Source organism: Sphaerotilus sp., from assembly GCF_034519685.1.
GTDB lineage: Bacteria > Pseudomonadota > Gammaproteobacteria > Burkholderiales > Burkholderiaceae_C > Sphaerotilus.
The window spans coordinates 2,166,638-2,222,618 of the sequence record NZ_JAXHOF010000006.1 but is presented as its reverse complement, the minus strand read 5'-3'; the positions used below and the strand labels follow the sequence as shown (position 1 = coordinate 2,222,618).

At 67.2% G+C, this 55,981-nt stretch carries 54 protein-coding genes, 1 tRNA gene and 2 pseudogenes (1 of these 57 only partly in view); 38 read left to right on the top strand and 19 right to left on the bottom strand.

The features are described from left to right. Nucleotides 1-1,898: the 3' portion of a DEAD/DEAH box helicase family protein gene (locus U5O44_RS21035; protein ID WP_322590326.1), read on the top strand. 172 nt of this gene lie to the left of the window's left edge; the window shows 1,898 of its 2,070 coding nt (coding positions 173-2,070); its start codon lies beyond the left edge, outside the window; it ends in the stop codon at nucleotides 1,896-1,898. Here the strand turns inward: U5O44_RS21035 and U5O44_RS21030 are convergent. Then, on the bottom strand, nucleotides 1,850-3,175 hold the full coding sequence (locus U5O44_RS21030) for an IS4 family transposase (protein ID WP_322588457.1): 1,326 nt from the start codon (nucleotides 3,173-3,175) through the stop codon (nucleotides 1,850-1,852). The genes U5O44_RS21035 and U5O44_RS21030 overlap by 49 nt on opposite strands. Before the next feature lie 77 nt (nucleotides 3,176-3,252). Between U5O44_RS21030 and U5O44_RS21025 the strand changes: the two genes are divergently transcribed. Beyond that, on the top strand, nucleotides 3,253-4,734 hold the full coding sequence (locus U5O44_RS21025; RefSeq protein WP_322590550.1) for a type I restriction-modification enzyme R subunit C-terminal domain-containing protein: 1,482 nt from the start codon (nucleotides 3,253-3,255) through the stop codon (nucleotides 4,732-4,734). A gap of 73 nt (nucleotides 4,735-4,807) precedes the next feature. On the opposite strand, the gene U5O44_RS21020 is transcribed toward U5O44_RS21025, so the two are convergent. Further along, the gene (locus U5O44_RS21020; RefSeq protein WP_322590325.1) at nucleotides 4,808-5,041 is read right to left on the bottom strand and encodes a hypothetical protein; all 234 of its coding nucleotides are present in this window, start codon (nucleotides 5,039-5,041) and stop codon (nucleotides 4,808-4,810) included. Nucleotides 5,042-5,689: 648 nt separating this feature from the next. On the opposite strand from U5O44_RS21020, the gene U5O44_RS21015 reads away from it, so the two are divergent. Continuing rightward, a protein-coding gene (locus tag U5O44_RS21015; protein ID WP_416222125.1) for an IS3 family transposase occupies nucleotides 5,690-6,846 on the top strand; the annotation gives its coding sequence in 2 pieces (ribosomal slippage) (nucleotides 5,690-5,972 and nucleotides 5,972-6,846; 1,158 coding nt in all). A gap of 114 nt (nucleotides 6,847-6,960) precedes the next feature. Next, nucleotides 6,961-7,278, top strand: a complete 318-nt coding sequence (locus U5O44_RS21010; protein WP_322590324.1) for a hypothetical protein — start codon at nucleotides 6,961-6,963, stop codon at nucleotides 7,276-7,278. A gap of 249 nt (nucleotides 7,279-7,527) precedes the next feature. On the opposite strand, the gene U5O44_RS21005 is transcribed toward U5O44_RS21010, so the two are convergent. Continuing rightward, nucleotides 7,528-8,583: an IS30 family transposase gene (locus tag U5O44_RS21005; RefSeq protein WP_322588856.1), complete on the bottom strand. Its 1,056-nt coding sequence runs from the start codon at nucleotides 8,581-8,583 to the stop codon at nucleotides 7,528-7,530. Between the two features lie 455 nt (nucleotides 8,584-9,038). Here U5O44_RS21005 and U5O44_RS21000 point away from each other — a divergent pair, with 455 nt between their 5' ends. The 8 genes from U5O44_RS21000 to U5O44_RS20965 all read left to right on the top strand — a co-directional run bounded on the left by U5O44_RS21000 (nucleotide 9,039) and on the right by U5O44_RS20965 (nucleotide 15,822). Continuing rightward, nucleotides 9,039-9,536: a hypothetical protein gene (locus U5O44_RS21000; protein ID WP_322590323.1), complete on the top strand. Its 498-nt coding sequence runs from the start codon at nucleotides 9,039-9,041 to the stop codon at nucleotides 9,534-9,536. A 244-nt stretch (nucleotides 9,537-9,780) separates the two neighbouring features. After that, nucleotides 9,781-10,362 carry a hypothetical protein gene (locus tag U5O44_RS20995; protein ID WP_322590322.1) on the top strand — a complete coding sequence of 194 codons (582 nt, stop codon included), beginning with the start codon at nucleotides 9,781-9,783 and terminating at the stop codon, nucleotides 10,360-10,362. Then, the gene (gene istA, locus U5O44_RS20990; RefSeq protein WP_322590321.1) at nucleotides 10,346-11,839 is read left to right on the top strand and encodes an IS21 family transposase; all 1,494 of its coding nucleotides are present in this window, start codon (nucleotides 10,346-10,348) and stop codon (nucleotides 11,837-11,839) included. The genes U5O44_RS20995 and istA overlap by 17 nt, the downstream gene beginning before the upstream one ends. Beyond that, nucleotides 11,832-12,632, top strand: coding sequence for an IS21-like element helper ATPase IstB (gene istB, locus U5O44_RS20985; RefSeq protein ID WP_322590320.1), 801 nt, complete (start codon nucleotides 11,832-11,834; stop codon nucleotides 12,630-12,632). The genes istA and istB overlap by 8 nt, the downstream gene beginning before the upstream one ends. An 861-nt stretch (nucleotides 12,633-13,493) precedes the next feature. Beyond that, nucleotides 13,494-13,763 carry a DUF5681 domain-containing protein gene (locus U5O44_RS20980; protein WP_322590319.1) on the top strand — a complete coding sequence of 90 codons (270 nt, stop codon included), beginning with the start codon at nucleotides 13,494-13,496 and terminating at the stop codon, nucleotides 13,761-13,763. A 19-nt stretch (nucleotides 13,764-13,782) separates the two neighbouring features. Further along, entirely contained in the window at nucleotides 13,783-14,106 is a 324-nt protein-coding gene (locus U5O44_RS20975; RefSeq protein WP_322590318.1) for a hypothetical protein, read from the top strand. A 4-nt stretch (nucleotides 14,107-14,110) separates the two neighbouring features. After that, complete coding sequence (locus U5O44_RS20970) at nucleotides 14,111-14,659, top strand: hypothetical protein (RefSeq protein ID WP_322590317.1); 549 nt, start codon at nucleotides 14,111-14,113, stop codon at nucleotides 14,657-14,659. Between the two features lie 926 nt (nucleotides 14,660-15,585). Next, on the top strand, nucleotides 15,586-15,822 hold the full coding sequence (locus U5O44_RS20965) for a hypothetical protein (protein ID WP_322590316.1): 237 nt from the start codon (nucleotides 15,586-15,588) through the stop codon (nucleotides 15,820-15,822). Between the two features lie 32 nt (nucleotides 15,823-15,854). Here U5O44_RS20965 and U5O44_RS20960 read toward each other — a convergent pair whose 3' ends face one another. The 11 genes and pseudogenes from U5O44_RS20960 to aceA all read right to left on the bottom strand — a co-directional run bounded on the left by U5O44_RS20960 (nucleotide 15,855) and on the right by aceA (nucleotide 26,025). After that, nucleotides 15,855-16,088, bottom strand: a complete 234-nt coding sequence (locus tag U5O44_RS20960; protein ID WP_322590315.1) for a hypothetical protein — start codon at nucleotides 16,086-16,088, stop codon at nucleotides 15,855-15,857. Nucleotides 16,089-16,293: 205 nt separating this feature from the next. Further along, nucleotides 16,294-16,370, bottom strand: a tRNA-Pro gene (locus U5O44_RS20955). Nucleotides 16,371-16,623: 253 nt separating this feature from the next. Continuing rightward, a pseudogene (locus U5O44_RS20950) lies at nucleotides 16,624-17,001 on the bottom strand (MerR family transcriptional regulator); the annotation flags it as partial. 43 nt (nucleotides 17,002-17,044) lie between these two features. After that, nucleotides 17,045-17,398 carry an integration host factor subunit alpha gene (locus U5O44_RS20945; RefSeq protein ID WP_322590314.1) on the bottom strand — a complete coding sequence of 118 codons (354 nt, stop codon included), beginning with the start codon at nucleotides 17,396-17,398 and terminating at the stop codon, nucleotides 17,045-17,047. Between the two features lie 45 nt (nucleotides 17,399-17,443). Further along, nucleotides 17,444-19,918 (bottom strand): phenylalanine--tRNA ligase subunit beta, encoded by a 2,475-nt coding sequence (gene pheT, locus U5O44_RS20940; RefSeq protein ID WP_322590313.1) that lies wholly within the window; start codon nucleotides 19,916-19,918, stop codon nucleotides 17,444-17,446. 36 nt (nucleotides 19,919-19,954) lie between these two features. Further along, complete coding sequence (gene pheS / locus U5O44_RS20935) at nucleotides 19,955-20,998, bottom strand: phenylalanine--tRNA ligase subunit alpha (protein WP_322590312.1); 1,044 nt, start codon at nucleotides 20,996-20,998, stop codon at nucleotides 19,955-19,957. A gap of 108 nt (nucleotides 20,999-21,106) precedes the next feature. Beyond that, nucleotides 21,107-21,463 carry a 50S ribosomal protein L20 gene (gene rplT, locus U5O44_RS20930; protein ID WP_322590311.1) on the bottom strand — a complete coding sequence of 119 codons (357 nt, stop codon included), beginning with the start codon at nucleotides 21,461-21,463 and terminating at the stop codon, nucleotides 21,107-21,109. 27 nt (nucleotides 21,464-21,490) lie between these two features. After that, nucleotides 21,491-21,694: a 50S ribosomal protein L35 gene (gene rpmI, locus U5O44_RS20925; RefSeq protein ID WP_179635165.1), complete on the bottom strand. Its 204-nt coding sequence runs from the start codon at nucleotides 21,692-21,694 to the stop codon at nucleotides 21,491-21,493. A gap of 122 nt (nucleotides 21,695-21,816) precedes the next feature. Continuing rightward, nucleotides 21,817-22,365, bottom strand: coding sequence for a translation initiation factor IF-3 (gene infC, locus U5O44_RS20920; protein WP_322590549.1), 549 nt, complete (start codon nucleotides 22,363-22,365; stop codon nucleotides 21,817-21,819). Between the two features lie 84 nt (nucleotides 22,366-22,449). Further along, complete coding sequence (thrS, locus tag U5O44_RS20915) at nucleotides 22,450-24,369, bottom strand: threonine--tRNA ligase (protein ID WP_322590310.1); 1,920 nt, start codon at nucleotides 24,367-24,369, stop codon at nucleotides 22,450-22,452. Between the two features lie 339 nt (nucleotides 24,370-24,708). Further along, entirely contained in the window at nucleotides 24,709-26,025 is a 1,317-nt protein-coding gene (gene aceA, locus U5O44_RS20910) for an isocitrate lyase (RefSeq protein WP_322590309.1), read from the bottom strand. Nucleotides 26,026-26,315: 290 nt separating this feature from the next. Here aceA and speB point away from each other — a divergent pair, with 290 nt between their 5' ends. The 3 genes from speB to U5O44_RS20895 all read left to right on the top strand — a co-directional run bounded on the left by speB (nucleotide 26,316) and on the right by U5O44_RS20895 (nucleotide 28,811). Continuing rightward, a complete protein-coding gene (speB, locus tag U5O44_RS20905) occupies nucleotides 26,316-27,281 on the top strand; it encodes an agmatinase (RefSeq protein ID WP_322590308.1) in 966 nt (321 codons plus the stop codon). A 107-nt stretch (nucleotides 27,282-27,388) separates the two neighbouring features. Continuing rightward, nucleotides 27,389-27,949 (top strand): hemerythrin domain-containing protein, encoded by a 561-nt coding sequence (locus U5O44_RS20900; RefSeq protein ID WP_322590307.1) that lies wholly within the window; start codon nucleotides 27,389-27,391, stop codon nucleotides 27,947-27,949. Between the two features lie 109 nt (nucleotides 27,950-28,058). Beyond that, nucleotides 28,059-28,811: a sulfite exporter TauE/SafE family protein gene (locus U5O44_RS20895; RefSeq protein WP_322590306.1), complete on the top strand. Its 753-nt coding sequence runs from the start codon at nucleotides 28,059-28,061 to the stop codon at nucleotides 28,809-28,811. Here the strand turns inward: U5O44_RS20895 and U5O44_RS20890 are convergent. Continuing rightward, a complete protein-coding gene (locus U5O44_RS20890; RefSeq protein WP_322590305.1) occupies nucleotides 28,768-30,573 on the bottom strand; it encodes an MbnP family protein in 1,806 nt (601 codons plus the stop codon). The genes U5O44_RS20895 and U5O44_RS20890 overlap by 44 nt on opposite strands. A 153-nt stretch (nucleotides 30,574-30,726) precedes the next feature. On the opposite strand from U5O44_RS20890, the gene U5O44_RS20885 reads away from it, so the two are divergent. From U5O44_RS20885 to U5O44_RS20870, 4 genes are read left to right on the top strand one after another with little or no spacing between them, the layout of a single operon-like run. Then, nucleotides 30,727-32,292 carry a lysyl oxidase family protein gene (locus tag U5O44_RS20885; protein WP_322590304.1) on the top strand — a complete coding sequence of 522 codons (1,566 nt, stop codon included), beginning with the start codon at nucleotides 30,727-30,729 and terminating at the stop codon, nucleotides 32,290-32,292. After that, entirely contained in the window at nucleotides 32,276-33,157 is an 882-nt protein-coding gene (locus U5O44_RS20880; protein ID WP_322590303.1) for a HEAT repeat domain-containing protein, read from the top strand. Before U5O44_RS20885 ends, U5O44_RS20880 begins: the two co-directional genes overlap by 17 nt. A 22-nt stretch (nucleotides 33,158-33,179) precedes the next feature. Then, nucleotides 33,180-33,512 carry a DUF2322 family protein gene (locus U5O44_RS20875; protein WP_322590302.1) on the top strand — a complete coding sequence of 111 codons (333 nt, stop codon included), beginning with the start codon at nucleotides 33,180-33,182 and terminating at the stop codon, nucleotides 33,510-33,512. Continuing rightward, complete coding sequence (locus tag U5O44_RS20870) at nucleotides 33,509-34,009, top strand: DUF1499 domain-containing protein (RefSeq protein ID WP_322590301.1); 501 nt, start codon at nucleotides 33,509-33,511, stop codon at nucleotides 34,007-34,009. The genes U5O44_RS20875 and U5O44_RS20870 overlap by 4 nt, the downstream gene beginning before the upstream one ends. 3 nt (nucleotides 34,010-34,012) lie before the next feature. Here U5O44_RS20870 and U5O44_RS20865 read toward each other — a convergent pair whose 3' ends face one another. After that, nucleotides 34,013-35,731: a putative bifunctional diguanylate cyclase/phosphodiesterase gene (locus U5O44_RS20865; protein ID WP_322590300.1), complete on the bottom strand. Its 1,719-nt coding sequence runs from the start codon at nucleotides 35,729-35,731 to the stop codon at nucleotides 34,013-34,015. Nucleotides 35,732-35,835: 104 nt separating this feature from the next. Between U5O44_RS20865 and U5O44_RS20860 the strand changes: the two are divergent. Next, nucleotides 35,836-36,303 (top strand): annotated as a pseudogene (locus U5O44_RS20860) (GNAT family N-acetyltransferase); the annotation flags it as partial. A gap of 128 nt (nucleotides 36,304-36,431) precedes the next feature. On the opposite strand, the gene U5O44_RS20855 reads toward U5O44_RS20860, so the two are convergent. Further along, nucleotides 36,432-37,085 carry an ABC transporter ATP-binding protein gene (locus U5O44_RS20855; RefSeq protein ID WP_322590299.1) on the bottom strand — a complete coding sequence of 218 codons (654 nt, stop codon included), beginning with the start codon at nucleotides 37,083-37,085 and terminating at the stop codon, nucleotides 36,432-36,434. Between the two features lie 2 nt (nucleotides 37,086-37,087). Next, a complete protein-coding gene (locus tag U5O44_RS20850; protein WP_322590298.1) occupies nucleotides 37,088-37,567 on the bottom strand; it encodes an Lrp/AsnC family transcriptional regulator in 480 nt (159 codons plus the stop codon). 138 nt (nucleotides 37,568-37,705) lie between these two features. On the opposite strand from U5O44_RS20850, the gene aptA reads away from it, so the two are divergent. The 18 genes from aptA (at nucleotide 37,706) to U5O44_RS20760 (ending at nucleotide 54,931) form a co-directional block, all read left to right on the top strand. Then, on the top strand, nucleotides 37,706-39,028 hold the full coding sequence (aptA, locus tag U5O44_RS20845) for an omega-aminotransferase AptA (protein ID WP_322590297.1): 1,323 nt from the start codon (nucleotides 37,706-37,708) through the stop codon (nucleotides 39,026-39,028). Nucleotides 39,029-39,132: 104 nt separating this feature from the next. Then, the gene (locus tag U5O44_RS20840; RefSeq protein WP_322590548.1) at nucleotides 39,133-40,449 is read left to right on the top strand and encodes an NAD(P)/FAD-dependent oxidoreductase; all 1,317 of its coding nucleotides are present in this window, start codon (nucleotides 39,133-39,135) and stop codon (nucleotides 40,447-40,449) included. 102 nt (nucleotides 40,450-40,551) lie between these two features. Then, entirely contained in the window at nucleotides 40,552-41,334 is a 783-nt protein-coding gene (locus U5O44_RS20835; protein WP_322590296.1) for a gamma-glutamyl-gamma-aminobutyrate hydrolase family protein, read from the top strand. Between the two features lie 102 nt (nucleotides 41,335-41,436). Then, on the top strand, nucleotides 41,437-42,801 hold the full coding sequence (locus U5O44_RS20830) for a glutamine synthetase family protein (protein ID WP_322590295.1): 1,365 nt from the start codon (nucleotides 41,437-41,439) through the stop codon (nucleotides 42,799-42,801). A 42-nt stretch (nucleotides 42,802-42,843) separates the two neighbouring features. Further along, nucleotides 42,844-44,232 carry an aspartate aminotransferase family protein gene (locus U5O44_RS20825; RefSeq protein WP_322590294.1) on the top strand — a complete coding sequence of 463 codons (1,389 nt, stop codon included), beginning with the start codon at nucleotides 42,844-42,846 and terminating at the stop codon, nucleotides 44,230-44,232. Nucleotides 44,233-44,299: 67 nt separating this feature from the next. After that, complete coding sequence (locus U5O44_RS20820; RefSeq protein ID WP_322590293.1) at nucleotides 44,300-45,052, top strand: abortive infection family protein; 753 nt, start codon at nucleotides 44,300-44,302, stop codon at nucleotides 45,050-45,052. A 60-nt stretch (nucleotides 45,053-45,112) separates the two neighbouring features. Continuing rightward, nucleotides 45,113-45,595: a GyrI-like domain-containing protein gene (locus tag U5O44_RS20815; protein WP_322590292.1), complete on the top strand. Its 483-nt coding sequence runs from the start codon at nucleotides 45,113-45,115 to the stop codon at nucleotides 45,593-45,595. A 9-nt stretch (nucleotides 45,596-45,604) separates the two neighbouring features. Further along, nucleotides 45,605-46,006 carry an HI0074 family nucleotidyltransferase substrate-binding subunit gene (locus tag U5O44_RS20810; RefSeq protein WP_322590291.1) on the top strand — a complete coding sequence of 134 codons (402 nt, stop codon included), beginning with the start codon at nucleotides 45,605-45,607 and terminating at the stop codon, nucleotides 46,004-46,006. Then, nucleotides 46,003-46,338, top strand: a complete 336-nt coding sequence (locus tag U5O44_RS20805) for a nucleotidyltransferase family protein (RefSeq protein ID WP_322590290.1) — start codon at nucleotides 46,003-46,005, stop codon at nucleotides 46,336-46,338. Before U5O44_RS20810 ends, U5O44_RS20805 begins: the two co-directional genes overlap by 4 nt. Continuing rightward, nucleotides 46,335-47,831, top strand: coding sequence for an aldehyde dehydrogenase (locus U5O44_RS20800; RefSeq protein ID WP_322590289.1), 1,497 nt, complete (start codon nucleotides 46,335-46,337; stop codon nucleotides 47,829-47,831). The genes U5O44_RS20805 and U5O44_RS20800 overlap by 4 nt, the downstream gene beginning before the upstream one ends. A 142-nt stretch (nucleotides 47,832-47,973) precedes the next feature. Further along, nucleotides 47,974-49,101 (top strand): polyamine ABC transporter substrate-binding protein, encoded by a 1,128-nt coding sequence (locus tag U5O44_RS20795; RefSeq protein WP_322590288.1) that lies wholly within the window; start codon nucleotides 47,974-47,976, stop codon nucleotides 49,099-49,101. A 38-nt stretch (nucleotides 49,102-49,139) separates the two neighbouring features. Next, nucleotides 49,140-50,255: an ABC transporter ATP-binding protein gene (locus U5O44_RS20790; protein WP_322590287.1), complete on the top strand. Its 1,116-nt coding sequence runs from the start codon at nucleotides 49,140-49,142 to the stop codon at nucleotides 50,253-50,255. 26 nt (nucleotides 50,256-50,281) lie between these two features. Next, a complete protein-coding gene (locus tag U5O44_RS20785) occupies nucleotides 50,282-51,223 on the top strand; it encodes an ABC transporter permease (protein WP_322590286.1) in 942 nt (313 codons plus the stop codon). After that, entirely contained in the window at nucleotides 51,220-52,062 is an 843-nt protein-coding gene (locus U5O44_RS20780) for an ABC transporter permease subunit (RefSeq protein ID WP_322590285.1), read from the top strand. Before U5O44_RS20785 ends, U5O44_RS20780 begins: the two co-directional genes overlap by 4 nt. A 13-nt stretch (nucleotides 52,063-52,075) precedes the next feature. Beyond that, on the top strand, nucleotides 52,076-52,999 hold the full coding sequence (locus tag U5O44_RS20775) for a DMT family transporter (protein WP_322590284.1): 924 nt from the start codon (nucleotides 52,076-52,078) through the stop codon (nucleotides 52,997-52,999). An 84-nt stretch (nucleotides 53,000-53,083) separates the two neighbouring features. Further along, nucleotides 53,084-53,971 (top strand): ATP-grasp domain-containing protein, encoded by an 888-nt coding sequence (locus U5O44_RS20770; protein WP_322590283.1) that lies wholly within the window; start codon nucleotides 53,084-53,086, stop codon nucleotides 53,969-53,971. Nucleotides 53,972-54,023: 52 nt separating this feature from the next. After that, a complete protein-coding gene (locus U5O44_RS20765) occupies nucleotides 54,024-54,494 on the top strand; it encodes a MarR family winged helix-turn-helix transcriptional regulator (protein ID WP_322590282.1) in 471 nt (156 codons plus the stop codon). Between the two features lie 11 nt (nucleotides 54,495-54,505). Next, nucleotides 54,506-54,931: an organic hydroperoxide resistance protein gene (locus U5O44_RS20760; RefSeq protein WP_322590281.1), complete on the top strand. Its 426-nt coding sequence runs from the start codon at nucleotides 54,506-54,508 to the stop codon at nucleotides 54,929-54,931. Nucleotides 54,932-54,962: 31 nt separating this feature from the next. Here the strand turns inward: U5O44_RS20760 and U5O44_RS20755 are convergent, their stop codons facing one another. Further along, a complete protein-coding gene (locus U5O44_RS20755) occupies nucleotides 54,963-55,949 on the bottom strand; it encodes an asparaginase (protein ID WP_322590280.1) in 987 nt (328 codons plus the stop codon). Nucleotides 55,950-55,981: the final 32 nt, after the last annotated feature.

Genomic DNA, 55,981 nt, shown 5'->3' with positions numbered 1-55,981 from the left:
AGCGGCCGTACAAGGACCACCTGAGCGCCCTGCTCCACGAGCCAAGCCTGCGCAGCACGCTCGGCGACGCCCTGTTCGCCAAGGCGCAGGTGGTCAAGGAACTCGGCAATCTGGCCGTTCACAGCGCCCGCAAGGTGCCCACCACCGACGCGCTGGCAGCCACGCGGGAGCTGTTCCACCTCGGCTACTGGCTCGCCCGCACCTACGGCCGCACGAACCGCCCGGACCCCACCCTCGGCTTCAACGCCGCCCTGCTGCCCAAGCCCGCGCCGACCACACCCGCCCCCGCGCCCCAGACGGTCGCGCAACTCCAGAAGCTCGAACGCGACCTGGCCGAGCGTGACCAGACGCTGGCCAGCGCCCTGAGCGCCAACGCCGCGCTGGAAGCCGAACTGCAGGCCGTGCGCGCCCAGATCGCCGCCGCCAAGCAAGCCAACGCTGCCACCCCCGACACCCACGACTACAGCGAAGCCCAGACCCGCGACTTCTTCATCGACCTGCTGCTCAAGGAAGCCGGCTGGACGCTGGACCCGGCGAAGAACTTCGAGGTCGAAGTCAGCGGCATGCCCAATGCCAAAGGTGAAGACAAAGGCAAGGGCTTCGTGGACTACGTGCTGTGGGGCGACGACGGCCGCCCGCTCGCCCTGATCGAAGCCAAGCGCACCCGAAAGGACGCCCGCGTCGGCCAGCAACAGGCCAAGCTGTACGCCGACTGCCTCGAAGCCCAGTACGGCCAGCGCCCGGTCATCTTCTGCTCGAACGGCTATGAACACTGGCTCTGGGATGACACGCAGTACCCGCCGCGCGCCGTCCAAGGGTTCTACAAGAAGCCCGAGCTGGAGCTGATGGTCCAGCGGCGCAGCAGCCGCCAGCCGCTGGCCAGCGCCGAGATCGACGCCGCCATCATCGAACGCTATTACCAGACCCGCGCCGTGCGCCGCATCGGCGAAACCTTCGAGCGCGACCAGCAGCGCAGGGCCCTGGTGGTGATGGCCACCGGTGCCGGCAAGACCCGTACGGTGATCGGTCTGGTGGACCTGCTGACCCGCTGCAACTGGGCCAAGCGCGTGCTGTTCCTGGCCGACCGGGTGGCACTGGTCAAGCAGGCGGCGGACGCCTTCAAGACCTTCTTGCCCGACTCGTCTCCCGTCAACCTGCTGACAGAGAAACACACCGAAGGCCGGGTGTTCCTGTCCACCTACCCGACGATGATGGGGCTGATCGACGAGGCCGCCGACGGAACGCGCCGCTTCGGTGTCGGTCACTTCGACCTGATCGTCGTCGATGAGGCCCACCGCTCGATCTACCAGAAGTACAAGGCGATCTTCGATTACTTCGACGCCCTGCTGGTCGGCCTGACCGCCACGCCGAAGGACGAGATCGACCACAACACCTACACCCTGTTCAATCTGGAAACGGGCGTCCCGACCGACGCCTACCCGCTCGACAAGGCGATCGATGACAAGCACCTGGTCGCGCCAACGCCGATTTCCGTGCCGCTCCAGTTCCAGCGCGAGGGCATCCATTACGCCGATCTGAGCGAGGCGGAACAGGCGCAATGGGACGCCCTGGAGTGGAACGAAGACGGCGAGCCACCGCCCGACAGCGTGGAAGCCGCCGCACTGAACCAGTGGCTCTTCAACACCGACACCGTGGACAAGGTGCTCGAACACCTGATGGTCCGCGGCCAGAAGGTGGCCGGCGGCGACCGGCTCGGCAAGACGATCCTCTTCGCCAAGAACAACGACCACGCCGAGTTCATCGCCCTGCGGTTCAACGCGAACTATCCGCAATACCGGGGAGAGTTCGCGCGCGTCATCACCTACAAGACCGCTTACGCCCATCCCTTTCAAGGTGATCGCCCGGAAGCCTTGAGAAGTCGAGCGGTGGAGAAATGAGATCGGGCAGTTCGGCCATCGACCCAACCCTTGGAGGCGGCCACCTTGGGCCCGCGCTTGGCCGTGGCGAGCTTCTTGGCCGGCAGGTGCATGGCCAGCTCCAGCAGGCGCCGCGCCAGGCGTTCGGGCGAAGGCTCGGCCCGATCGGACCAGCACTGGGCCGGCACCGCCACGAGCAGGCCCTCGAAGCCCTGCTTGACGTGCTGCGCCAGATGGAAGGTGGAGACCTCCAGCTCGGGCAGGGCGGGCCGGTGCGCCTGCTCGATCACCGCCTGCAGCAGCGCCAGGACGTTGTAGGCCAGCACCGCCACGGTGAACCCGAGCAGCGCCGCGCGCGGGTGCCCCAGGGTCTTGATCTCGCTGTCGAGCACCGACTCCAGCCGCCCGAACAGGCCCTCGATGCGCCAGCGCTTGCGGTACAGCGCAGCGATCGTGGTCGCCTCCACCGTCGCGGGCAGATTGCTCCACAGCCTCAGTGTCGTGCGGCCCGACTCGGTGGGCTCGTCCAGCTCGATCTCGATGCAGCGCCACGGCGTGCAGGGCTGTGCCTGCCCGCGCACGGCCCGCAGCGTGATGGCGCACTCCCGCACACAGCCCGTGTCCATGCGCACCGCCTCGCTCCACGCCCCGCGTTCGCCCACCCTCGGGTGGCGCCCATGCTCACGCACGATGAAGCTCGCCGCCGCGTCCTGCCAGCCCTGCAGCAGTGCGCGCGTGCAGAAGTGGCTGTCGGCCACCCACAGATCCCCGGGCTCGGCCCCCGCCACCAGCGGCATCACCCCCACCCGCTCGCTCTCGTACGCGTCTTCGCACGCCACCAGATCCCGCACCAGCGCCTCGTCCGGGTCGTACACCACCAGCGCGTGCCCCGGCAGCGCCGCGCCACGCCGACCACGCAACACCCCCAGCCTCTTCTCGCTGCGCCCCAGGTGGTTGCCGTCCACCACCCTCAGCCTCCACCCCGGCAAACTCCTCGGCCTGTCCAGGCTGCCCATCACCGGCCCCAGCCGCTGCGCGCTGCCCTGCACCAGCGCCCTGAGCAACTCCGGCCTCGTCCCGCTGACCTTCCCGTACAGCGCCGCCAGCGACACCGGCAAACTTCGGCTCTGCATGGCCGCCGCGTGCAGCGACGGCCTCAGCCCCAGCGTCACCAGTGTCATCAACTCCACCACCGTCGAGAACATCAGCGTCCTGGCGTACTGCTGCCCGCGGTGCGCCTCGAACACCTCGTCGATCCACTGCGCCGGCAGCGCCTCCTCCAGAACCATGCGCGCCATCACGCTCGCCGGCGTCTGCTGCTCGAACCGCTCAATCACCGCTTCCCAGATCTCAGTCTCCTGTTGGCCTTTCCTTCCTGCAGCTTACCGACTCTGGGGGGACTCACCTTGAAAGGGATGCCGCTTACGCCGAGAGCCTGATCAACGACTTCAAGAAGAAGGAAAAGGCCCCGCACATCGCGATTTCCGTGGACATGCTGGACACCGGGATCGACGTGCCGGAGGTGGTCAACCTGGTGTTCTTCAAGATCGTCCGCTCACGAACCAAGTTCTGGCAGATGGTCGGCCGCGGCACCCGGCTGTGCCTGAACCTCTACGGGCCGGGCCAGCACAAGAAGGGCTTCTTCCTCTTCGACTACTGCCAGAACCTCGAATTCTTCGCCCAGAACCCGGACTTCAAGGACGGTGCGGCGGCCGAGTCCCTGAGCACACGGCTCTTCAAGGCGCGGCTGTCGCTGGTCCACGCACTCGACGAGCGGGCGGCGAATGCGGGCGTCACCCACGAGGAAGCCGCGAGCACCCTGGGATCGCCAACCGAGCGGCAGTTGCGCGATGCTGCGGCCCGCCACCTGAACGACACCGTGGCGGCCATGAACCTCGACAACTTCGTCGTGCGGCCCGCACGCGCCGCGGTAGAGCGCTTCGCCAAGCCGGACGCCTGGACCAAGCCGCTGGACACCGAGGCACAGGCCCTCCTGATTCAACAACTCGCCAGCCTGCCGACACAACTGGTGGACGAAGACGAAGAGGCCAAGCGCTTCGATCTGATGGTGTTCCGCACCCAGCTCGCCATCCTCGAGGCCACTCCCGATTTCAGCCGCTTGCGTGACCAGCTCCAAGCCATCGCCAGCGCGCTGGAAGGACAGGAAGCGGTGCCGGCGATCAAGACCGAGATGGTGCTGATCCAGTCCGTGGCCGGCGATGACTGGTGGGAGGACGTGACGCTGGGCATGCTGGAGAACATGCGCAAGCGCCTGCGTGCCCTGATCAAGCTGATCGAGAAGTCCAAGCGGAAGGTGGTCTACACCGACTTCATCGACGAGCTGGGCGAGGAATCCGTCATCGCCCTGCCCGAGATCGCCGACGGCGTGAACATGGCCCGCTTCCGGGACAAGGCACGCCAGTTCCTGCAAGCGCATGAGGACCATCTGGCCCTGCAGCGACTGCGCCGAGGTCAGGCCCTCACCCGTGCCGATCTGGACGAGTTGCAGCGCATGCTGATCGAGGCTGGCGGAACGGTCGAACTGGTGGAACAGGCCGCCACGCAGGAACAGGGCCTGGGTTGCTTCATCCGTTCCCTGATTGGCATGGACCGCGAGGCGGTCACGCAGGCGTTCAACGAGTTCCTGGTCGGCAGCACCGCCACCCCGGACCAGATCGAGTTCATCGACCACGTGATCGCCGAACTCACCTCGAACGGGATGATGGCCCCCGACCGGCTCTATGAATCGCCCTTCCTGGACATCAGCCCGCAAGGCCCGGAAGCCCTGTTCGAGCCCAAGCGGGTCGATCGCATCTTCCAGATCCTGAGCGAGTTCCAGCTACGCGCCGCCGCTTGAGCGCTGATCCACTCCTGGCCATCACCGCCATTTCGACAGGGCCAGATCGACCTTCACAGCACCGCCAAGCGGTTCAGAAGTCGGTGGGCCGCAGCACGAAGGTGGACTGCGCGCTGACCGCAGACCGGCGCCACACGGCGGCCCTGATCTGTCGGGCGTTGGAGGTCAGCAGATCCTGAAAACTGATGTCGTGACGGTCGGGCGTGAAACGCGCTCTGCAGACCGATTCACTCAGGTAGGCGGTCACCTTCGTCTTGGACAGTGTGACCTGTGCGAGCCCTGCGGACTTGTTGAGCTGAACGCTCATGAGGGAGGACTTCCCGTGGTGGTGCTGTTGGATGTGGTTTCCTTGTGGACGTGTTGAGGCCGGGATCGGGCCGGATGGCCGATTTCGTTGGCATAGCGCTGTTGTGGCGCTGATCTGAGCAGACCATTCTGTTCCAGCAACCGTAATTCCGTTGCCGGAAATGTTGCCGGGATCCCAGAAAGGCCAATGGGCTAGCTCCTTGTGAGAGCTAGCCCATTGAATTCATTGGTCGGGACGGTGGGATTCGAACTCACTACCCCTTGCACCCCATGCAATACGAACGGTGACCATTGACGATCTACTGTGCCCCGTAGTGTCTGGCGCTCCCCCTGTAGATCAAGCACTTAGGCGGGATTGACGTCCTGTAGTGTTTGCCGACGTACACTGACAGCCAGCGCGGAACGGTGACCAGACGGTGACCAGACGACCCGCCGTAACCGAGGGGCGATCATGGGGACGATTACTGACAAGGGGATGCAAGCCAAGGCGACGGGGAAGGACCAATGGCTAACCCAGCCCCTGAAGCGTGGCGCAGGCGTGTTTGTCGGACGCATTACGCCAGCCGGCGAGAGGCTGTTTTACTTCCGATGTCGTGGTCCAATTTAAACGGACACCTCGATAGGGGATTTTTGACCCGAAGAGGAAAACATGACAGACATGAGCAAACAACCGCGAAGAAAGTTCGACCCGGCCTTCAAGCTGCAGGTGGTGCGGATGATTCGAGAACAGAACGTGAGCCTGAGCCAGGTGTGCCGGGACATGGACCTGGTGGACAGCGCGGTGCGACGCTGGGTAGAACAGTACGACGCGGAGCAGGCGGGTGGGCCCGGGCAGGGCAAGCCGTTGACGGGCGACCAGCAGCGCATACGCGAGTTGGAGGCCGAGAACCGTCGCCTCAAGGAGGACGTCACGCTGTTAAAAAAAGCGTCTGCCTTCTTTGCCCGGGAACTGCGGTGACCTACGAGGTGATCAAGCAGGCGGCGAAGAAGGCCGAGGTGAGCAGGCTGTGCGCACTGCTGGAGGTCAGCCGCTCGGGGTTCTACGCCTGGCGGGTGCGTACCGGTCGACCCGAGGCCGTGTGCGCCACCGGTGTCCGGCTGAAGGCGGCGTTCGAGGCCAGCGGGCGCTGCTATGGCAGCCGCCGGCTCACGGCCGCGCTGCGTTCGCAGGGTGTCGAGGTCGGCCGCCACCGGGTGCGCACGCTCATGAGGCGCCACGCCCTGCAGGCCCGCTGGCGGCGCAAGTTCGTCCACACCACTGACAGTCGGCACGATCTGGCCGTGGCCGACAACGTGCTCGACCGGCAGTTCCAGCCCACCGCCCCCGACCGGGCCTGGGTGTGCGACATCACCTACATCCGCACCCGCAGCGGCTGGCTTTACCTGGCCGCCGTGCTCGACCTGTACTCGCGCAAGATCGTCGGCTGGGCCTGCGCGCCGAGCATGCCTGCCGAGTTGGTCTGCTCGGCGCTGCACATGGCCCTGAGCGTGCGCCGGCCTGCGCCCGGGCTCATCGTCCACTCTGACCGCGGCAGCCAGTACGCCAGCCTCGTCCACCGGGCCATGCTCCAGCAACACGGCATCGTCTGCAGCATGAGTCGCCGGGCCAACTGCTGGGACAACGCCGTCATGGAGCGCTTCTTCCTCAGCCTCAAGACCGAACGTGTCTGGCAGCGTGACTATGCCAACCACGCCGAGGCGGCCTCCGACATCGCCGACTACATCGTGCGCTTCTACAACCCTGTGCGCCTGCACTCCACCCTGGGCTATCTCTCCCCGGCTGACTTCGAGCGCCTGTCCGCCTGAACCCGCTTTTTACCTATCGGACTGTCCGAAAAAACTTGACCACGACAGATCGGCGGCCACGGGGCTACCTGCAAAGCCTACCGGCCAGCCGAGCAACGCCCTGCATTCGAGCCGGTGCAGCGCCTGACCAGCGAAGAGCGCCGCGCTATCACGGGGCTGTCGCCGGAAGAGTTGGAGCGCGCATCGGGCTATTACTCGCTCGGTCGCCGCAACCACCTGGAGCCGGAAATAGCCGAGCGGCTGGCGGATCGCTTGATGCTGCGGGATCGCCAGCGAGATGACCGACGCGCCTGCATCGAATGCGTCAGGCTTGCCCCGGGTGGCGCCTGTCTGGCGGCAAGAGAAGGGAAACTTCCCGGGGCGTCACGGCAATATCACCCGGTGCGGGTTGACCTGCGACGCTGTGATTCCTTCCGCGGCATCGCTGAATAGATCGCTGGCGCCGATCGGCCAGCACGACGACGACACCAGCCCGTGCTCGGACGATTACCGGCTATGTTTTCAGCCGGTAATCCAGACACAGGCAATCGCAGTACACACCCCGCACTGATACCCCGTGAACACTGTACAAAAACACAGTGTTATGCGGCATAATCAGTGCATGCACAAACCCCAAAACAACCCACCCAGCCGCACATGGTGCATTGCCTGCGCTGCTGTCGGTGCGGTTACTGGGCGGAGTCAAGTCTGAAGTGCAACAGTTTTGGCGGCAAGCGCCTGCCGCTGGGCGAGTTTTGTCTGGACGAGTTCGGTGTAGACCTCGCGAGGAGTACGGAAGCCGAGGATCTTGCGAGGGCGGTCATTGAGCATGGACTCGATGTAGGCGAGCTTCTGCGGGGTGACGGTGGACAGGTCAGTGCCCTTGGGCAGGAACTGGCGCACCAGGCCATTCATGTTCTCGTTGGAGCCGCGCTGCCAGGGGCTGTAGGGCTCGCAGAAGAAGACCGGCATGCCGGTGGCCTCGGTCAGCTCCAGGTGGCGGGCCATCTCCGAACCGCGGTCGTAGGTGAAGCTCCTGCGCAGCTCGGGGATGACGCCGTTGAAGCGCCGGGTGAAGCCGTCGAGGGCGTGGGTGGCGGTGCAGCCATTCATCTGGGTCAGCAGCACGAAGCGGCTGTGGCGTTCCACGGCGGTGCCGATGGCGCTGGCGTTGCGAGCCCCCTTGATGAAGTCGCCCTCCCAGTGGCCGGGCACCAGCCGGGCGTCCACCTCTGCGGGGCGCTCGCTCAGCGGCACGAGGTTGGCGATGTTGCCGCCCTTGCGGCTGGTGCCCCGCGCACGCGGCATGCGCTTGGTGTGGCTGCGCCGCAGCTCCCCGATCAACTCGGTGCGCAGCTCGCCACGCGGCACCATGTAGATCGCCTGGTAGATTGTCTCGTGCGAGACGCGCTGCGTCGTGTCTTCGGGGTTCATCAGCTTGAGCCTGCCTGCGATCTGTTCGGGTGACAAGGCCCGCTCAAGCTCGTGGCGCACCCACTTGCCCAGCGGCGTGTCGAACTGCTGGCCGAGCTTGCGCACCCCGGCCTTGGCCTGCACCCGGCGCCGGGCGGCCTGTTGCTGCGCAGTCGCCACCAGGTAGCCCCGCTTCGGGTGTCGATTTCGCGCCAGCTCCCGGCTGATCGTCGAGGCCGAACGCCCCAGTTGCACGGCGATCTGTCGCTGCGTCAGCTTCTGCGTGACCAGCAGCCCAAGCTGCGTGCGCTCTTCCAGACTCAGGCTTGAATACTCTTGTCCCATTGGCTCAACCTGTTGTTTTCATTGCCGTGTTGCACTTCAGTTTAGAGCGTGCCCTGCTGTGGCATGGGTGGGTTTTTACTTCGCTGGCCGATGCCTGCCGCTCTGAATATGCGCCTGTCTCGAATCCACCGACAACCACGGCCACCACGGGCCACTGTGGCGCCAGTACCGGAAACCCCGGCATTGGTCAGCCATCGGTGGGCATGGATGGTTTCCAGCCTGAGCGGCGAGCCTGTGGAGATACTGCCAAGCACTGCATTCGTTACTCGCCCTTCTGCCGGTTTGTCGAACGAGATTCTTGATGCGTTCGATTGGGTATTTGAAACGGACATGCGCGGTTCTGCCCTAGACCCTACCCCGTATCGAAGGCCGTTAATCATCCGGTGCAAGTCAGGCGGGATGAAAATCGAACCCAAACCATTCGCCCCGCGATTCCAAGTCGCACGAAAGAAACCATGATCCAACTCACCCCCGAACAACTCGCAGCCCTGCCGCTGGGTACTGCCGAAGCGCAGGCAGTGCGCCGCAATGCTGGCGACCTTGACCGATTGCTGAACGGAACGGGCATCGTCACCACCCGCACAGGCGCAGGCGTGCTCACCGTGCGTGAGGCCATCGCCCGCATGGGTCTGGAGGCGCCTGTAGCCTTCGCGGCTGGCCTGTCCATCGTCCGGCCTACTCAGACCGTCGTCAATGGCGCAGTGCGCTACACGCCGAATCCTGCGAGCCTGCCGTTCACCACGACCGCCACGTTCAACCCGGCGCAGTGGCTGACCGCTGAGTCAATCACGACGTTGTCGGCTGACCTTGCCAGCACGGCATCGGGCAAAGGCGCTGCGCTGATTGGCCTTGAGGACACTGGCAACCGGTGGAGCGCGACGAACCTAGAGGCATTTGTGAACGGCGGTCAGGAAACGCGCGTATTCGGCGGTGAAGTGCCGTTTTTGATCTGAAGCGACAGACGTGCGACAGCGCGACCGTGCGAGCAGGGCCGCCCGCGGGCGGCCCTGCTCGCACAGGCCGACGTGAACTCGGTGTCGAGTGATGCGGGGGACAGGCGGGCGGTGAGGGTGACCAGGCCGCTGCAAAGCCGAGGTCCGCAGACGGGCCCCTGGCCGAGCCGCCGCCGTTGCGCTACAACGGTCGCACCCAGGCCGAAGAGGGTGGGCGCGGCAGTGGCCCCTGAAGTTTGACGGCTTGAGCAGAACCACGCCGCACCCTGCACCGTGCTTCAACAAGTGGTGCCACGCCAGTGTGGCGCTGCAGGGCGGCGACGTCCAGCACCTTCGGCCAGACCAGGCGAAGGCGCTGGAGATGGACCCTCCCGAGGCGGCATCGGCCCGACTGTTCCTGTGCGCACGCTGCCGGGTGCAGGTGCTGCTGTGCAGCCGCTGCGACCGGGGCCAGCGCTACTGCTCGCGGGTGTGCTCGGGCCTGTCGCGGCGAGCGGCACGACACGAGGCGGCCGCCCGATACCAGCGCAGCCGGGGTGGGCGGCTCGCCCATGCGGCGCGTTCGCGGCACTGGCGCCAGCGACAGCGAAGCCAGAACGTGACGCACCAGGGTTCCCTGCAGGTGGCGGCCGATGCTCCACTGCCGACATGGAGCACGACCCCTGCGTTGCCGAGTCCTGCGCCGACCGAGGCGCTGACCGACCCACCCCGGCCACCACCCGGCTGGACGTGCCGACGCTGCCGGGCCGTGCTGTCGTCCTGGGTGCGCCTGGGCTGGCTGCGCCATGCGCCCCCACCTGGAGCCCGCCATGACCATAGCCCCTGAGGTGAGCGCGCAGATCCTGCGCCTGCACGCAGTTGAACGCTGGCGCGTGGGCACCATCGCCCGGCAGCTCGGGGTACACCGCGACACGGTGCGGCGCGTGCTCGCCCAGCACAGCGCGCAGCCGGTGGCGGCGCATGCCCTGCGCCCGAGCCGCATCGATCCGTACCGGCCCTTCATCCTGCAGACCCTGGGCAAGTTCCCCACGCTCAGCGCCGCGCGGCTGTACGCCATGGTCTGCGAGCGCGGCTACCAGGGCAGCGGCGAGCACTTCCGCCACGTCATCGCGACGCTGCGGCCGCGCCCACCGGCCGAGGCCTACCTGCGCCTGCGCACCCTCGTGGGTGAACAGGCCCAGGTCGACTGGGGCGCCTTCGGCCACCTCGACATCGGCGCCGCGCGTCGCCCGCTGATGGCCTTCGTGATGGTGCTCAGCCACTCGCGTCAGGTGTTCCTGCGCTTCTTCCTGGACGCCCGCATGGACAGCTTCCTGCGCGGACACGTCGAAGCCTTCGAGGCCTTCGGCGGCGTGGCCCGGGTGCTGCTCTACGACAACCTCAAGAGCGCCGTGCTCGAACGCCAGGGCGACGCCATCCGCTTCAACCCGACGCTGCTGGCGTTCGCCGCCCACCACCGCTACGAGCCGCGCCCGGTCGCCCCGGCGCGCGGCAACGAGAAGGGCCGGGTGGAGCGCGCGATCCGCTATGTGCGCGAGAGCTTCTTCGCCGCGCGCACCTTCACCGACCTGGCCGACCTCAACGCCCAGGCCCGGCGCTGGTGCGAGGGCCCGGCCGCCGACCGGCGCTGGCCCGAAGACCACCGGCGCAGCGTGCGCGAAGCCTTCAGGGCCGAGCGGGAGGTGCTGCTGGACCTGCCGGTGCATCCGTGGGCCCTGGGCGAGCGTCTGGCCGTCACGGTGGGCAAGACGCCCTACGTGCGCTTCGACCTCAACGACTACTCGGTGCCGCACACGCTGGTGCGACGCGCGCTGGCCGTGCTGGCCGACGAGCACACGGTGCGCATCCTCGACGGCACCACCGAGGTTGCCCGTCACCCGCGAAGCTGGAGCCGGGCCGAGCAGATCGAGCAGGACAGCCACGTCCAGGCGCTGGTCGCCCACAAGCGTCAGGCCCGTGCGCACCGCGCCGTCGATCGCCTCGCCCAGGCCGCCCCGGCCAGCCAGACCCTGCTGCAGCGCGCCGCCGAGCGCGGCGACAACCTCGGCTCGATCACGGCCGCCTTGCTGCGCCTGCTGGAGCGCCACGACGCCGCCGCGGTGCAGGCCGCCATCCTGGATGCGCTCGACCGCGGTGTCCCGCACCCCAACGCCGTGCGTCTGGCACTGGAGCGCGCCCGCGAGGCCGCCGGTCAGCCTCCTCCCGTGGCCCTGGTGTTGCCCGCGCATGTCGCGCGCCGCGATGCCCCCGTGCAGGCCCATGACCTGGCGTCCTACGATCCCCCGGAGCATCCCCATGAGTGAGCACGACCCCACCGCGCTGCGCACACAGGCCGACGAGCTGCGCCTGTACGGCCTGCTGGCCCACTGGCCCGAGGTGCTGGCCAGCCCCGAACACCTGCACTCGGTGGCCCAGTGGCTCGGCTGGGAGGCCGCCGAGCGCGCCCGCCGCAGCCTGGAGCGCCGTCTGCGCGAGGCCCGCCTGGGCCGCTTCAAGCCCCTGGCCGACTTCGACTGGTCCTGGCCCACCCTGTGCGACCGCGCCGCCCTGGAAGACCTCATGACGCTGGACTTCCTCAAGGACGCCTCCAACGTCGTGCTCGTCGGCCCCAACGGTGTGGGCAAGACCATGTGCGCCTGCAACCTCGCCTTCCAGGCCGTGCTCGCCGGCCACACCGCGCTGTTCATCACCGCCGGTGCCCTCCTGGGCGAGTTGGCCACCCTCGACAGCGACTCCGCCCTGCGTCGGCGTCTGGCCCACTACACCGCCCCCGACCTGCTCGTCATCGACGAGGTCGGCTACCTGTCCTACTCCAACCGCCACGCCGACCTGCTCTTCGAACTCATCAGCCGGCGCTACCAGCGCAACTCCACCGTCGTCACCACCAACCGCGCCTTCGCCGAATGGGGCGAGGTCTTCCCCGCCGCCGCTTGTGTCGTCTCGCTCGTCGACCGCCTCATGCACCGCGCCGAGGTCGTGCGCATCGAGGCCCGTTCCTTCCGGCAGAAGGAGGCCGAGGAGCGCGCGGCCCGCAAGTCCTCCGAGCGGGCCAGGCCTGCCGCCTCGCCTGCCCGCGCTCGCAAGGCCTCGACATGAGCGCGGCCCCTGGACAGCCCGGCCTGCCGCCCTGGCCCACCCACTGGTCGCCCGAGCAGGCCCTGGCTGTCTTCGAGTGCCTGCAGGTCTCATGAGCGAGGCCCTCTGGCAGCGGTACGGTCACCAGGTTCAGCAGGCTCGGGCGTGATCAGCTTCGCGCCGGGCCCATGCCGGACTTCGATCCCGACGAGCCGTTCTGACACCGCGCTCCTGTCTGTCTTGCGCTTGCCGGCCGCCTTCTGGCGGCCGCTCTCTTGGGCTTGATCACCGGCTCCCATCAAAAACGGCACCTCACCGCCGAATAGACGCGCTTTTAGATCGCCGGCAACAGCATTCGCTGCCGAGGTCGATACCCGAATCTCCACGCTGGCCGGTACTGTTGCAACGGGCGCAACGGCTGACGATACCCGGCTGGATGCGCTGGAAGCCACGACGGCCACGCATACCGCGCAGATTGCCAGCAATGCCGCCGCACTGGCCGGGATTGTTTCGGGTGGGGTATTTACCGCGCAGATTAACAACTGCGCTTATTCCGGTGGGCCACCGACGACACAGGCCCGATATTCCCGCGTTGGAAACATCGTGACGTTCTCCATCGTCGTGACGCCTGCGCCTGGGGGTGGGTTTTCCAGCGCGCCAGGGCTGACGACAATCTCGGGTTTGCCTGTGGCGTTGGCAATTCCCGGGAACGTTGTTGGTTCGCTGCTGGTTAATGGTGCGAGCGTGGGAACTGGCACGGTGCTGGCAAGCGGGGTGATATTCACGCCATCGTTTCCGCACCAGACGACGGCAATGGTTTTCAGTGGGACCGTGCTGGTTTAAGTAATTGGCCGGCTTGGTGCTGGCCTGAAAGGGTATTTCATGAGCGACAACGACAACACCGCCACCAATGCCGAACGGCAGACGCTGCGACCGTGGAAGCCGGGAACGTCCGGCAACCCGAAGGGACGGCCGCGCAAAGGTCTGGACGCCTGCGGGGTCGAGCGACTGGCCCGGCTGCACGTTGCACAGGCGCTGGACGTGGTGCTGACGCTGATGTGTCAGGGCGAGAGCGACCGCGTGAAGCTCGATGCTGCACGGGCTGTGCTGGCGTTGGCCGGCGGTGATGTGCCCGAACCTGACAAAACCTGACCTTTCCAAGGAGCAAACCATGCCAATCAAAGGCCCGTTTCAGTTCGTCGTCCAGACCGTGCCAGCCGCAGCAAAGCCGGCCCGTGTCGCCGCTGTGAATGCCACCAGGCGCGACGCGATGGCGTACGCGCCGCTGCTGCATCGTGTGGTGCAGGCCATCAAGACCCGCCCAATCGAAGCGGGGCAGATCCTCGGCCTGGTCGCAAATGCTGCCGCTGCTGGCGGGATCGCAATGGACCCCGCAACGCTGCGCACCCGGCTGGCCCTCGGGGACACCTACGCAATGGTTCAGGCCGTGCGCATGGCCGGCGCCGACCGACTGCACGACATCTTCGGGGAATAAAACCATGAAATTCAACGTCAAAACCAGCACCGTGGCAGATCATCCCGACGTCGTGGAGATTGACCGAGCAATCAGCAGCCTGTCCGGGAAGTTGCCTGAGATCGCCGCAGGAATTCATGCAGCCCGCCAGATGGCGCGCGCAGTGGTCCCGGAGACGATCAAAGAGCGCACCGCCCGCCTACTGGCCGGTACTACCCCAGCGCCTGACAGTGGACGCGAGAACGCCGCAGTCGCTCGCCTGGAGGCGCGTGAAGCCGAGATCCGCGCCGCGCTGGCTGATCTGACCCGTGCGAAGTCTGACGCGATCGTCAAGGCCCGTGCCGAGATCCGCGCAGCCGCAGAGGCTGACCGTGCGACGCTGATCGAAGGCGCACGCAAAGCAGCCGCCGCGCTGGCCGATGCTCAGTCGCTGATCGATGCGCACGATCTGGCTTTGATGCGGCGAGAGTCCCCGGGTTGCCTGATCGACGAACGCGAGCATGTGTTGTTTTACGGCTACAGGCTGGGCCACACCATGCCGAGTGCAGCAGCAATCCGCAACTGCATCGGGTGAACGAGATCGTGCCCGGCGTGGTGCCGATACTGCGAAGCTTTCGTAGTATCGGCGCTGCCCGATGTAGGAAACTTTGCCAGGTGCGTGCGCGCGCGAAGAATGCCGCAGAGTGCGCGCGCGCGCGAGAAGAGCGACGATGCAGGCAGATGACGACTGAAGGCGCCTTGTTATGGTTTGTCATGGCTCGGACCTTTGGAAACCTATGGTCCAGTGCTGCCGGGTTTCCTACGTCGAGGTAGCAAACCACTTTCACGGACACGTCGTGAAACCCCGTGATTCACCGAGCTGTCCCGCGTCCGTCCCGCGTCCGTCCCGTGGGACATTCAGGCCGATGATGCACAGATCCGCGCATCATCCGTGACCTGCCCGTGCGCCTGCTGGCCGTGAGGTGGCGATTCACCACCCCATGCGCTGCCGGAGAGCTGCCCGCCAGAACGGGCGATCAGGTAGGCCAGCCTGGACGCGCTGCACCTCGTGACCAGAACCCACATCTGGCTTCTGACTCAACAGACTTCAACATCCCTCAACAAACGCAACACCCAGCGCAACACCAATTGAATCAAGGACTTAGCCCCCAAAACAACGGTGAGTCACGGTTGCGCATCGGTGGAGCGCGGTTGCGCATCGGTGGATCGTGCAGGGACTGCCTGCAAAACTGCTGGCAGTGGGCGGTCCAGACTTGGACCTACCCCGGAGCGGCTGAGACTTGCCCCGGGTTCTGGCGGCGCAATTTGGGGCTGCGAGATTGCACCGACAGCCTGGAGCGTGTCCTAGTCGAGACTTGCCCGGGTTCGGTCGCCTCAATTTTGAGGCGATCTCCTACGCCGACAGCCTGACGGACTTCGAGGGCTGGAACTTTGCGATTTGAAAGCGCGAAGTCAGGCGGGCGACCGGGACCGGAAGGGTCAGATTTCAAATCGAGCCCTTTGCCACTGCTGGCGACCGGGGCCGGCTTGGTCGCGTTTCAAACGCTGGCAAGTCAGGCGGGCGAGCTGCACGGCTCGGCCCAATCAGATTTGAAATCCGAATGGGAGCCCGTGGAGGCACGGCGGTTCGACCTGCGGGACGTGCGCGAGATGCTCCAGTTTTGGACCATCGGCGTGAACATGGTGAACGTTGTGAACTTCATCCCCACCGTTCAGGCCCGTGAAAAAAAAGTCTGAGGCGGGATCGACCTTCACAGCAGCCAAGCGATTCAGAAATCTGCTGGCCGTAGCACGAAGGTGGACTGAGCACTGACCGCAGACCGGCGCCACACGGCCGCCCTGATCTGTCTCGCGTTGGAGGTCAGCAGATCCTGAAAACTGACGTCGTGACGGTCTGGCGTGAAGTGCGCCCGGCAAACCGATTCACTCAGGAAGGCGGTTGCATTGGCCTTTGCCAGTGTGACCCGTGCGAGCCCTGCGGACTTGTTGAGCTGAACGCTCATGGGGGAGGCTTTCCCGTGGTGGTGCTGTTGGATGTGGTTTCCTTGTGGGCGGGTTTGGGTGGCTGCTGCCGGTGGCTGCGGTTCATCGGCTGGCGATGTGGTGACAGCCGGCGCGAAACGGTGACCGAACGGTGACCAAAACGGAGACACCAGCCATAAAGGCCAATGGGCTACAGCCTTGTGAGCTGCAACCCATTGAATTCATTGGTCGGGACGGTGGGATTCGAACTCACGACCCCTTGCACCCCATGCAAGTGCGCTACCAGGCTGCGCTACGCCCCGACTGCTGAGAAAGAGATTGTATGCCGATTCAAACGCCGCCGTCCAGCACTTGCGGCGGTTTTTATCCGAGGATGATGTCAGGCCCGTCAGAAGACTCGACATCCAGCAGCGCCCGGATCTGCAGCAGCTCGTCGCGCAGGCTGCGTGCACCGCTGCGGACCAGCGCATCGCGGGCCACCTGGGGCGTAGGAACCTCCACGGACCGCACCCGGCCCGCGACAGACGCAGCCAGCGACAACGGCACCGAGCGGCCCTCCACCGAGGCCACAGCGACCATGGGCGTCGCCTCGATCCGGCCACCGCCCAGGATCAGGTGCGGCGTGGACAGATCTTCCCCTGCGGCATCGTCGTCTTCCAGCGCACGGGATGCCGCAGGACCGAGTTCGGCCAGCCGGTTGCGCGCGCCGCTGATGGTGAAGCCCTGCTCGTACAACAGATCGCGGATGCGCCGGATCAGCAGCACTTCGTGGTGCTGGTAATAGCGGCGGTTGCCGCGGCGCTTGACGGGCCGGAGCTGGGCGAATTCCTGCTCCCAGTAGCGCAGCACATGCGGCTTGACACCACACAGCTCGCTCACCTCACCGATGGTGAAATAGCGCTTGTCAGGGATTGCGGGAAGCTGGATTTCCATTGCAAATCAATGGGTTCGGAGAGTCGGCATGCTGCTGGCGACTTTACCCGAAGTCACCTTCCGCCGGGATGTCGCCTTGCACCACGGCCTTGAGCTTGTGGCTGGCGTGGAAGGTGACGACGTTGCGGGCGCGGATGGGAATGGACTCGCCAGTGCGCGGGTTGCGACCTGGACGCGGGGCCTTGCGGCGCACCTGGAAGTTGCCAAACCCGGAGAGCTTGACGTCGTCGCCGCGGGCCAGTGACGCATGGACAAACTCGAAGAAGGCTTCGACCATGTCCTTGGATTCGCGCTTGTTCAGGCCGAGCCGCTCGAAGAGCAGTTCGGCCAGCTCGGCCTTGGTGAGCGTGGGCGCATCGCCGTCGTCGGGCAGCAGGAAGTCGCGGTCTTCATCCATGGGCGGTGGCCGTGTGGTGGGTCAGGTCGTTCGATCGGTGCAGGTTCACGCGCCACGCAGACGTGCGCCCAGGTCGCGCTGCACCGTGTCGAGCGCACACTTGACAGCTTCATCGCTGCGGGCATCCGTGAGTGGCGCCTCGTCGTCCAGCAGCTCCAGGCGGATCGCCAGACTGCGCTCGCCGGGCGCAAAGCCCGCCGCACCCGCCGCCGGGCGGTAGACGTCGAACAGCTTCGCACTGCGCAGCAGACCCCCGGTGGGCGCAGCCAGCAGGCTGGCGATCACCGCGTCGTGGCCCACCGATTCGCCAACGATCAGCGCGATGTCGCGCGTGACCGCCTGCTGGCGCGCCACCGGCTGGTAGGCCGGCACGTCACGCGCCAGCAGCGCCGGCACGTCCAGCTCGAACAGCACCGGCGCACCCTGCCCCGCCGGCAGATCGTAGCCCTGGCGCCAGCGCGGGTGCAGCTCGCCGACGAAGCCGATCGCCACGCCGTCCAGCTCGACGCGGGCACAGCGGCCCGGGTGCATCGCCGGATGTTCGGTGGCGACGAAACGCGCCGTGCGCGGGGCAATCAGCGCCTCGACATCGGCCTTCACGTCGAAGAAATCGACCGCCCGCTCCTTCGTGCCCCACTGCACCGGCTCGGCCGGGCCCCAGGCCAGACCGGCCAGGCGCAGCGGCTGGTCGATGCCGACGACGCTCTGCTCGCTGGTCTGCACCGAGGCATCGCGCTTGAAGACGCGGCCCAGCTCGAACACACGCACCCGCGGCGCGCGGCGCGTCAGGTTGTGGCGCAGCACCTGCACGAGGCTGCCGATCAGGCTGGAGCGCATCACCGACAAGGGGGCGGCGATCGGGTTCAGCAGGCGGATCGGGTTCGGGTTGCCGGCGAGTTCGGTTTCCCAGCGCTCCTCGACGAACGAGAAGTTGATCGTTTCCTGGTAGTCCAGCGCGGCGGCGGCGCGGCGCAGCGCGTAGCTGCCGCGCTGGGCTTCGGGGCGCACGCGGGCCGTCACCGGGGCGACCGGCGCGGTCAGCGGGAGCTGGTCGAAGCCGATGACGCGGATGACTTCCTCGATCAGGTCTTCCTCGATCTCGATGTCGAAGCGCCAGCTCGGCGGCGTCACGGTCAGCACGCCGTCCGCCTCGGTGAACGACAGGCCCAGGCGCGTCAGCACCTCGGCACACTGCGCCTGCGTGACCGGCATGCCGATCACCTTGGCCGCACGCGCCACCCGCAGCGCCACCGGCTTCTTCGCCGGCAGGTTCACGATGGCGTCCGTCACCGGGCCACAGGCGGTGGCCTCGCCGCCGCAGACCTGCTGGATCAGCGCGGTGATGCGCTCGATGCGGTCGACGGTGTGGGCGGGATCGACGCCGCGCTCGTAGCGGTGGCCGGCGTCGGTGCTGAAGTTGTAGCGGCGCGAGCGGCCGGCGACTGCGTGCGGCCACCAGAAGGCGGCTTCGACGTAGACGTTGGTCGTGTCATCGCCCACCGAGGTGGCGTCGCCGCCCATGATGCCGGCGAGCGATTCGACCACCTGGCTGCCGTCCGGGCGGGTGTCGGCGATGACACCGACCTGTGCATCGACCGTGATGGTGTTGCCGTTGAGCAGCTTGAGCGACTCGCCCTGTCCCTCCACGACTCGGCCCCAGCGCACGGTCAGGCCGCCGTGGATCTTGTCGAGGTCGAAGATGTGCGTCGGCTGGCCGGTCTCGAACATGACGTAGTTCGAGATGTCCACCAGTGCGCTGACCGAGCGTTGCCCGCAGCGGGCGAGGCGATCGACCATCCACGCGGGCGTCTTGGCCTTGGTGTCGATGCCACGCACGATGCGGCCGGAGAAACGGCCGCACAGGTCGGGCGCCTCGACGGTCACGGGCAGCGTCTCGTCCAGCGTCGGCACGACCGGCGCGGTCGGCAGCGCCTGCAGCGGCGCGCCGGTCAGCGCGGCCACCTCGCGGGCCACGCCGTAGACGCTCAGCGCGTGGCCGAGGTTGGGCGTGAGCTTGAGCGTGAACAGCGTGTCGTCGAGGTTCAGGAACTGGCGGATGTCCTGGCCGACGGGCGCATCCAGCGGGAGTTCCAGCAGGCCGCCGTGGTCCTCGGACAGCTTCAGCTCCCGCGCCGAGCACAGCATGCCCTGGCTCTCGACGCCGCGCAGCTTGCCCTTGCCGATCTTGAAGGGCTTGCCGTCCTCGCCTGGGGGCAGCTCGGCGCCGACGGTGGCCAGCGGGATCTTGATGCCGGCGCGGGCGTTCGGGGCACCGCAGACGATCTGCAGCGGGCCGTCCTGGCTGTGCGGGCCGGCGTCCACGGTGCAGACGCGCAGGCGGTCGGCGTTCGGGTGCTGCTCGGCGGTGAGGATCTCGGCGACGACGATGCCGCTGAAGGGCGGCGCGACCGGCTGGAGTTCTTCCACTTCCATGCCGGACATGGTGAGCAGGTCGGCGAGCTGTTGCGTGGTCAGGTCAGGGTTGCAGTACGCGCGCAACCACGATTCGGGGAATTGCATCTCAGGTGTCCTGGTTCAGGCTTGGGCGGTGGCGGATCAGCGGAACTGGCCGAGGAAGCGCAGATCGCCCTCGAAGAACAGCCGCAGGTCATTGACGCCGTAGCGCAGCATGGTCAGGCGGTCCGGGCCCATGCCAAACGCGAAGCCGATGTAGCGCTCCGGGTCGAGCCCGTAGTTGCGCACCACGTTCGGATGCACCTGACCCGAGCCGGCCACTTCCAGCCAGCGCCCCTTGAGCGGCCCGGACGAGAAGGCGATGTCCACCTCGGCCGACGGCTCGGTGAACGGGAAGAACGACGGACGGAAGCGCAGTTGCAGGTCGTCCGTCTCGAAGAAGGTGCGGAAGAAGTCGGTGAACACCGCCTTCAAGTCCTTGAACGACACGTTCTCGCCAATCCACAGGCCTTCGCACTGGTGGAACATCGGCGAGTGCGTCGCGTCGCTGTCGACGCGGTAGGTGCGGCCCGGCGCGATGACGCGGATCTCGGGCATCGGGTCTTTCCCGGCGTGGGCGGCGGCGTGCTGGCGGGCATAGCGCACCTGCATCGGCGAGGTGTGCGGGCGCAGGCACAGCGGACGGCCCGCCTCGTCCTGCATGTCGACGTAGAACGTGTCCTGCATCGAGCGCGCCGGGTGGTTTTCCGGGTTGTTCAAGGCGGTGAAGCTGTACCAGTCGGTCTCGATCTCGGGGCCATCGGCCACGTCGAAGCCCATGGAGCCGAAGATCTGCTCGATGCGCTCCAGCGTGCGCGACACCGGGTGCAGGCCCCCGAGGCTGCGGCCACGGCCGGGCAGCGTCACATCCAGCGACTCCGCCTTGAGCTGCGCCTGCAGCTCGGCCTCGGCCAGGGCCTGGCGACGGGCGGTGAGCGCAGCTTCGATGCGCTGCTTGGTCTCGTTGATCGCGGCGCCGCGGGTCTTCTTCTCTTCGGGCGACAGTTTCGCCATGCCCTTGAGCAGCTCGGTCACCTGGCCGGACTTGCCGGTGTAGCGCGCCTTGGCGTCTTCGAGCTGGGCGGGGGTGAGCGCGGCGGCGAAATCCGCCTGCGCGGCCTGCACGAGTGAGTCGAGATCGTTCATCGAAGGACGGAATAGTCAGACAGGACAGACAAGAAAAAAGGCCGAACGCAGTGTCGGCCTTTTTCGTGTGACGCGGGAGCCGGCTTGCACCGACCCGGCGCGTCAGGCTCAAGCGAGCTGGGCCTTCACCTTCTCGACGATGCTGCCGAAGGCGACAGGATCGTGCACGGCGAGATCGGCCAGCACCTTGCGGTCCAGGTCGATCTGGGCCTTCTTCAGGCCGGCCACGAACTTGCTGTAGGTCAGGCCCAGCGCGCGCGAAGCGGCGTTGATACGGGCGATCCACAGGCGGCGGAATTCACGCTTCTTGGCACGGCGGTCACGGTAGGCGTATTGGCCTGCCTTCATCACCGCCTGTTTGGCGATGCGATAGACGTTCTTGCGGCGACCGCGGAAACCCTTGGCAAGGGCGAGGACTTTCTTGTGACGAGCGCGGGCGGTAACACCACGTTTGACGCGAGGCATGTGATGACTCCTTCGTGTTGTGGTGGATTACAGACCGGCGAACGGCAGCATCTGCGCAATGTGACCCATGTTGGTCTCATGCACAGCGGTCGTTCCACGCAGGTGGCGCTTGGTCTTGGTGGACTTCTTGGTCAGGATGTGACGCTTGAAGGCATGACCGCGCTTGACGGTGCCACCGGGACGGACGCGAAAACGCTTCTTCGCGCCACTCTTGGTCTTCATCTTGGGCATGACTGCTCCTTGGGGTTGTTCCTGCGAGGCGGCACGAAACGACTCGTGCTCTTCGGGGCCTGCGGGCACTGAGGGGCGCAGCGACCAAACCGCACCCGCTCAAATTGCTGACGTCTTGCTGCTTACTTCTTGCGCTTGGGCGCCAGCACCATGATCATCTGGCGGCCTTCGAGCTTGGGCATGTGCTCGACCAGCGACACGTCGGTCAGCTCGTCGCGCACACGCTCCAGCAGGCGCATGCCGATGTCTTGGTGCGTGATCTCGCGGCCACGGAAGCGCAGCGTGACCTTGCCCTTGTCGCCGTCTTCCAGGAAGCGGCGCAGGTTGCGCATCTTGATGTTGTAGTCACCTTCATCCGTACCAGGACGGAACTTGACTTCCTTGACATCGATGACGTGCTGCTTGGCCTTGGCCTCGGCCGCGCGCTTCTGTTCCTGGTACTTGAACTTGCCGTAGTCCATCAGGCGGCACACCGGCGGCTGTGCCGTCGGGGAGATTTCCACCAGATCGACATCGCCATCGGCCGCCAGTCGCAAGGCTTCCTGGATGCTGACGATGCCAAGCGGCTCGTTCTCGGGTCCGTTCAGGCGGACCTCCAGGGCAGTGATCTCGCGATTCAGTCGATGCTTGCGTTCGGCGTTCGGCGTACGGCGGTCAAGAAAGGTAGCGATGGTGAGATTCCTTCATGGGCACACGGCCCGACAACCCAAGATTCGCGCCCCGACAAGGGAGAAGACGCCTGACCAGCAACGCTGTCACCCGAGGGCGAGCAGATCTGCGGCGATCTTCTGGGAGAAGGCCTCCAGGGCCATCACCCCGAGGTCCTGATTGCCCCGGGCGCGCACTGCGATGGTTCCAGAGGCCTTTTCCTTGTCACCGACAACGAGCAGGTACGGAACCTTCTGCAAAGAATGCTCGCGGATTTTATACGTGATCTTTTCATTGCGCAAATCCAGTGACACCCTAAGTCCTTGTTTTTGCAGCGCTTTGACGACGTTGCGGGCGTAATCGGCCTGCGCATCGGTGATGTTGAGCACCGAGACCTGCACCGGGGCCAGCCAGGTCGGCAGCGCGCCGGCGTGTTCCTCGATCAGGATGCCGATGAAACGCTCCAGACTGCCCAGGATCGCGCGGTGCAGCATGACCGGATAGTGGCGGTCACCGGACTCGGCCACGTACTCCGCGCCCAGCCGCTCCGGCAGCGAGAAATCGACCTGGATCGTGCCGCACTGCCAGTGGCGTCCCAGCGCATCCTTCAGCGTGTATTCGATCTTCGGGCCGTAGAAGGCACCGTCGCCCGCCGCGATCTCGAACTCGCAGCCCGTGCGCCGCAGGCTGTCGATCAGGGCCGCTTCGGCCTTGTCCCAGAGGTGGTCGGCGCCGATGCGCTTCTCGGGCCGCGTCGCGACCTTGTAGAGGATGTCGGTGAAGCCGAAGTCGGCGTAGACCTTCTGCAGCAGCGCCGTGAAGTCGTCGCACTCGGCCAGGATCTGGTCCTCGGTGCAGAAGACGTGGCCGTCGTCCTGCGTGAAGCCGCGCACGCGCATGATACCGTGCAGGCCGCCGGTCGGCTCATTGCGGTGGCACTGGCCGAACTCGCCGTAGCGCAGCGGCAGGTCACGGTAGCTCTTGATGCCCTGCTTGAAGATCAGGATGTGGCCGGGACAGTTCATCGGCTTGAGCGCGTAGTCGCGCTTCTCCGACTCGGTCACGAACATGTTGTCGCGGTACTTGTCCCAGTGGCCGGTCTTCTCCCACAGGCTGCGGTCGAGGATCTGCGGACCCTTGACTTCCTGGTAGCCGTTGTCGCGGTAGACCTGGCGCATGTACTGCTCGACCTGCTGCCACACCGTCCAGCCCTTGGGGTGCCAGAAGACCGTGCCGGGCGAGTGCTCGTCGAGGTGGAACAGGTCCAGCTCGCGGCCGAGGCGGCGGTGGTCGCGCTTCTCGGCCTCTTCGAGGCGCGTCAGGTACTTCTGCAGGTCGTCCTTGGTCGCCCAGGCCGTGCCGTAGATGCGCTGCAGCATCTCGTTGCGGTGGTCGCCGCGCCAGTAGGCGCCGGCCACCTTCATCAGCTTGAAGAACTTCAGCTTGCCCGTGCTCGGCACGTGCGGGCCGCGGCACAGGTCGGTGAAGGCGCCTTCGGCGTACAGCGACACGTCCTGGTCGGCCGGGATGCTCTCGATGATCTCGGCCTTGTAGTGCTCGCCGATCGACTTGAAGTAGGCCACCGCCTCGTCACGCGCCAGCACGCTGCGCACCACCGGCTCGTCCTTGGCCGCCAGCTCGCCCATCTTCTTCTCGATGGCGACGAGATCCTCAGGCGTGAAGGGCCGCTTGTACGAGAAGTCGTAATAGAAGCCGTTCTCGATCACGGGGCCGATGGTGACCTGCGCCTCGGGGAACAGCGACTTGACGGCATAGGCCAGCAGGTGGGCGGTCGAGTGGCGGATGACCTCCAGACCGGCCTCGTCCTTGGCCGTGAGGATGGCCAGCGATGCGTCGGCATCGATGCGGTGGCTGGTGTCGACCACGCGGGCGGCGTCGCCCGTGCCGATGCGGCCGGCGAGCGCCGCCTTGGCCAGACCGGCACCAATGGAGGCGGCCACCTCGGCCACCGTGACCGGACCGGGGAACTCACGGCGCGAGCCGTCGGGAAGCTGGATCGAAATCATCGCGGGAAACCTCGAAAAAGAAAAAGCGCGGGGACGCCGCGCTTTCCTGGAGGGACTCGGTGGAAGAGCCGCGGCTGGCCTGTCAGACCTCGGTGGTCAGGGAGGTGGTAGTTCGCGGTGTCATAACCAAAGTGCCTTTCCCGGTCTTGTGCAATCAATCGATGGGGTGCGCAGTTTAACTGATCGGCCTGTCCGCGGCCTGCCCGCTTCGCCTGAAAAAAATGCCCCGGAGTTCGCACCTCGGGGCATCTGAAGCATGAAACAGAACTCAACTCGGAACTCCGTGACCGGAGCGGGCCGGGCTCACGCCCCCGGCCCCCGGCGATTCCGCTCGACAGTTCAGTGGAACTGCTCTTCTTCGGTCGAGCCGGTCAGCGCCTTGACCGAGGACGAGCCGCCCTGGATCACGGTGGTGACGTCGTCGAAGTAGCCGGCGCCGACTTCCTGCTGGTGCGACACGAAGGTGTAGCCTTGTTCGCGGGCCTGGAACTCGGGCTCCTGCACCATGTTGACGTAGTGCTTCATGCCTTCGCCCTGGGCGTAGGCGTGGGCGAACTGGAACGTGTTGTACCAGTTGATGTGGATACCGGCCAGCGTGATGAACTGGTACTTGTAGCCCAGCGCGCTCAGCTCTTCCTGGAACGCAGCGATCTGGCTGTCGTTCAGGTTCTTGCGCCAGTTGAACGACGGCGAGCAGTTGTACGACAGCAGCTTGCCCGGGCAGGCGCCGTGCACGGCTTGCGCGAATTCACGGGCGAAGCCGATGTCCGGCACGCCGGTCTCGCACCACACCAGGTCGGCGTAGGGGGCGTAGGCGATGCCGCGGCTGATGGCCTGCTCCAGACCGTTCTTGACGCGGTAGAAGCCTTCCTGCGTGCGCTCGCCGGTGACGAACGGCTGGTCGTTGGCATCGCAGTCGCTGGTCAGCAGGTTGGCGGCTTCCGCATCGGTGCGGGCCAGCACGATCGTCGGCACGCCCATCACGTCAGCGGCGAAACGCGCGGCGATCAGCTTCTCGACGGCTTCGCGGGTCGGGACCAGCACCTTGCCACCCATGTGGCCGCACTTCTTGACCGCGGCGAGCTGGTCTTCGAAGTGGACGCCAGCGGCGCCCGAAGCGATCATGTTCTTCATCAGTTCGAAGGCGTTCAGCACGCCGCCGAAACCGGCTTCCGCGTCCGCGACGATCGGCAGGAAGTAGTCGACGAAGCCTTCGTCACCGGGGTTGATGCCACGGCCCCACTGGATCTCGTCGGCGCGCTTGAACGTGTTGTTGATGCGGCGGACCATCGTCGGCACCGAGTCGTAGGCGTACAGCGACTGGTCCGGGTACATCGTTTCCGACGTATTGCCGTCAGCAGCCACCTGCCAGCCCGACAGGTACACGGCTTCTAGGCCAGCCTTGGCTTGCTGCATGGCCTGACCGGCGGTGATCGCGCCGAAGGCGTTGACGTAGCCCTTCTTGGCGCCGCCGTTGACCTTGTCCCACAGCTTTTCGGCGCCGTTCTTGGCCAGCGTGTACTCGGGCTGCATGGAGCCGCGCAGACGCACGACATCAGCGGCGCTGTAGCCGCGCTTCACCAGCTTCCAGCGGGGATTCTCGGCCCAGTCTTTTTCGAGGGCGGCGATCTGTTGTTCACGGGTCAGGTTCGTCATGAAGCGCTCCGGTCTGTGGTGATTGAAGGGGGTTCAACGGGGTCGTTGGATGGCTCCAGCTTAGTCGGACTCGGTGAAAACGAGAAGACTTATGTCTTATATAAGACATAACTTTGTTCTCAATAAAATCAATGACTTACACCGACTATCCCATGATGTGGAATTTTCTTTCTCACGATGGAAAATTTTGATGCGACGCAACACGTATAATTTCCGCATCATGAAATCAGATTCAGGGTCATGAAACCACCGGTCCGCCCACACGCAGGCCGGTGCGGCACACTGGCGGCATGACCGATTTCGCCTTCCTCAGCTCGAACAACTTCCTCAAGGTGCCGATGGGCGCACACCCCACGCACGCACGTCCCTACGGCTTGGCCGGCATCGCCTGGGACGGCTGCGTCACCAACCGCCCCGGCGCCCGCATGGCCCCGCGCGCCATCCGCGAGGCCAGCCACATGCTGTGCGACGGCACACATCCGCTGTTCGATGTGTCACCGGCCGACCTGCTGTGCGACCTGGGCGACCTGGCGCTGCCGAACACCAGCCTGGAGCGCATGCGCGCGGCGATGGCACCGCAGGTGGCCGCCCTGCTCGCGCAGCAGCGGCACATGGTCTGGCTCGGCGGGGACCACTCGATCACGCTGGCGCTGCTGCGCGCTTACCGGCAGCACGTCGGGCAGCCGCTGGGCGTGCTGCATTTCGATGCGCACTGCGACACCTGGGAAGACCACTTCGGCGAGCCGAGCGGGCATGGCACCTGGGTGTATGAGGCGATCCAGGAAGGGCTGGTGCTGCCGCAGGCCTTCGCGCAGATCGGCATCCGCAGCGCCGGGCTACGCGAAGCGCGCGAGTACGTGCGCGACCAGGGCGGGCTGATCTGGACCGCCCGCGACCTGCGCGGGCTGGAAAGCCAGGCGCAGCTCGACACGGTGATCCAGACACTGCGCCAGCGCTGGGCATCCTGCGGCCACCCGCCGCTCTACCTGAGCTTCGACATCGATGCGCTCGACCCGGCCTTCGCCCCCGGCACCGGCACGCCCGAGCCCGGCGGCCTGACGACCAACCAGGCGCTGACGCTGATCGAGGAGCTGGCGGGCGAGCGCTGGGTCGGGATGGACTGCGTCGAGGTGGCGCCGCCCTACGACCACGCCGAGCTGTCGAGCAACGCCGCGGCCACGCTGGTATGGACCTACCTGTGCGGACAGGTGGCGCAGCGCACCGGAATGGCGCCTCGGCACGCACCAGAAATGTGACTTTTCGCAGGTTTTGGCCTCGTTTGACGCGGCGCAAACAGTGGTGCTGCGGCGCATCAAGAATGGCCTGTCGCGCCCACTGCGGGCGCTCACCACAGGAGTTCGCCATGACCGTGTCCACCGTCGAAGTCAGTGCCGTCGCCGTCCCGCCCAGCCTGCTGTCCCCGCAAGCGCCACAGCCGCAGGACTTCGAGGCGCTCGACAGCTGCCACCGCGAGGTGATGGTCACCCTGAACCGGCTGGTCCAGCTGATCGACCACCTGGCCGCGCAGGGCCCGGACGCCACCGCGCAGGGCATGGCCAGCGAGATCGTCTCCTTCTTCAACCAGACCGCCCGCGCGCACCACGCCGATGAAGAGCGGCTGATCTTTCCCGACCTGCTGCGCAGCGACGACACCGTGCTGGTGCAACACGTCCAGCGCCTGCAGCAGGACCACGGCTGGCTGGAAGAGGACTGGCTCACGCTCGCGCCGCCGCTGGACGCGGTGGCGCAGGGCTACAGCTGGTACGACCTCGACATGCTGCGCCAGGCCACGGCAGTGTTCACCGAGCTGTACATGGACCACATCGACCTCGAAGAGTCGCTGATCTACCCGGAAGCCAAGCGCCTCATGCGCCAGCGCCCGGGGGCTGGCAGCGGCCGCGCACGCGCCGCCGCCCGGCACTGATCCGGCGCCCCGCGTCACGTCCGGGGCGGACCCGGCGGTGTGCAGCTGCGACACTGCGGGCCGGCATTCCCTTTCGGCCGTCGCCACCGGCCACCCGGACATCGCGCTCATGCTGCAGCACTGGATCTTGCTCATCGCCGCGGCCTTCGCCGCCGGCACCCTCAATGCCATCGCGGGCGGCGGCAGCTTCCTGACCTTCCCCGCGCTGGTCTTCACCGGCCTGCCGCCGATCGTCGCGAACGCGACCAGCGCGGTGGCGGTGAGCCCGGGCTACCTGGGCAGCGCGCTGGGGTTCCGGGCCGAGCTGTCCGCGCTGCCCCGGGAGCGGCTGGTGCGCGAAGGCCTGCTCTGTGCAGTGGGCGGCGTGGGCGGTGCGCTGCTGCTGCTGGTGACGCCGGCCAAGGTGTTCTCGGCGGTGGTGCCATGGCTGCTGCTGTTCGCCACGGTCCTGTTCGCGCTCGGGCCACGGCTGCTGGCAGCGCGCCAGCGGCGCGGGGCGGGCGAGTTCCATCCGCTGGCGCAGTCGCTCGGGCTGCTGGCGGTGGCGGTCTACGGCGGGTATTTCAACGGCGGACTCGGCATCCTGCTGATGGCGCTCTACACGCTGACGGGTGAATCCCGGGTGCACACCGCCAACGCGCTGAAGAACCTCAACTCGCTGGTGCTGTCGCTGCTGTCGGTGGCGGCCTTTGCCTGGGCGGGTGCCATCGCCTGGCCGCAGGCGCTGGTGATGATGGTCGCGGCCACGCTGGGCGGATTCGCCGGGGCGCGGCTGGCGCGCCGCCTGCCGGCCGCCGGCGTGCGGGCGGTGGTGGTGGTCACCGGGGTGGTGATGGCGGCGGCGTTTTTCGCCCGGGGCTGACCGCATCGGGTGCCATCGGCGCCCCGGACGCTCCGGCTGCCGCCGGCAGGAAGGCCGGATCGGTCAGCGTCTTCAGGAAGGCCACCAGCGCCGCCTTGTCCTCCCGCGACAGCTGCAGGCCCTGCGGCGGGTGCTTGGCCAGGTTGGGGTCCAGGTTGGGGTGGCGCTCGACACCGCGGTCGTAGTGCTCGACGACCTCCTCCAGCGTCCGGAAGCGACCGTCGTGCATGTAGGGGGCCGTGACCGCGACGTTGCGCAGGCTGGGGGTTCGGAACTTGAAGCGGTCCGCCGACTCCCCGGTCACCTGACCCCGTCCGGTGTCGGGCTGGGTCAGGCGCTGACGCAGGCCGTTGTGCATGAACTGCTGGTTCGTGAACAGTGCGCCGCCGTGGCAATGGAAACAGTCCGCGCCACGCAGGCCGAGCCGGGGGTCATGCTCGGTGAGGAACAGCTCGAAGCCGCGTTTTTCCAACGGCGTCAGCGGCTCGCCGCCCTGCATCGCACGGTCGAACGTCGAGTCCTGCGACACCAGCGTCAGCAGGTACTGCTCCAGCGCTAGCCCGATGCGCGCCGCCGTGACCGGACCGCCCAGCGCGCGCCTGAAGTGCGCGCGCAGGTCGGCGTCCGCGTTGAGCCTGGCGACGACACGCGGCAGGGTTTCCGCCATCTCGTGCGGGTGCTCGATCGGCCCGACCGCCTGCTGGCGCAGTGTCGGTGCGCGCCCGTCCCAGAGCAGCGATGGCGCCCACGCCAGGTTGAACAGCGGCATGGCGTTGCGCGTGCCCTGGCGCCCGCCGACGCCCGTGCTCACCGCCTTGCCCGGGTCGGCAAAGGCACGCGCCGGGTCATGGCAGGACGCGCAGCTCACGGAGCCATCGCGTGACAGCCGCTTGTCGTGGAACAGCCGCTGGCCGAGCGCCACACCGTCCACCGTCGGCAGGTTGTCGGCCGGCAGTGCCACCGAGGGCATGTGCGCCCCGACGGACCAGGCGTAGGGCGCCGGACCTGCGCCGGAGCGCCCGCGCGGTGCGCTGCCGGTGACGGACTGGCCGGGCGTGGCGGAGTGCGTCCGGAGCGTGAACGCCCGCCGCAGCGCCGCCTTGATCGAGCGCACCGCCGGATCCTGCTGGCGCGAGTGTGTCGAGTCGCCATCACGGGCGATGTCCACCCCGGCGAGCAGCCGGGTAGCGTCGAACTGCAGGGCCAGCACCGTATCCGGCAGCACGCGCAGCTTGCCCGGCAAGGTGACGGTGACCAGGTTCTCGTCGCCGGCCAGGTGGTACGAGTAGCCGCCGGTGCGCCCTGCTGCGGCGTGGTCATAGGGCCAGTGGCCTTCGAGCGCCAGGAAGATGTAGCCGCCGGTCCAGCCCCAGTGCAGGCCGTTGACGACTGGGTGCAGCGGGTCGTGCGGCCCCAGCCGGTTCGGGTCGGCGTGGTTGGCCTGGGGCTGCACGCCCACGGCGAAACGCGCGGCGATGTACGTCCCGGGCGCGATGCCGGACGCTGGCTCGCGCCGCAGCGGCTGCTCGGCGCGGAAGAAACCGTGCCAGCCGGCCGGGTCGGTCCAGGTGCCATCCGGTCGCTGCAGGCTCAGGCCCGACAGCAACAGGTCCAGCCGCGTCACCGTCAGTGCGCGGCCGCGCCGGTCGGCAAGCTGGCCCGGACGGTTCATCGCGAGCGGCTGACCGGACGCCGTGACCCGCAACTCGACCGCAGGCGCCGCCCACGCCACGGCAGACAACCCCGGCAATACCCACGACACCAGGGCCACCAGCCGCGCAATCCCCCAGCAAGTCCGCCTGAAACGGCCAAATCGATCAAAAACGCATAACTGATCTGCGGCGAATTTACTCATTTGATTACGTTATTAACAACAGGTAACATTTGAAGGTCAACTATAAATTGGTGAGGCTTCATGAATTTCCCGACCTCCGCATGGGCCACCCGGCTGCTGCAGATCAGCATCACCGCCCTGGCCATCGGCACCCTGTCGCCTGTCCCCGTTGCCGCCCAGACCGCTGCAGCTCCCCAGGTCCTGGGCAACGGCACCAGCGTCGGTCCCATCACCGACGCCCACCAGAGCCAGCGCTACTATTCCTTCACCCTGCCCGCCGGGGTCACCGCAGCAAGCTTCGCGATCACCGGCACTTCGGGCGATTGCGACCTGTACGTCAAGCAAGGCGCGCTGCCCACCACGACCGCCTGGGACTACCGGCCCTACCTGTCCAGCTCGAACGAGACGGTGTCGGTGACCAACCCCGCCGCGGGCACCTGGTACGTGATGCTGCGGGGCTACCGGGCCTACAGCGGCGTGACGCTCAAGGCGACGTACACCGGTGGCGCTGGCAGCGTGACCACCGTGGCGGCGAAGCCGGTGTTCAGCCCGGTTCCGGGCAGCTATTCGGGCCAGACCAGCGTGAGCCTGTCGTCGCCGACACCGGACGCCGTGATCCGCTACACCCTCAACGGCACCCCCCCCACCACCGGCTCCGAGGTCTACACCGCCCCGATCCTGGTGACCGCCACCACGCAGATCAACGCCGCCGCCTTCGCCACGGGCCTCACCACCAGTCCCGTGGCCGCTGGCGCCTACACGATCAACAACCCGCTGCAGCCGCTGACCAACAACACGCCGGTCAGCAACCTGGCCGGCGCCGCGGGCAGCACGTCCAACTTCAAGTTCGCCGTCCCCAGCGGGGTCAGCAGCGTCACCATCGCCCTGTCCGGCGGCACGGGGGATGCCGACCTTTACGTGAAATACGGCCAGCTCGCCACCACCAGCGTCTACGACCAGCGCCCCTACCTGGGCGGCAATGCCGAAACGGTCACGGTCAACACTCCCCGGGCCGGCGACTACTTCGTGATGCTGCACGGCTACCGGGCGTACACGGGCGCGACGCTCAAGGCCAGCCACGTCGGCACGGTCACGGCCGGCAAGCCGGACATCGTGGTCTCGATGGCCTCGGCCAATCCGCGCATCACCACGGAAACCTTCGCGGCGAATGCCTGCGAGATCGAGGAAGGCACCATCACCGCCGGCACCCACAAGCTGCTGCGCTTCAACACCCAGACCCGCAACATCGGCACGGCCGACCTGCTGCTGGGCAATCCCGCCAACAGCAGCATGTTCGAGTGGGGCGCCTGCCACGGCCACTACCACTTCCGCAGCTTCGCCCAGTACCGGCTGCTCGACAGCACGGGCGCCGTGGTGCGCAACGGCAAGAAGGTGGGCTTCTGCCTGATGGACATCACCCGCATCGACACCGGAGCCAATCCCTCGGCCCGCTACACCTGCAGCCACCAGGGCATCCAGGCTGGCTGGGCGGACGTGTACAGCTCCAACCTCTCGGGCCAGTGGATCGACATCACGGGGGTGCCGTCAGGCGCCTACGTGCTGGAGATCACCATGGACCCGATGAACGTGATCGACGAAGTCGACGAAACCAACAACATCGGACGCCTGAATGTCAACATCCCGTGAACCCCGCGGCGCGCCACTGCTGGCGGTCGGCATTGCCCTCGGCCTGGCGATGGCCCTGGCCGGCAGCATCTGGTTCCTGCAGGCACCCGACGCCGCCCTTCCCCGGGGCTCCGAGCAGATGCCGCTCGGCCAGCTCGCCAGCCCGGCCGCCGGTCCGGGCACCGGCAGTCTCGGCGCCACGCAGGATGTCGGCAGCACCAACGCCAACGCCAGCGGCACGGGCCATCGGCTCGGCACCACGCCGCGTGCGCCACTGTCCGCCGCCGCGCGGGAAATGGCCCACGAACTCGACCGGCTGACGGCGCTGCCCCCAGGGGACGGCGCCATCGCCGTGGGCCAGCACCTCGCCGCGACCGCCACGCCCGCCCAGGCCCCCGCCTTCCTGGACGCTCTGCTGCGGACCACGGACCCGGCGGTCGAGCGGGTGGCCATCGCCGCACTGGTCCGCACCGCCGACAGCGCCGTGGTGCAAGACCTGGCCCGCGCATATGGCAGCCTCCCCCCCGAACAGCGCGGCCGGGTGCTGCAGGTGCTCGAAGGGGTGTCGCATCCCGCGGCGCTCGACGGGCTGACCCGCGTCATCGCGACCGACACGGGCGAGCGGCGGTCACCGGTCACCATGTCCGCGCTCTACGGCCTCGCCAGCGTCGGCACGATGGACAGCGTCGACCACCTGTTGCAGCAGACCCGCACCGACAACCTCGACCTGGCGCTGATGGCGATGGAGCGCGTGCGCACCCGACAGGGCGTGGAGCTGATCCGCGCAGCGGCCGCTGGCAGCAAGGGCCACGAGCAGATCGACCCCAGCGTGCGTCCGCACCTGGGCCGGATCGCCAGCCTCGCCGAGGCGCAGCTTCGGCCCTGAGCCTGGGACTAGAATTTTCGGGATGAACTTCTCCGAAACGCTCAAGACCCTGCCCGGCATCCAGCACCTGGCCGGCCTGCAACTGCTCGACTCGGCCGGTGTCGTCGTCGCCACGCTCGACAACCGGCCGGGCCAGGCCGGCTCGGTCGCCGTCTACCACGCCCTCGCAGCCCGACACGGCATGGTCGACGCGGCGGCGGCGCAGGACGGGCTGGCCCTCTACGCCGAACACACCGCCGACGCCCGCGCCTTCCCCGGCAAGCACCCGAACATCGACCGGCTGCTGGCCATCGCCGCAGGCACGCTCGGGCCACTGCAGGTCCGCCCCCTCCCGCAGGAAAGCCCCCACCCGTGAAGAAACTCCTCCTCGTCCTGATCGGTGTCGTGGTGGCGGTGCTGACCGGCGCCCGCCTCGGCCTGCTGAACGGCCAGCGCCCAGGTGACCTGGGCGTCACGAACGGTCGGCTCAAACCCCCGTCACTGACCCGCAACAGCGTGAGCAGCCAGGCCCGGCTGTACCCCGACCATCCGCAGCGCGCCTATGCCGCAGTCGAGCCGCTGCCCTTGCACGACCGGAATGCCGAGGCCGCCCTCCAGACACTGGCGGCCGTACTGCGGGACATGCCCGGCGTCACCCTCGTCGAGCAGCGCCCGGACTACCTGTACGCCCAGGCACAGACCCGCTGGCTGCGCTTCGTGGACGATGTGGAGTTCTGGGTCGATCCGGCCGCGGGGGTGGTGGAGGTGCGCAGCGCCAGCCGCCTCGGGCGTGAAGACTTCGGCGTGAACCGGGCGCGCATCGAGGCCGTGCGCGCCGCCTACCTGGCCGCGCCCAGCCGGTTGCCGCGCTGAGGCTCAGATCACGAACGGGTTCGGGGCCGTCTCGCCGACACGGCCATGGGCACTGCCTGCCGTGCGCTGGCTGACGAAGGAGACGAAGGTATCGAAGGGCAGCGGTCGGCCATAGCCGAAGCCCTGCACCATGTCGCAGTGCATGCGGCGCAGCAGGGTCATCTCGGCCTCGGTCTCGGCCCCCTCGGCCACCACGTCCATCGACAGCGCGTGTGCCAGCCCCACCAGGCTGCGCACGATGGTCTTGCTGGCCACCTGGGTGCACATGTCGCGCACGAAGGAACGGTCGATCTTCAATGTGCTGACCGGAAACCGCGCCAGATAGGCGAACGACGAGTAGCCGGTGCCGAAGTCGTCGATGCTGATGCGCACGCCCAGCGCCGACAGCTCCGCCAGCACCCGCCCGCTGACCACCACATCGCGCATCAGCGCCCCTTCCGGGATCTCGATCTCCAGCAGCGTCGCCGGCACACCCCAGCGCAGCAGCGCCGCCGAGACGTTGCCGGCCAGCTGCACATCGGCCAGTCCCTCCACCGACAGGTTGATGCTCACCGGCAGCTGGTGGCCCAGGTTCATCAGGTTGCGCTGCAGCCGCAGGGCCTCGTCCAGCACCCAGCGGTCCAGCTCGACCATCAGGCCGCATTCCTGCGCCATGGGAAGAAAGTCGGCGGGCGACAGCGGCCCGCGTTCGGCGTGGCGCCAGCGGATCAGGGCCTCGGCGCCGACCACATGGCCGTCCTTCAGGCGGCCCTTGGGCTGCAGCGCGAGGGACAGGCCATCGCTGTCGCCGTGGCGCTGCAGGGCGGAGCGGAAATCGCCCTCCAGCGCCGCCCGCAGGCGACCCGCCAACTCCAGCCGGTCATCGAAGAGCACGACCGGCTCGGCCGAGGCCCGCTTGGCCGAGCGCAAGGCCAGTGCCGCGCGCCGCAGCAAACCCTCCGGCGCATCGCCGTGGTCGGGCGAGCTGACCACGCCGAACGCAGCGCCCAGTCGAAAGTGCTGGCCCCGCATGGACACGGTCTCGCCCAGGCGCGCAGCCAGCACGGCGATCCGCTCGTGCAGCACCGCACCGACCGCCGGCGTGAGCAGCACGAACTCGACCCCGTTGAGGCGGTAGAGGTGCTCCTGGTCGCGTGTCACGGACTGCAGGCGCGAGGCGATTTCCATCAGCGCCAGGTCACCCTGCGAATGGCCAAGCGAGTCGTTGATCGTGTTGAAGCGCCGCAGGCCGAACAGCACCAGCGAGAAGGCTGCGCTGCGCTCGGTCAGGGCACCGATGTCCTGCTCCATCGCGCGCTGGTTGCCGACGCGGGTCAGCGGATCGCGCAGGGCCTCCTGGGCGAGCTGGAACTGGCGCACCACCGACTCGGTCGCGTCATTGGCCAGCGACATCATCCCGCCCTCGTGCGGGTAGACACGCACCATCAGCCAGCGCTGCACCGCGGTGGAATAGCCGATGGCCATGCGCGGCTGGCCGTCACGGCGGCAGGCCTCGATGGTCTCGAAGAAGATCGAGCGGCGGAAGCCCGGGTGGTAGTCGAAGGGCGTCTTGCCGATCACCTGCTCGGCGCGCAGCCCCATGCCGCGCAGGTAGACGTCGTTGGCGTACTGCACCACCCACTGCGCATCGACATGGACGATCGACTCGCCCACACCCTCCAGAAGTTGGGTCAGCCGGCACCCCGTAGATACAAAATCACACAAATGCCGATTCGATTTCATCAATTGCAGCTCCTGCACAAGTCCGGCACATCCCACGCGGCGCCCCCCGGCGCCCCCTGGTGTAGAACCCGGGCGTGTTCTCAACCTGCCGAGTTGTTCACCCCATGCCGACCGATTTCCATGACCTGACCGCACGCCTGACCTCGGTCTACAGCAGGCGTCTGGCACTGCGCCCGGTGTGCCTGTCCGACACCTGGCCGTTGTTCGACGCCACCCGGCACCCGGCCTTCAACGAGCACCTGCTCTGGGACCAGCCGGGCAGTGAATGGGAGGTATATCGACGGGTGGAAGCGGTCGTTGAAGCGACCCGTACCGGCAAGATGGCCTCGGTTTCAGCCGTACTGAAGGAGACCGGCGCCTGGGTTTCCCTGTTCCGCTTCCAGCCGGCGGGTGCCGGTGAAGCGCAGGACACGCTGGAGATGGGCCTGTGGACCCACGCCCGCTACTGGCACGGGCGCATCAGCCTGGAACTGGGCCGGATGTGCGTGGACGCCGCCTTCCAGCAGCCAGGAGTGGAGCGGCTGATCGGCATCAGCTCGACCGACAACCGCGCCTCGCAGCAGCTTATGGAGCAGGTCGGCCTGCACCTGCGCGGCGAGGCCTTGCGCGACAGCGAGTCGGGTGCGGCGCGTCCGTCAATGGTGTTCGAGGTGGACCGCGCGACCTGGATGCACCAGCGGCGCGGCCAGGCCTTCGTCGCCTATGAGGACGCCGAGCCCTCGCCGGGCAGGTCGACCAGTGTCGCCAGCGGCACACCGTCCAGCGCCGCATGGTGGGCGACGATGACCACCCGGTCGCCCGCCTCGGCACAGTCGTCCAGCCTGTCGAGCACATAGTCCGCCGAGCGCAGGTCCAGCGCCGCCAGCGGATCGTCGAACAGCGTCAGCGGTGCCCCGCTGGCCAGCCCGGCCGCCAGCCGCAGCTTGCGCCGCGTGCCGGTGGACAGCGCGTAGAGCGGCTTGTCCAGGTGCGGCACAAGACCCAGCCCCTCCAGATCCTCGGCCAGCACCGCAGCATCCCAGCCCGGATGCTGCGACTGGCGCAGCGCCAGATAGTCCCGCGCCCCCAACCCGTCCAGCGCCTCGTCCGCAGGATCGCACCAGAAGACCTGCGCCCGGTAGGCCAGCGGGTGCCGCGCCAGATCGGCGCCATTCAGCACCAGCCGCCCCGCCTGTGGCGCCAGCGCCCCGGCCAGCAGCCGCAGCAGCGTCGACTTGCCGCTGCCATCGCCACCACGCACCAGGCCCAGGCCGGGGCCGAACTGCGCCGACCAGTCGGTGAACAGCGCGTGGTGCGGGAAATGGAAGCGCAGGCATTCGACCTGCAGTCCTGCATCGAGCATGGTCTTGGCCATCGTCATACCTCCAGCGCGGTGGTCTTCTTGACCGTGCGCAGCACCAGCATCGAGTTCGACCGCAGCACCCCCGGCAGCCGCGTCAGCACCTCGGCGTGGAAACGCTCCAGGTCGTCGGCGTCGTGGTAGGTGAAGCGGATCAGGTAGTCGCTGCTGCCGGCCACATAGGCGCAGTCGAGGATCGCCGGCTCCTGCCGCACGGCGTCCTCGAAGCGGCGCAGCGCTTCAGGGGTCGTGCGCTCGACGTTGACGATCGTGTACGAGGTGCCGGCCTGCCCGACCGCGCGCGGGTCGAGCAGCGCGACATAACGGGCGATGACGCCACTCTCCTCCAGCCGCCGCACCCGACGCAGGCAGGCCGACGGCGACAGATGCACCTGCTGCGCCAGCTCGATGTTCGACAGCCGGGCATCGGCCTGCAACTGGCGCAACAAGGCGCGGTCGGTGGTGTCGAGTTGCACCACAGCGGAAGAAGCAGACATGGGGTTGTCCTGAAGTCTCGATACACGCAATTCTAGAGCGCCTCCAGGCACCAAACGCCCGCAAATGGCAACCCTGTTGCGTGGCGCCCTGCCTAGACTGGAGGCCTCCCGCCACCGCCTCTTCATCCGGTTCACACCATGTCCACACCCGACCACGACCCCCGCCTCGACGCCTACTGGATGCCCTTCACGGCCAACCGCCAGTTCAAGCAGGCGCCGCGCCTGCTGATCCGCGCCGAGGGCATGCATTACTGGACCGACGACGGCCGCCAGATCCTCGACGGCGTGGCCGGACTCTGGTGCGTCAACGCGGGGCACGCGCGCCCGAAGATCGTGCAGGCCATCCAGCAGCAGGCGGCTGAGATGGACTACGCGCCGCCCTTCCAGATGGGCCACCCGAAGGCGTTCGAACTCGCCGACGAACTGGCCAGGCTCACTCCGGCCGGGCTGAACCGCGTGTTCTTCACCAACTCCGGCTCGGAGTCGGTCGAGACGGCGCTGAAGATGGCGCTGGCCTACCACCGCGCCCGCGGCGAGGGCAGCCGCACCCGGCTGATCGGCCGTGAACGCGGCTACCACGGCGTCAACTTCGGCGGCATCTCGGTCGGCGGCATCGTCACCAACCGCAAGATGTTCGGCACGCTGCTGTCCGGCGTGGACCACCTGCGCCACACCCACGACCCCGCCCGCAACGCCTTCAGCGTCGGTCAGCCGGAACACGGCGCCGACCTCGCCGACGACCTCGAACGCCTGGTCGCGCTGCACGACGCCTCGACCATCGCCGCCGTCATCGTCGAGCCGATCGCGGGCTCGACCGGCGTGCTCATCCCGCCGCAGGGCTACCTGCAGCGCCTGCGCCAGATCTGCGACCAGCACGGCATCCTGCTGATCTTCGACGAGGTCATCACCGGCTTCGGCCGCACCGGCCAGCCGTTTGCCTCGCAGACCTTCGGCGTCGTGCCGGACATGATCACCGCCGCCAAGGGCATCACCAACGGCGCCGTGCCGATGGGCGCGGTGTTCGTGCAGCAGGCGATCCACGACACCTTCATGCACGGCCCGGCGCACCTGATCGAGTTCTTCCACGGCTACACCTACTCGGCGCACCCGCTGGCCTGCGCCGCCGGGCTGGGCACGCTGGCGACCTATGCCGACGAGGGCCTGCTGACCCGTGCGGCGACGATGGCCGACACCTTCGCCGCGGCGCTGCACGGCCTGCGTGGGCTGCCGCACGTCGTCGACATCCGCAACTTCGGACTGGTCGGCGGCATCGAACTCGCGCCGCGTCCGGGCGAGCCGGGCAAGCGGGCCTTCGACGTCTTCCTCGACTGCTTCGCGCACGGCGTGATGATCCGCACCACCGGCGACACCATCGCGCTGTCGCCGCCGCTCATCATCTCGGCCGAGCAGATCGGGCAGATCGCCGAGACCGTGGCGGCGGCGATCCGGCGCGTGGCGTGAGCGGCGGCGGCGAGGGTCTGCGGTGAGGGCCGTGTGACATTCCTGGCAAGCTCGTCCACAATGGACTGACACCACTTCCTGCGGAGGCCCGCCTGAACCGCTCGCTGTTGCAGACCGATCTGGCCCTGTCCCGGCAGTCCTGGTACGCCGAAGGCGTGACACGCCCCCCGGTGCATCCGCCGCTGCAGGGCGAGGTGCGGGCCGAGGTGGCCGTGGTGGGCGGCGGGCTGGCGGGATTGTCGGCGGCGCTGGAGCTGGCGCAGCGGGGGCGCTCGGTGGTGGTGCTGGAGGGCCATCAGCTGGGCTGGGCGGCATCCGGTCGCAATGGCGGACAGGCGCTGCCCGGTCTGGCCTGCGACATGGCCGAGATCGAAGCGCAGCTGGGCCTGGGGGACGCGCGCCGTGTCTGGGCCATGACCGTCGAGGCGCTGACTCTCATCCATGCCCGCCGCGACCGGCACCGCATCGCCTGCGACTGGCAATCCGGCGCTTTGACCGTGGCCGTCAATGCCCGGAAAACCCGCGCACTGCGGGCCTGGGTCGACCGCATGGCCGAGGTCTACGACTACCGCCAGCAGTGGCTGGACAAGGCCGCGCTGCCGCTGCACATCCGCAGCCCCCGCTTCGACAGTGGCGTCTACGACCGCCGCAGCGGCCACCTGCATCCGCTGAAATACACGCTCGGGCTGGCCAACGCGGTCTGGCAGAACGGCGTGCGGATGCACGAATCCAGCCGGGTCACCGCACTGGAGCGCCACCGCAGCGTCACGCTGCTGCGCACGGCACAGGGCCAGGTGATGGCCGACCAGGTACTGCTCGCGGGCAATGTGCACCTGCCCGGCATCGCCGGACTGCCCGCGTCACCCGGTGCCCGCATCATGCCCGTGGGCACCTACGTTGCCGTGACCGAGCCGCTGCAGCCCGAGAGGATGGACGCGCTGCTGCCGACCCGGGCCGCCGTGTGCGACAACAACTTCTCGCTCGACTACTTCCGCCCCACCGCCGACCAGCGCCTCCTCTACGGCGGCAAGGTCAGCTACAGCACCGTGACGCCCCCCAACCTCGCCGCCCGGATGCGCAGCCATGTCGCGCGCACCTTCCCGAGCCTGGCGCACACCCCGATCACCCATGCCTGGGGCGGCTTCGTCGACATCACGATGAACCGGGCTCCCGAATTTTTGCGCCTGCCCGCCGACGGGGCGGCCAGCGCGCCGATCTACCTGCTGCAGGGCTTCTCCGGCCACGGGCTGGCACTGACCGGGCTGGCCGGCAAGCTCGTCGCGGAGGCGATCTGCGGTGATGCCGGACGCTTCGATGTCTTCAGCCGCTTGCGCCATCGCCCCTTCCCGGGCGGCGAGCGGCTGCGCACGCCGTCGCTGGTGCTGGGGATGCTCTGGTACCGGCTGAGAGACCTGCTGTGAGTGCACGATGAGCCGCCTCCCTCTGCGCCCCGGCCTCAGGGGGAACCCGCTGGCCAGCACCAAAGTGGTGCTGGCACACTGCATGCAATGGTTTCATTTCCAATGACCCAAGCGCTCACTCCCCTGCCGAGGCCCCCGGTGGTGCTCGTCCCGGCCTGCAACCGGATGCTCGGACAGCATCCCTTCCACATCGCCGGCAAGAAATACCTCGACGCCGTGCGGCTGGCCGGCGCCCTGCCGCTGGTCGTGCCGTCGGCCACCCCCGACGAACTCGACACGCTGCTGGACCTGGCCGATGGGGTGCTGCTGACCGGCTCGCCGTCCAACGTCCACCCGAGCCACTTCGGCGAAACCGTCCACGACACCACGCTGCCGCTCGACCCGGTGCGCGATGCGTGGACGCTGCCGCTGATCCCGAAGGTGATCGCCCGCGGCATGCCGCTGCTGGCGATCTGCCGCGGCTTCCAGGAAACCAATGTCGCACTCGGCGGCACGCTGCACCAGGCCGTGCAGGAAGTCCCCGGGCTGCACGACCACCGCGCCCGCGGCGACGACCCGGTCGAAGTGCAGTACGGGCTCGCGCACCCGGTCCATGTCCAGCCCGGCGGCGTGCTCGCCCGGGTGCTGGGCGCCGCCGACGTGCGGGTCAACAGTGTCCACGGCCAGGGCGTCCACCGCCTGGCCGACGGGCTGCGTGTCGAGGCGCTGGCGCCCGACGGTCTGGTCGAGGCGTTTTCCACAGCGGACGGCCGTGGTTTCGTGCTCGGCGTCCAATGGCATCCGGAGTGGCAGGCGGCTGACAACCCGGTCTCCATGGCGATGCTGCGCGCCTTTGGCGCAGCGTGCCAGGACTACCGCGACCTGCACCGCCCACCGAGCCCCTGAGCCGTCCCTCCCCCGGGCGCATCTGCTGACACGACGCCCGGCAACGATGACGGGCGTTGCGCTTGGCGCCGCCCGCGCTCAGTGAACTGCACGGACCCGACCATGAACAAGCGTGAACACTTCAATTTCAGCGACCTCGAACACTGGCTCAACGAACACCGCGTGACCGAGATCGAATGCCTCGTGCCCGACCTGACCGGCGTGGCCCGCGGCAAGATCCTGCCCCGCCAGAAGTTCACCGAAGACCGCGGCATGCGGCTGCCCGAAGCGGTGGTCGCGATGGGCGTGACGGGCGAATTCCCCGAGGAAGGCCCGTACTACGACGTCATCAACCCCACCGACCGCGACATGCACCTGCGCCCCGACCCGGCGACGGTGCGCATCGTGCCGTGGGCGACCGACCCGACCGCGCAGGTCATCCACGACTGCTACGACAAGGACGGCAAGATGGTGCCGTTCGCGCCACGCTCGGTGCTGCGCCGGGTGTGCGACCTGTTCGACGCCGAGGGCTGGAAACCGGTGGTCGCGCCGGAGCTGGAGTTCTACCTCGTGGCGCGCAACTCCGACCCCGACATGCCGCTGAAGCCGCCGATCGGCCGCAGCGGCCGCGCCGAGACCTCGCGCCAGGCGTACTCGATCGACGCCGTGAACGAGTTCGACCCGCTGTTCGAGGACGTGTATTCCTACTGCGAGAAGATGGAGCTGAACGTGGACACGCTGATCCACGAGATCGGCGCCGGACAGATGGAGATCAACTTCTTCCACGACCACCCGCTGCAGCTCGCCGACGAGGTCTTCTTCTTCAAGCGCACGCTGCGCGAAGCCGCGATGCGCCACAACATGTTCGCCACCTTCATGGCCAAGCCGATCGCCGGCGAGCCGGGCAGCGCGATGCACATCCACCAGAGCATCCTCGGCCCGGATGGCAAGAACCTCTTCAGCAACCCGGACGGCACGGCGAGCAAGGCGTTCTACTGGTACATCGGCGGGCTGCAGAAGTACATCCCGTCGGCGATGGCGCTGTTTGCGCCGTACGTCAACAGCTACCGCCGCCTGTCGCGCTTCACGGCCGCGCCGATCAACATCCAGTGGGGCACCGACAACCGCACGGTCGGCATCCGCTCGCCGGTGGCCGGTCCGGCGGCGCGGCGGATCGAGAACCGCGTGATCGGCGCGGATGCCAACCCGTATGTGGCGCTGGCGGCGACGCTGGCCTGCGGCTACCTGGGCATGAAGAACCAGATCGAGCCGACGCCCGAATGCAAGGGCGACGCCTACCTCGGCGACTACCAGTTGCCCCGCAGCCTGGGCGAAGCGCTGGAGAAGCTGCGCGGCGAGAAGGCGCTGGCCGAGGTGCTCGGCGAAGCGTTTGTCACCGTCTACACCGAGATCAAGGAAATCGAGTACGCCGAGTTCATGAAGGTGATCTCGCCGTGGGAGCGCGAGCACCTGCTGCTGCACGTCTGAACCGACTCGACTCCCCATTCAAGAATCAAGAAAGACCCGCCCATGACCACCCGCACCACCGCCGACTGGCAAGCCGCCGACGCCGCCCACTTCCTGCACCCCTTCACCGACTTCCAGCAGCTCGCGAAAAAAGGCTCGCGGGTCATCACCAAGGCCGACAACCTCTACCTCACCGACAGCGAGGGCCACCGGCTGTTCGACGCGATGAGCGGCCTGTGGTGCGTCAACGTCGGCTATGGGCAGCAGGCGCTGATCGACGCCGCGGCGCACCAGATGAAGGAGCTGCCCTTCTACAACAGCTTCTTCCAGACCACCACGCCGCCCGCCGTCGAACTCGCGCAACTGCTCGCCGAGGTCACGCCGCCGCAGTTCCGGCACGTTTTCTACGCCGGCTCCGGCTCGGAGGGCAACGACACCGTCGTGCGCATGGTGCGCCGTTACTGGGATCTGCAGGGCCAGCCCGAGCGCCAGGTCATCATCAGCCGCTGGAACGGTTACCACGGCTCGACGATGGCGGGCGCCTCGCTCGGCGGCATGAAGTACATGCACGCCCAGGGCGGCCTGCCCATCCCCGGCATCACCCACATCGACCAGCCGCACTGGCTCGAACACGGCGCCGGCATGACGCGCGACGCGTTCGGCCTGAAGGCAGCGGGCTGGCTGGAGCAGAAGATCCTCGAAGTCGGCCCGGACAAGGTCGCCGCCTTCATCGGCGAGCCGGTGCAAGGCGCGGGCGGCGTGATCGTGCCGCCGGCCACCTACTGGCCCGAGATCCAGCGCATCTGCGACCAGTACGGCATCCTGCTGGTGAGCGACGAGGTGATCTGCGGCTTCGGGCGCACGGGGAACTGGTTCGGCTGCGAGACGATGGGCACGAAGCCGGACCTGATGACCTTCGCCAAGGGCGTGACCTCGGGCTACATCCCGCTGGGCGGCGTGATGGTCGGTGACCGCGTCGCCAAGGCGCTGATCGAGCAAGGCGGCGAGTTCGAGCACGGCTACACCTACAGCGGCCACCCAGTCGCCTGCGCGGTGGCGATCGCCAACATCAAGCTGATCCAGTCGCTGAAGCTGGTCGAGCGGGTGCGCGACGAGACGGGGCCGTACCTGGCCGCCCAGTTCGCCAAGCTGAACGACCACCCGCTGATCGGCGAGACGCAGACCTGCGGGCTGATGGCGTCGATGCAGCTCGTGAAGGCCAAGGACCGTGGCGACGGGCACCCGGCGATGTTCGATTCCGCGCTGGAAGTCGGCATGCTCTGCCGGGGTCACTGCTTCGCGAATGGGCTGGTGATGCGCGCGGTCGGGGACCGGATGATCATTGCGCCGCCGCTGGTGATGACGGTCGCGCAGGTGGATGAGCTGATGGGGTTGATCCACAAGTGCCTGGATCTGACGCTGGGGGATGTGCGGGGGCGGGGGTGGGTGTGAATTTAGCCGTCAAGGTCCGAGTTAGACAACAAGGCCACAAGGTCTGAATTGGTTAGGCCACAAAAATATGCCCCATCGCCATCCTCTCTTCGAAGAAGTCGAATCACTCCAAAACCTTGTCGTAAGCCAAGCGACCGGGGGCACTGAAGACGAGGCCGAGTACACCCGTCTGAGGCAAGTCGTGCTGGCAGAACCTTCGATTGAAGCCATCACACCCCGGTTTATCCGAACCAGTAGGAGCCTTGGTCAATTTTGGCAATTCATCAAGAACAAGTACGGCACTTACGCGGAGCGAAGAAAGTATCTTTGGGAGGAATTCGCGCCCATGCTTGAGTTACTTGAGAAAGGCGGCACCGCGCCGTCAGACTTAGTGGTCTCCGCTTCACTGGAGAAGTTCGATTCCGCACACGTTCAAGCCACTTGGTCCAAAGCACTTGATCGCAGGGCTTCCGATCCGGAAGGCGCAATCACAATTGCAAGAACGCTTCTTGAGTCCGTCTGCAAACACATTCTAGAAGAAGCTGCCGCGCCTTACGATGACAGTCCGGACATCACGAAGTTATACAAACAGACTGCCGAGCACCTGAAGCTCGCTCCATCCCAACACACCGAAGCAGTCTTCAAACAAATCCTTGGAGGCTGTACCGCCGTGGTTGAAGGTCTCGGAGCACTGCGCAATCGTCTCAGCGACTCCCACGGAAAGGGAAAGGCAGGCGTAAAACCCGCACCAAGGCACGCCGAGCTGGCGGTCAATCTTGCGGGCGCTCTGGCGGTCTATTTACTGGCAACCAAAAATGCCCGCGACGAAACTGCGGCGTAACGGTAGACGTCGATCAGTGATTCGTAGCCGGCGGCGCAGAGACCGCTCAGGAGTACACAAATGCCCATCGAATCAACAATCGTCCAAAAGCCCGGATTCACCGTCGTCGGCCTCCATGTCACGACGAGTCCTTTGGCCAGCGACATTCCCGCACTATGGGGCACCTTCGGGCCGCGCATAGACGAAGTTGTTTCCATCGCGGAGCCGAATGTCAGCTACGGGCTCATGGAGAACTTCGATACCCAGAAGAACACGCTGGACTACATGGCGGCCGTTTCGGTCACCAGCACCGACAATATTCCGAGCGGCATGATCGCGAGATCACTGGAGCCAGCCACCTACGCTGTCTTTCAAGCCAAGCTGCGCACACTCGGCGAGGTCTTCGGGCAGATCTTCAACGAGTGGCTGCCAAGTGCTTCCTTTGAACGAGTGCAAGCGCCCTATTTCGAGCGATACGACGAATCCTTTGACCCGAGCAATGCGGAGTCGACCGTCGAGATTTACATGCCAGTCCAACCACACAGCACGAGCGCCGACGACTGATCCGACCCAATGAGCACCGATCGTTTCCAACAACGCGCCAACGACCTGCGCCGCGCCGTGGCCCGGCTGGTCGAAGCGTGCGAACAACCGTTTAACTCCTTCGTGCGCGATTCGGCCATCCAGCGTTTCGAGTTCTGCTGGGAACTGGCGTGGAAGACGCTCAAGCTGCGGCTGGAGGTGGTGGGCATCGACGCCTTGACGCCCCGCGATGTCTTTCAGGCTGCGCTCCAGAACGGCCTGATTCACGACGGAAACCTCTGGAGCGACGCACAGAAGATGCGCAACCTGACCAGCCACACCTACGACGAATTGCTGGCCCAGAAGGTCTACGAATTCCTGCTCGAATCAGGACAAGGCATCTTCAAGCAACTGGCTGTGGACGTGGCGCAATGGCAGACCGAGACCCCTTGACCTTCGGCATCGCACAGCGGCACCTCGACGCACTGCGTCAGGTGTTCGCCCGGCACGCCACGGTCGATCAGGTGCTGGTCTTCGGTTCACGTGCGCGAGGCACCGCCAGACCCGGGTCCGACATCGATCTGGCGGTCATGGCGCCCCGCATGGACGACGCTGAATTCACGACACTCTGGAACGAGATCGACGCCCTGCCGATCCTGTTCAAGATCGACCTGCTGCACTGGGACCGGATCACCAACCCGGCACTGAAGCAGAACGCCGCCCGTGAGGGCCGGCCGCTGAGCCTTCCTGCCACGGCCAAACACACGACCGCGAGTCCGACATGAGCCATCCACAGCCCTCCTGGCACGACCGTGCCGCCTCCCTCACCCTCGACGGCCGCGCCCTGATCAACGGCCAGCGCACCACCAGCGCCAGCGGCGAGACCTTCGACAAGCATTCGCCCATCGACGGCCGCCACCTCGCCCCCATCGCCCGCGGCCAGACCGCCGACATCGATGCCGCCGTGGCGTCGGCCCGCACGGCATTCGAGGACGGCCGCTGGGCGCACCAGCCACCCGCCGCGCGCAAGAAGGTGCTGCAGCGTTTTGCCGAGCTGATCCTGTCCCACCGCGACGAACTCGCGCTGCTGGAGACGCTCGACATGGGCAAGCCGATCCAGTTCTCGCGCAGCGTGGACGTGCCGGCCGCCGCGCGCACCATCGCGTGGTACGCCGAGGCGATCGACAAGGTCTACGACGAGATCGCCCCCACCGGCCGCAACGCGCTGGCGCTCATCACCCGCGAGCCGATGGGCGTGGTCGGCGTGATCGTGCCGTGGAACTACCCGATGATCATGGCCGCCTGGAAGCTCGGGCCGGCGCTGGCCACGGGCAACTCGGTGGTGATGAAGCCGAGCGAGAAATCGCCGCTGACCGCACTGCGGCTGGCCGAGATCGCGCTCGAAGCAGGATTGCCGCCAGGGGTGTTCAACGTCGTGCCGGGCTTCGGCCACGAAGCCGGCGAGGCACTCGCGCTGCACATGGACGTGGACGCGATCGGCTTCACCGGCTCGACGCGCACCGGGCGGCGCATGCTCGACTACGCCGGCCGCTCCAACCTCAAGCGCGTCTACAACGAGCTGGGCGGCAAGTCGGCCTTCCTCGTCTTCCCCGACCACGGCGACCCGGCCAAGGCCGCGCGCACCGTCGCCAGCAGCCTGTTCTTCAACCAGGGCGAGTCCTGCAACGCGCCGTCGCGGGTGCTGGTCCACGCCTCGATCGCCGACGAGTTCGTCGCGACGGTGCGCGCCGAAATGCCCGCCTGGGCGCCAGCCGATCCACTGGACGACTCCACCACGATGGGGGCCCTGGTCGACGAAGGCCAGCTGCGCACCGTGCTCGGCTACATCGACGCAGGCCGCACAGAAGGCGCCACCTGCCACGGCGGCCAGCAGGCGCGCACCGGCTCCGGCGGCTTCTATGTCGAGCCGACCGTCTTCGACCACGCGACCAACGCCATGCGCATCGCCCGCGAAGAGGTCTTCGGGCCTGTGATGGCGGTGATCCGCTTCGAGACTGAAGCCGAAGCGGTGCGGCTGGCCAACGACTCGCCCTACGGCCTGCAGGCCAGCGTCTGGAGCCACGACCTCGACCGTGCGCACCGCGTGGCACGCGCCTTGCGAGCGGGTACCGTGCATGTGAACCAGTACGACGACGACGACATCACCGTGCCGTTTGGCGGCTACAAGCAGAGCGGCAACGGCCGGGACAAGTCGCTGCATGCACTGGACAAATACACCGAACTGAAGACCACCTGGCTGCGGCTGGACGGCGCATGAAGCGCGGTCGTCGGCTGACGGAACGTGACGGATTGGCGAATCCTCAGGCCATAATCCCGCCGCATGCAAGGTCTTCCCGGCGCAGGCACCAACCGTTACCACTGTCCATTTCTCCTTCCGCACCCACATCCCTGGAGCACCCATGAACCTGCTGTCCTCCCGGCCCGCCAAGGCCCTGAATGTCCTGTTCGCCGCGGTCGCGGTGCTGTGCGCAACCGGCGCGCAGGCGCAGGAAGAGAAAGTCCTGAACATCTACAACTGGTCGGACTACATCGCCGAAGACACGATCAAGAACTTCGAGAAGGAAACGGGCATCAAGGTCCGCTATGACTTCTTCGACAGCAACGAGTCGCTGCACGCCAAGCTGATCGCCGGCAAGACGGGCTACGACATCGTGGTGCCGGGCTCGAACTGGGCCAAGTCGCAGATCGAGGCCGGCCTGCTGATGAAGCTCGACAAGAGCAAGATCCCCAACCTGGCCAACCTCGACCCCGCCATCCAGGCGCAGCTCGCCAAGATGGACCCGGGCAACGAGCACATCGTCGACTGGCTGTGGGGCTACACGACGGTCGGCATCAATGTCGACAAGGTGAAGAAGGCGCTGGGCGACAAGCCGATGCCCGAAAACGCCTGGGATCTGGTGTTCAACGCCGACTACACCAGCAAGCTCAAGAGCTGCGGCGTGGCCGTGCTCGACACGCCGTCGGAGATCATGCCGCTGGCACTGAACTACCTCGGCAAGGATCCGCACAGCAAGAACGCCGACGACTACAAGGCCGCCGGCGAGATGCTCAAGAAGATCCGCCCGTCGGTGACGCGCTTCGTGGGTTCGGGCTCGGACTACATCGACCAGATGGCCAAGGGCCAGATCTGTGCCGTGGTCGGCTGGTCGGGCGACATCATGATCGCCAAGGACAAGTCGCAGAAGGCCAAGAAGCCGCAGAACCTGGAAGTGCTGCTGCCCAAGCAGGGCGGCCTGCTGTTCTTCGACACCATGGCCATCCCGAAGGATGCCAAGCACCCGGACAACGCGCACAAGTTCATCAACTACATCCTGAAGCCGGAAGTGCACGCCTCGCTGACCAACACGGTCTTCTACGCCAACCCGAACAAGGCTTCGCTGAAGTTCGTCAAGCCGGAACTGGCCAAGAACCCGGCCGTGTTCCCGGATGAGGCGTCGATGGCCAAGATGATCCCGCCCGGCACGCCTGACCAGGCCACCCGCCGGCTGATCACCCGCACCTTCACCAACTTCAAGGCTGGTCGCTGAGCCCCACGTCGAGACACGCGCAGCAGGGAAACACGCACATGACCAAGGCACTGGACGACAAGGACCGTGCCTTCCTGCGGATCGAATCCGTGGTGAAGGAGTTCGGGGATTTCCGCGCGGTGGACCAGGTCAGCCTGGACATCGCCAAGGGGGAGATCTTCGCGTTGCTGGGCTCGTCCGGCTGCGGCAAGAGCACCTTGCTGCGCATGCTCGCCGGCTTCGAGTCGCCGACCTCCGGGCGCATCGTGCTCAACGGCAACGACCTCGCGGGCAAGCCGCCCTACGAGCGCCCGGTGAACATGATGTTCCAGTCGTATGCGCTGTTTCCCCACATGACGGTGTGGGACAACATCGCCTTCGGGCTGCGCCGGGACGGCCTGCCCTCGGCCGAGATCACGACGCGGGTCGAGGAGATGCTGCGCCTGACCCAGCTCACCAAGCTGGCCAAGCGCAAGCCGCACCAGCTCTCCGGCGGCCAGCAGCAGCGGGTCGCGCTGGCGCGCAGTCTCGCCAAGCGGCCGCAGCTGCTGCTGCTCGACGAGCCGCTGGGCGCGCTCGACAAGAAGCTGCGCGAGGCCACACAGATCGAGCTGGTCAACATCATCGAGACGGTCGGCGTGACCTGCGTGATGGTGACGCACGACCAGGAAGAGGCGATGACGATGGCCTCGCGCATCGCGGTGATGAGCGAGGGCCGCTTCCTGCAGGTCGGCAGCCCGTCCGACATCTACGAGACGCCGACCACCCGCTTCGTCGCCGACTTCATCGGCAACGTCAACCTCGCCGATGGCCACATCACCGTGGACGAGCCGGACCATGTACATGTGCGCTGCGCCGACTACACGCACTACATCGGCCATGGCATCACCGGCTACCTCGGACAGGCGGTGTCGGTGGCGGTGCGGCCGGAGAAGATCCACCTGAGCAAGGACCGCCCCGAGAACACGCCCGGCGACATGAACCGCGTCGAGGGCACGGTCAAGGAAATGTCCTACTTCGGCGACACGACGCTCTACCACCTCGAACTCGCCAGTGGCGCGCGGCTGAAGGTCAGCGTCGAGAACGATTCGCGCGACCGGCAAGGGGCACTGACCTGGGGTGACCGGGTCTGGGCGCACTGGCTGCCGTCGTCCCAGGTCGTGCTGACCCAATGACACGATGATCCGCCGCTGGAGTTGACATGGCCGCCACCCCTTCCTCCCTGCTGCAGCGCCTGCGCACCTTCCTGAGCGGGCGCAGTCTGGTCATCGGCACACCGTTCGCCTGGCTGCTGCTGTTTTTCCTGCTGCCCTTCCTGATCGTGCTGAACATCAGCTTCGGGGAGATGGATGGTGCACGGGTGACCGACCTGTTCACGTTCGCGGACAACGAGCTGTTCATGAAGCTCAAGCTCCAGAACTACCTCACCATCTTCCAGGACGACCTCTACCTGGCGACCTATGCGCAGTCGCTGCTCTACGCCGGCATCACCACGCTGGTGTGTCTGGCCATCGGCTACCCCTTCGCCTACTTCATGGCCCGCTCGCCCTCCAGCGTGCAGCCGCTGCTGCTGATGGGCGTGATGCTGCCGTTCTGGACCAGCTTCCTGCTGCGCGTCTATGCGTGGAAGGGCCTGCTCGACGCCGACACCGGCTGGGTCGGCACCTTCCTGAACACCATCGGGGCGGACAAGCTGCTGCTGCCGCTGGGGCTGATCTCGGCGGAGGGGCAGTACATGTACACCCCGTTCTCGCTGATCCTGGGCATGGTCTACACCTACCTGCCCTTCATGATCCTGCCGCTGTACGGCACGCTGTCCAAGCTCGACCTGCGGCTGCTCGAAGCCGCGCAGGATCTGGGCGCGACACCGTGGCAGGCGTTCTGGCGCATCACGGTGCCGCTGTCCAAGGGCGGCATCATCGCCGGCGCCATGCTGGTGTTCATCCCGTGTGTCGGCGAATACGTGATCCCCGAGCTGCTCGGCGGACCGGAGACGCTGATGATCGGCCGCGTGCTGTGGGACGAGTTCTTCAGCAACAACGACTGGCCGATGGCGTCGAGTGTCGCGGTGACGATGGTGCTGCTGATCCTCGTGCCGCTGGCGATCTTCAACCGCAACCAGTCGCAGGAGGCACGCAAGTGATCGTCACCCCCGCCGGACGCTGGACGAGCCGGATCTGGCTGACCGCCGGCTTCGTCTTCCTCTACCTGCCCATCATCGCGCTGGTGGTCTACAGCTTCACCGACTCGCCGGTGCCCAATGTCTGGGCGGGTTTCTCGCTGCGCTGGTACGAGAAGCTGGTCGAGGACGAAGCCATCCGCAGCGGCCTGTTCCTGTCGCTGCAGATCGCGGCTGCCACCGCCACAGGCTCGGTGATCCTCGGGACACTGGCCGCCTTCACGCTGGAGCGCTACCCGCGCTTCAAGGGCCGCACGCTGTTTTCCGGCATGGTGAACGCGCCGCTGGTAATGCCCGAGGTGATTGTCGGGCTGTCGCTGATGCTGATGCTGGTGTCGATGCAACGGCTGCTCGGCGTGCCCGAAAAAGGCCTGGTGACGATCTGGATCGGCCACATGCTGGTCGGCATGGCCTACGCGACGGTCGTGATCGCGGCGCGTCTGCGCGACCTGAACCCGCAGTTCGAGGAAGCCGCGCAAGACCTCGGCGCACGGCCGCTGCAGGTGTTCTTCCTCGTCACGCTGCCGATGATCGCGCAGTCGATGCTGGCGGCGTGGCTGCTGACCTTCACGCTGTCGCTGGACGACGTGGTGATGTCGGCCTTCCTGTCGGGGCCGGGCTCGACGACGCTGCCGCTGGTGATCTTCTCGCGGGCGCGGCTGGGGCTGGACCCGACGGTGAACGCGCTGGCCACGGTGGTGATCGTGGTGGTGGCGGTGTTCGTGGTGGTGTCGAGCTACATGATCGCGCTGCGCGAGCGGCGGCTGCAGCAGGAACAGCAGGCCGCGCTGAAGGGAGGCTGATCTGGCGGACGCCATGGCCCGTCGTCCCGGCCTGCCCTGGGCCTACGCCTGCCTGGCGGGCAGCATGGCGCTGGTGGGCAGCTATGTCGGCCTGTCGAAGCTGCTGGTGGCGGTGTTTCCGGTGTTCCTGCTGGCGTGGCTGCGCTTCGGGATTGCCGCGGTCGCCATGGCGGGCTGGCTGCGCCGCCCGGCCAGCGAAGCCCCGATGTCGCGACACGACCGGGTGCTGCTGTTCCTGGAAAGTTTCCTCGGCAACTTCCTGTTCTCGGTCTGCATGCTCTACGGCGTCGCCCTGAGCACGGCGCTGGCGGCCGGCGTCATCATGGCGGCCCTGCCGGGGGTCGTCGCATTGATGTCGCGGGTGTTCCTCGGCGAGCGGCTCACCGGCCGTGTGCTGGCCGGCATCGCCTGCGCCGTGGCGGGCATCGCGCTGGTGTCGTGGAGCAAGCAGCATGGCGGCGCAAGCCCGTCGTCCGCCGCCGAGCCACCGCAGGCCCTGCTCGGCAACCTGCTGCTGATCGGCGCGGTGTTCTGCGAGGCCAGCTATGTCGTCATCGGCAAGAAGCTGTCCGGCACGCTCGGCCCGCGCCGCATCAGCGCGCTGGTCAACCTCTGGGGGCTGGCGCTGGTCACGCCGCTGGGGCTGTGGCAGGCGCTGTCCTTCGACTTCACCGCCGTCCTGCTGCCCACCTGGACCCTGCTGCTGTTCTACGCCCTCGCGGCGAGCATGGTGACGGTCTGGCTCTGGATGACCGGGCTGCGCCATGTGCCCGCCTCGCGCGCCGGGGTGTTCACGGTGATGCTGCCGGTGTCGGCGGCGGCGGTGGGCGTGCTGCTGCTGGGCGAGCAGTTCAGCGCAGCGCAGGCCGGCGCCTTCGGGCTGGCGATGCTGGGCATCGTGCTGGCGACCTGGCCGGAGCGCCGCAGCCACCCGTGAGCCAGGGGAACAGCGCAGCGGCCGACATGCCGAATGTGAAAAATCTACCCGACACCTCCGGCATCCTGTCCAAGAATGCCGGCCATGTCCGACGCCAGCCCCGCCCCGAAGTCGCTGCGTGCAGCGCTCCACACCACCGCCCTGCGGCTCCACGGCCGCCTGAGCATCGATGCCTTCCACTGGCGGGCCCGTCTGCAGTCCGCGTGGCGACGGGCGCCGACACTGCGCATCCTCGTGGCCCCCCACCCGCATTTCGAACCCCGGCTGCGCAAGAGCCTGCACGGCCACGCCATCCGGCTGACCGTGTCGCCCCTGGCGCAGGCCGATCTGGCGGCCCATGATCTGGTCGTGCCGCTGCGGACGGCGGACGCCTTGTGGCTGGCCGAGCACCGGGACGCGCTGCCCCGCCAGCGCTTGCCGGTGTGCCGGGCCGAGGTCGTGCAGCTGTGCGACGACAAGCTGGCACTGAACCGGCGGCTGATCGCACTCGGTTTCGGGGCCTCCGTGCCCACGCTGTTGCCGTGGATGCAGTGGCCGTGCGTGCTGAAGGGCCGCTGGTCGACCGACAGCGCCGCCACGCACCTCATCCGGGACGCCGACGATGCCGCTCGCCATGCTGGCAGCTGCGACGAAGCGGCCTATTTCTGTCAGGAAGCCGTCCACGACCCGCGTGAATACGCCAGCCACCTCGTGGTGGAGAACGGCCGGATCCGCCACCACCTGACCAACGAGTACCACTGCCGGGAGCCGCTGTTCATCAACGGCGGGCGGGTCTCCTACACACGCCGCCTGGTGAGCACGCCCCACCTGCAACTGCTGGAGCGCATGCTCGCCGCCATCGGCTTCGAAGGCCTGTGCTGCGTGGACTACAAGGTCCGCGACGGCCGTCTGCAGTTGCTGGAGATCAATCCGCGACTGGGCGGCAGTCTGGCGCCGTCCTTCGGGGCGTTCATGAGCACATTCGCCGGCTGACAATAACCATACATCGCGCAATTAAATTGCACACAATTAAACTGTGTGCATCATGAAAACGCCCTCAGCTTCCGATGACTGGCTCGCGCTGGACCAGCAGCTGTGCTTCGCGCTGTATTCGGCCTCCTTGGCGATGACCAAGCGCTACCGGCCGCTGCTGGAGCCGCTCGGGCTGACCTACCCGCAATACCTCGTGATGCTGGCGCTGTGGCAGCAGGACGGCCGCAGTGTCGGCGAGCTGGGCGAGACCCTGGCGCTCGACTCCGGCACGCTCACCCCGCTGCTCAAGCGCCTCGAATCCAGCGGGCTGCTCCAGCGCCAGCGCAGCGCCGCGGACGAGCGGCGTGTCCAGGTGCAGCTCACGCCGGCTGGCATCGCCCTTCGCCAGCAGGCCCTGGACATTCCGCCGAAGCTGGCCTCGGCCGCCGGTTGCTCGCTGGCCGAAATCGGCGCCCTCACCCGCGAGCTGCACCGGCTGCGCCAGGCACTCACCCAGATCCAATCTCCCACCACCCCGACCTGAAAGGTTCTGCCATGTCCCTCGACAAAGTCCTCTACACCGCCCGCGCCACCGCCACCGGAGGCCGCGACGGCAGCGCCGTCAGCGATGACAGCCGCCTGAACGTCAAGCTGTCCGTGCCCAAGGGCCTCGGCGGCGACGATGGCGCCGGCACCAACCCCGAACAGCTCTTCGCGGCGGGTTACGCCGCCTGCTTCATGGGCGCCATGAAGTTCGTCGCCGGACAGCAGAAGCTGGCCCTGCCGGCGGACACCTCGATTGCCTCGGAAGTCGGCATCGGCCCGATCCCGACCGGCTTCGGCATCCAGGTGACGCTGAACATCCGCGTGCCCGGCGTGGCCCGTGACACGGCCGAGGCCATCGTGCAGGCCGCCCACATCGTCTGCCCCTACTCGAACGCCACCCGCGGCAACATCGACGTCACGCTGAACGTGGTCTGATCCGGTCGGTCGCCTGCTGCGGCGGCCATGCTCACGCGCGGCGTGACAGCAGCCGCAGCAGGATCTCGACGCGGGCCTGTGCCGCCGTGAGCGCACCCGCATCGGGCACCAGTTCATGTCCGGTCGGCACGATGCACCCCCCGCCGCCACGCAGCGCGCGCACCACGGCCACACCCGCCGCCTGCGCGCGCAGCAGCGCCGCCAGCAGATCCTGGTGCACGGTGCCGTTGCCCGTGGCGGCCACGACCAGCCCCTGTACCCCGGCCTCCATCAGCAGGTCCACCACCCGCCCGTCGGCACCCGCGTGGCTCACCACCACCTGCACCTCCGGCCAGATGTCCGCGGCCAGCACTTGCAGACCCAGAGCCGAACCCGTCGGCCAGTCGCGCAGCCGCCGCAGCTGCCCTTCCTCCACATGCGCCAGCGGGCCGGCATCCCCGGCATCGAATGCATCCGGTCGGTAGGGATGGACCTTGCGCACCTCGGTCCCCAGCCAGACCTTGCCCGCCAGCACCGCCACCACCCCGCGCGCATCCCCGGACCCCGCCACGGTCACGGCATCCGCCAGGTTCTGCGGCCCATCCGGCTGCGCTGCACTGGCCGGGCGCATGGCGGCCGTCAGCACCACCGGCTTGCCAGGCGCCAACACGCGCTGCAACAGGTAGGCGGTCTCTTCCAGCGTGTCCGTGCCGTGCGTGACGACGATGCCGTCCACCTCCGGGCGGTCGAGATGGACTTGCACCCGCTCGGCCAGCCGGCGCCACACCGCATGGCTCATGTCCTTGCTGTCGATCTGCGCGACCTGCTCCGACTCGATGGACCAGCCCTGCGCGCAACGCCGGCGCAAGGCCGGGACGGCATCGAGCAGTTGCGCCACAGCCACCTGACCGGCGGTATAGCCCACGTTGTCGTCGGCGTTGGCCGCCGTGCCGGCGATGGTGCCGCCCGTGCCGAGCACGACGATGCGCCTGGGGGTGTGATCGAGGGCGGTAGAGGCGGCTGCAGCGACCACCGTCACGGGCGGCGAAATCGAACCAGAGCTTGTCGAAT

Excerpts from the sequence above, each read along its gene's own strand:
- U5O44_RS21030 (WP_322588457.1), bottom strand. The coding sequence starts at position 3,175 with ATGGCGCGCATGGTTCTGGAGGAGGCGCTGCCGGCGCAGTGGATCGAC.
- U5O44_RS21020 (WP_322590325.1), bottom strand. The coding sequence starts at position 5,041 with ATGAGCGTTCAGCTCAACAAGTCCGCAGGGCTCGCACAGGTCACACTG.
- U5O44_RS21005 (WP_322588856.1), bottom strand. The coding sequence starts at position 8,583 with ATGGGACAAGAGTATTCAAGCCTGAGTCTGGAAGAGCGCACGCAGCTT.
- U5O44_RS21000 (WP_322590323.1), top strand. The coding sequence starts at position 9,039 with ATGATCCAACTCACCCCCGAACAACTCGCAGCCCTGCCGCTGGGTACT.
- istA (WP_322590321.1), top strand. The coding sequence starts at position 10,346 with ATGACCATAGCCCCTGAGGTGAGCGCGCAGATCCTGCGCCTGCACGCA.
- istB (WP_322590320.1), top strand. The coding sequence starts at position 11,832 with ATGAGTGAGCACGACCCCACCGCGCTGCGCACACAGGCCGACGAGCTG.
- U5O44_RS20980 (WP_322590319.1), top strand. The coding sequence starts at position 13,494 with ATGAGCGACAACGACAACACCGCCACCAATGCCGAACGGCAGACGCTG.
- U5O44_RS20975 (WP_322590318.1), top strand. The coding sequence starts at position 13,783 with ATGCCAATCAAAGGCCCGTTTCAGTTCGTCGTCCAGACCGTGCCAGCC.
- U5O44_RS20970 (WP_322590317.1), top strand. The coding sequence starts at position 14,111 with ATGAAATTCAACGTCAAAACCAGCACCGTGGCAGATCATCCCGACGTC.
- U5O44_RS20960 (WP_322590315.1), bottom strand. The coding sequence starts at position 16,088 with ATGAGCGTTCAGCTCAACAAGTCCGCAGGGCTCGCACGGGTCACACTG.
- U5O44_RS20945 (WP_322590314.1), bottom strand. The coding sequence starts at position 17,398 with ATGGATGAAGACCGCGACTTCCTGCTGCCCGACGACGGCGATGCGCCC.
- pheT (WP_322590313.1), bottom strand. The coding sequence starts at position 19,918 with ATGCAATTCCCCGAATCGTGGTTGCGCGCGTACTGCAACCCTGACCTG.
- pheS (WP_322590312.1), bottom strand. The coding sequence starts at position 20,998 with ATGAACGATCTCGACTCACTCGTGCAGGCCGCGCAGGCGGATTTCGCC.
- rplT (WP_322590311.1), bottom strand. The coding sequence starts at position 21,463 with ATGCCTCGCGTCAAACGTGGTGTTACCGCCCGCGCTCGTCACAAGAAA.
- rpmI (WP_179635165.1), bottom strand. The coding sequence starts at position 21,694 with ATGCCCAAGATGAAGACCAAGAGTGGCGCGAAGAAGCGTTTTCGCGTC.
- thrS (WP_322590310.1), bottom strand. The coding sequence starts at position 24,369 with ATGATTTCGATCCAGCTTCCCGACGGCTCGCGCCGTGAGTTCCCCGGT.
- aceA (WP_322590309.1), bottom strand. The coding sequence starts at position 26,025 with ATGACGAACCTGACCCGTGAACAACAGATCGCCGCCCTCGAAAAAGAC.
- speB (WP_322590308.1), top strand. The coding sequence starts at position 26,316 with ATGACCGATTTCGCCTTCCTCAGCTCGAACAACTTCCTCAAGGTGCCG.
- U5O44_RS20900 (WP_322590307.1), top strand. The coding sequence starts at position 27,389 with ATGACCGTGTCCACCGTCGAAGTCAGTGCCGTCGCCGTCCCGCCCAGC.
- U5O44_RS20895 (WP_322590306.1), top strand. The coding sequence starts at position 28,059 with ATGCTGCAGCACTGGATCTTGCTCATCGCCGCGGCCTTCGCCGCCGGC.
- U5O44_RS20885 (WP_322590304.1), top strand. The coding sequence starts at position 30,727 with ATGAATTTCCCGACCTCCGCATGGGCCACCCGGCTGCTGCAGATCAGC.
- U5O44_RS20880 (WP_322590303.1), top strand. The coding sequence starts at position 32,276 with ATGTCAACATCCCGTGAACCCCGCGGCGCGCCACTGCTGGCGGTCGGC.
- U5O44_RS20875 (WP_322590302.1), top strand. The coding sequence starts at position 33,180 with ATGAACTTCTCCGAAACGCTCAAGACCCTGCCCGGCATCCAGCACCTG.
- U5O44_RS20865 (WP_322590300.1), bottom strand. The coding sequence starts at position 35,731 with ATGAAATCGAATCGGCATTTGTGTGATTTTGTATCTACGGGGTGCCGG.
- U5O44_RS20855 (WP_322590299.1), bottom strand. The coding sequence starts at position 37,085 with ATGGCCAAGACCATGCTCGATGCAGGACTGCAGGTCGAATGCCTGCGC.
- U5O44_RS20850 (WP_322590298.1), bottom strand. The coding sequence starts at position 37,567 with ATGTCTGCTTCTTCCGCTGTGGTGCAACTCGACACCACCGACCGCGCC.
- aptA (WP_322590297.1), top strand. The coding sequence starts at position 37,706 with ATGTCCACACCCGACCACGACCCCCGCCTCGACGCCTACTGGATGCCC.
- U5O44_RS20835 (WP_322590296.1), top strand. The coding sequence starts at position 40,552 with ATGACCCAAGCGCTCACTCCCCTGCCGAGGCCCCCGGTGGTGCTCGTC.
- U5O44_RS20830 (WP_322590295.1), top strand. The coding sequence starts at position 41,437 with ATGAACAAGCGTGAACACTTCAATTTCAGCGACCTCGAACACTGGCTC.
- U5O44_RS20825 (WP_322590294.1), top strand. The coding sequence starts at position 42,844 with ATGACCACCCGCACCACCGCCGACTGGCAAGCCGCCGACGCCGCCCAC.
- U5O44_RS20820 (WP_322590293.1), top strand. The coding sequence starts at position 44,300 with ATGCCCCATCGCCATCCTCTCTTCGAAGAAGTCGAATCACTCCAAAAC.
- U5O44_RS20815 (WP_322590292.1), top strand. The coding sequence starts at position 45,113 with ATGCCCATCGAATCAACAATCGTCCAAAAGCCCGGATTCACCGTCGTC.
- U5O44_RS20810 (WP_322590291.1), top strand. The coding sequence starts at position 45,605 with ATGAGCACCGATCGTTTCCAACAACGCGCCAACGACCTGCGCCGCGCC.
- U5O44_RS20800 (WP_322590289.1), top strand. The coding sequence starts at position 46,335 with ATGAGCCATCCACAGCCCTCCTGGCACGACCGTGCCGCCTCCCTCACC.
- U5O44_RS20795 (WP_322590288.1), top strand. The coding sequence starts at position 47,974 with ATGAACCTGCTGTCCTCCCGGCCCGCCAAGGCCCTGAATGTCCTGTTC.
- U5O44_RS20790 (WP_322590287.1), top strand. The coding sequence starts at position 49,140 with ATGACCAAGGCACTGGACGACAAGGACCGTGCCTTCCTGCGGATCGAA.
- U5O44_RS20785 (WP_322590286.1), top strand. The coding sequence starts at position 50,282 with ATGGCCGCCACCCCTTCCTCCCTGCTGCAGCGCCTGCGCACCTTCCTG.
- U5O44_RS20775 (WP_322590284.1), top strand. The coding sequence starts at position 52,076 with ATGGCCCGTCGTCCCGGCCTGCCCTGGGCCTACGCCTGCCTGGCGGGC.
- U5O44_RS20770 (WP_322590283.1), top strand. The coding sequence starts at position 53,084 with ATGTCCGACGCCAGCCCCGCCCCGAAGTCGCTGCGTGCAGCGCTCCAC.
- U5O44_RS20765 (WP_322590282.1), top strand. The coding sequence starts at position 54,024 with ATGAAAACGCCCTCAGCTTCCGATGACTGGCTCGCGCTGGACCAGCAG.
- U5O44_RS20760 (WP_322590281.1), top strand. The coding sequence starts at position 54,506 with ATGTCCCTCGACAAAGTCCTCTACACCGCCCGCGCCACCGCCACCGGA.